The organism is Enterococcus olivae, from assembly GCF_053760925.1.
The window spans coordinates 1-57671 of record NZ_JBSMVT010000004.1 but is presented as its reverse complement, the minus strand read 5'-3'; the positions used below and the strand labels follow the sequence as shown (position 1 = coordinate 57671).

The window sequence follows — 57671 nt, the reverse complement described above, 5'->3', positions numbered from 1 at the left end:
ACAATCCGTTGATTGGAGTTCTCAATTTCTTGGATTCCTTCGATCATAGCGGTGCTACGTTCAAAGACTTCCTGTGAAGAATAGATTGCTTGGTCGATCAGACGGGTTTGATTTTCGCCGCCTTCCAGTGAACGAGAAGCTTGTTCGACCATTTCGGCTGACTGATGTTGAATCGTGCCGATAATCGTTTCGATTTCTTTGGTTGAGTTTTTACTTTGTTCTGCCAACTGACGAATCTCAGAAGCAACCACCGCAAAACCTTTGCCAGACTCGCCGGCACGAGCTGCTTCGATTGAAGCGTTTAGCGCTAGTAGATTGGTTTGATAAGAAATGTCATTGATCACATTGATAATCTGATTGATTGCTTGGATGCTTTGATTCATGTTGTTCATATTATTGACCAGTGTTTCCATTTGTGACATCTCTTTTTGCCAACTTGAATTGACCGCATTCATGACATCCATACTTTGCTGGTTGATACTTGTCGATTCTTGAGACTGATCATTCATTTTCGCAACATTCGTGCTGAGCTCATTCACCACGTCGGAAAGTTCTTGAAGCTGAGAAACACTGCGTTCGGTTTCTTCTGCCTGTGTACCAGTGATCTCGGCGATTCCAGTGATGGTTTCAGTCACTTCGCCAGTTGCTGAACTGGTTTGCTGTGAGAGTTCTAGAAGAGAACCCGACATTTCTGCTACATGTTGACTTTCATGTTGAATCTCGGAGACCAAACTACTGGTGGATAGGATCATTTCATTGAAGCTGGCAGCGATACGATGAATCTCTGTCCCATGTTCATCTGGACGAACATATCGACGAGCTTGATCGATCAAGTTGAACTTACGACCTTTTTGTTTTTCGGAAGACTCGATTTTTCGATAGGTTCCTTGTTTCATTTCACCAAAATGATCGTCAAAGACCTGAATGACCGTTTTGACGATCGAACGCACAAGAAAAGCAAAAAGTGTAACTAGGATCAAAAGAACCACGGTAACGATCGCTGAAGACTGGATCAATGCTCTTGTTTCTACAGCGTACTCATTGTCGCGAATAGCGGCGTATGCCCAAGTCTTACTGCCCTCGCGTCCTTTGTCAAAGTAGAGATTTGCGACATCACTCTGATCATCGATATCGATAGATCCTTCGTTGTTTGCAGATTCTGATAGTTGTTTGAAGATAGCTGTATCCGTGATATCTTGTCCGATACGTTCAGTGTCTGGATCTGCTACGATGATTCCGGTATCAGAGACCACGGTGATAGAACCCGTACGACCTACAGACAAATCGCTTAACAAGCGAGCGATGCCTTCGTAGGAAATATTCATACTTAAAACACCCCAGTCGCCATGATTGTTTCGCACAACTTTGGATGCAGTAGTCAAATAGTTGTCCGAAGCAGCATCTTTGTAAGGAGGTGACCAAGCGATTTCACCATTTTTTTCTACAGCGGCCTGGAACCATGGACGTGAACTGGGTACGAAATCATCCGGTAGGTCACTCAAAGACGTAAACGTATCGTCTTGTGTAGCAAAGGTCATTCCTTTATTGCCGCTGTCACCATAAATGACCAATTGTAAAATCTCGTGGATCGCTACTAAATCAAACGTCTCTTGAAAAGCTGGTAACAAACTGATTTCCGCTAAACGAGTTTCCGTAGCGTGCAACAGGGCGTCTTTTTCTTCAACAATTGCTTTAGCAGAGCTGACTTGTGTAACCTCGTTACGCTCTGCTAGTAAATTTGTTGTGATCGTGTATGAATTTAATAGCATAACGATTACAGGAACTAGTGCCAAAGTGATCAAAACTGAAAGAATCATCGTTCCAACACTTTTATTATTTTTTTTCAATCAAATATCCTCATTTCCATAAAATTTTTTTAATTGCTTTTTTGAACGTCTTAATGATTTGTCGGTTGTTATTTAAGTTATTCAAGTAAAAAGGAAAGATTAAACAAAAAAAAGAATAAATAACTTGTCGCTTTTAAAAAAGGTGTATTTAATAAAAGTGTAAATGGAAAAAGATTACAGAGGGGATGACAGACTTTGTGAAAAATCGAAAGAGGTTTCTTCTACTAAAAATGGAGAGGGTCGTTATTTTATCGTTTTTCTCAAGGAGACCAAAGAGGGGAAAGTCTCGTTGTAAAGCAATTGATACGTGCTTACCATAGAAAAATTTTATAGTAAAATCTTATCGATTCTACTAAATTACATTGCAAATGTCACGCAATATCAATATACTAGTAAAGAAAGTCTCAAACTTTTAAAAGTAAAGAAATATGAAAAAATTTAAAAAATTAAAAATTTTAATAAAAAGAGAAAATTTTGAAAAAGGAGAGAGCCATGGATACCTACGGGTTATTGAAAACTGCTATGGAAGTTTCTAACAAACGTGCAGAGTTGATTTCGACAAATATTGCCAATGTTAACACGAATAATTACAAAGCCAAACGTGTACAGTTTGAAAGTGAGTTGCAAAAAGCAATCGGGAAAAATCAGTTTGCCTTGACGACCACAAATGAAAGACATATTGGTAATCTTGCATCTTTGGAGCCAAAAGTTATAGAGACTAATGCAACCAGTCTCAAAGAGAACGGCAACAATGTGGATCTGGAAGTCGAAATGTTGGATCAAGCAACAAATGGTCTGTATTACAACGCAATGACTGCTCAGCTCAATGGTCGTTACAGAATGTTGAATCAAATATTGAGCAATTAATGAGTAGGAGGAGAGAAGAGCCATGAGTATTTTCAATGGATTGAATATTAACGCTAGTGGATTGTCACTGGAGCGTTTGAAACTAGATACGATCTCGACAAATATCGCGAATGTCAACACAACACGGACAGCTGAAGGTGGAGCATATCGTAAAAAAACGATCGAATTTTCGGAGAGTTTGAAGGATGCGACGCAGCTAAATCAACGAAATAATCCATTAACAAATAATCGAATGAGTTACGGGGTTAGAGTAACGGGAATCAGTGAAGATCAGACAGTTAGAATGAGCTATGATCCGACCAATCCGGATGCAGATGAAGACGGTAATGTTGAACAATCAAATGTCAATGTTGCAGATGAAATGATCGATATGATTCAGGCATTGAGAACTTATGAAGCCAATGCCTCTGCAGTAGAGATGAACAAGAGTATGCTGCGTAAAGCGTTAGAAATTTCTAAGGACTAAGGACTAAGGAGTAAATCAATGAATAATATTTCTTATACACAAAGCTTGATGGATTATCAAAATCAATTAAGAGAGCTTCAAACTTCTGCCGGTGTACCAGCAGCCAAAACAGACCAAGCTGAACAGGATGTTAAACCCTTTGGTGTACATTTAGGAGAAGCGATCGCTGGACTAAGTGAAAACATGCGGGTGATGGATGCCGATGCGATCAATGTCATTTCAGGTGAAGAAAACGATCTTGCAAAAGTCATGATCAACATGACAGAAGCACAATTGTCCATGCAAGCAGCTGTTCAGGTTCGCAACAAATGTCTCGAAGCATACAACGATATCAAAAACATGCAGTTTTAATTGAGATCGATTAGAAGGTTGGAAGGATGAAATAAATGGGTGCCAAGGCAAAAGAGTGGTTTGAACAGATACAATACAGGTGGCAGAACCTTAGTTCCTTGATGAAACGAGTGGTGATCCTAGGGCTGGTAAGTTTACTGGTCGTTCTAGGTACCTTTTACTTTATGATGACCAGAGTCCACTATGGCGTGCTTTTCACGGATTTGAATCGAGCGGATGCAGGAATCATCATCAATGACCTGAAAGAGAAAAAGATCGCTTATAAATTAGAAGATAATGGACAAACGATCATGATTGACCAGGAACAGATCGATAGCTACCGCATTGATCTGGCGGTAGAGAGTAAACTGCCAAACAGTTCGACAGGTTTTGAATTGTTTGATCAGTCCGACATGATGACGACAGATGAAGACCGAAAAATCATGTATCAACGAGCGTTGACAGGCGAATTGGAGCAAGCCATTCTTTCTTTGGATGGTGTGCAAGGAGTAAAAGTGATTTTGGTTACACCTGATGATGGTGTCTTCAGCAGTGAGAAAAAAGACGCGACGGCTTCGATCGTCCTAACGCTACAAAGACCATTGACCGAATCAATGATTCAAGGAATCGTGACGTTGACTTCCGGAGCAGTTGAAAATCTAAATGTGGAGAATGTCAAAGTTGTTGATGGCAACGGCAACGTACTGGCAGGTGGACAAGATGATGGAACACTGGCCAATGCAAGTGATCGTTACATCAGTATCAAAAATGCTTATGAAGATTCATTGGAGAAAAAAGTAAGACAATTACTGGAACCAATCTACGGCTCCAACAATTTGAATGTCTCGATCAACGTGGACTTAGATTTTGATTCGGTTGAGAGAACGACGACTGTTTACAATAACCCTGAAATTCGTAGTGAAAGTGTGGAAGCAACCGGCTCTGCCGAAGCGATCCAGGAAGCTCAGACTGGACAAGTCGATGATAATGTTACTGTTGTTACTGGTGATGATGCGGAAGGCGATCGGAGTTATCGTCGAAGTGTCAACAATGAGCTAGACACAGAGATTACGACAACGATCAGTGCACCAGGAATGATTCAGCGCATGACAAGCTCTGTCGTTGTTGCTGGAGATTTACCAGCGGATGTACAGCAGGAATTACGCACTTTAGTTGCTTCTGCTGTGGGTTACAACGAAGAACGAGGCGATGAAATCGCTGTTCAAGGGATGAATTTTGGGACAAATGAAGTAGTCGATCCCGTCGTACCTGGAGATGAGCAGCAAGGGTTGTCACAAAATTTGTGGATCTACCTGGCAGCAGTTGGAGGATTATTGTTGCTGACAATTGTGATGATCATCATCATGCTGGTTCGCAGACGCAAACGAAACCAAGAGGATTTCCTAGTTGAAGATGAGTATGAAGAACCGACAGAACCAATTGTTTCAGCATTTAATACGATAGTAGATGAAGTTTCGGAAAACAAGACCGATGAAGAGCGGTTTGAAGAAAAAAGAAGAATACGATCAAAAGAAGAGGATCGAGATCGCCGTGCCAAACAATTTGCTGGTGATAACCCAGAGATAACAGCAGAATTGATCAAAGCATGGATGAAGGAAAAATAGGTGGAGGGAAAAACAAACATGACGACCATGGAAGGCGTAAAAAAAGCAGCAGTCCTGCTGATTTCACTTGGATCAGAAACCTCCTCCAAAGTGATGAAGTTATTGCCTGAAGACTTGATACGCAAAGTCAGCTATGAGATTGCCAATACGGACATGGTAACGCCTGAACAAAGAGAGCAAGTTTTGGAAGAGCTTGTTGAGACATCCAGTGCTAGACAGTATGTTCTTGATGGCGGTATCGATTATGCGAGAGATCTTCTGCATCAAGCTCTTGGCCCACAAAGAGCCAAAGATGTCCTTGATGTACTTACACAAATCCAATTGAGAGAGAGACCGTTTAACAGTATACGTAAGGCAGATACACAACAGCTGACCAATTTGTTGCTGAACGAGCATCCGCAGACGATCGCTTTACTCTTGTGTTACATGCAACCAGAGAAAGCAGCAACGGTACTCTCTGAATTTCCTGATAAATTACAGGTAGAAATCGCTGAAAGAGTGGGGATGATCTCAAATACATCACCATCCATTATCCAAAGAATCGAAAAAGTGATTGAAGGAATTTTCTCTAATCACGTGGAGAACAGCACAGTGAATGTGGGTGGTGTGGATACACTGGTTGAAATCTTGAACTCCGCTAGTCGTGGTACGGAGAAGAACATTTTGAACGATTTGGAAAAACGACAACCAGATTTGTCAAACGAGGTCAAAGCAAGCCTGTTTACTTTCGAAGATATTATTGGTTTGGATCGTTTGGATGTTCAAAAAGTACTACGAGATGTGGACAACAATATGCTGGTGTTAGCACTGAAAGGAACAACCGAAGATATTCGCGAGTTTATCTTTGGCAACTTATCAAATCGTGCGGTCGAAAACATCAAAGAAGAGATTCAGTTTATGGGACCTACTCGACTCTCTGCAATAGAAGAAGCACAGCAAAATATTGTAGCAGTTATTAGAAGATTGGACGAAGCAGGTGAGATTTACATTGGAAGAGGCGAGCAAGATGCAGTGGTCAAATAGTTCCTTACTAAAAGAATCAAACGTAGGAAAGAGCAGCACAGCGAAATCGATCGTGACTAAACTACCGATTGCTCCTGTAAAAAAAGAGAAGAAGATCCAAATCGATGAAAGAAACTCAGTTAGAGGGTTACAAGAGCAACAACGCTTAAAAATTGAGAACGAGTGGCAAAAAATAGAAAAACAAAAACAGCAGCTACTTCAAGAAGCCCAAGAAGAGGCTACACGAATCAAAGCAGAGGCTCATGAGCGCGGACTGCAAGAAGGACAACAACAGGGCCATCAAGAAGGCTATCAAAAAGGTTACAGTGAAGGACACGCTTTCGGGACAGAAAAAGCATCTGAAGAGACCGAAAATATCTTGATCCAAGCAAAAGATTCTTTGCGAGAAGCCATGGAAATGAAAAAAGTTTATCTTCAGGAAAAGCAACAAGAATTGCTTCAATTCAGTGTGCAAATGGCTCAAGAGCTGATTCGGACACAATTGGATTTTGATGATGCAACGATCTTGAATATTATTGAGCCCATTTTGTTGAAACTTGAAAAACCAGAGCAGTTGCTTGTGGTTCGAGCGAATGAGAAGTACCATGATCTGTTGGTTGAAAAAATGGAGACAAAAAAACAAGAAATGCCTTCGATGCGGTATTTGGTCTTAAAGGATGCCACAATGGATCCCTACAACCTGACTGTTGAATCTGAGGAAGCTTTGGCAACCTTCGACTTGGAAGAAGAATTGCACCGGTTTTTACAACAACTAGCAAAGGACTGAGACAAAGATGGCGTTGAGCTTGCCTATCGATCACTATTTGAAAAGAACTAAAAAGCATTCGTTCTTCTCTATTTTTGGCAAAGTAAGTGAAGTTGTCGGACTAATCATCAAAGTAGAAGGTTTGGACGTATTCGTTGGAGAAATCTGTGAAATCACGATTCGCAATAGCAGTAAGATCGCTCTGTGTGAAGTTGTTGGTTTTGTCAAACAAACCGTTTTACTGATGCCGCTGGATGAACTGGAAGGAATTGGACCAGGCTGTCTGGTGAAAGCGACGGGTAAGACCTTGACAGTTAAAGTAAATGATGACGTCCTTGGTCATACCTTGGATGGGTTGGGTCGACCAATCGATGGGTTAGTACTTGAAGAAGATAGTCCGGAGTATGAGGTGTTGAATGATTCACCAGATCCTTTCAAACGAAAAAAAATCGCAGAAGTTATGAGTACCGGTGTACGGGCGATCGATGGGCTGATGACCGTAGGAGAAGGCCAACGTCTGGGAATCTTTGCCGGAAGTGGTGTGGGTAAAAGTACCTTACTGGGCATGTTGGCGAGATATTGTGACGCAGATGTGATTGTGATCGGATTGATTGGAGAACGTGGTCGCGAAGTCAAAGAATTCATCGAAAATGATTTAGGAGCAGAAGGGTATAAAAAATCTGTCGTCGTTTGTGCTACCTCAGATTCACCGCCTCTGGTTCGTTTAAAAGGCGCTCATGTGGCTACAGCAATTGCCGAGTATTTCCGAGATCAAGGGAAAAAAGTTGTATTGATGATGGATTCTGTCACCCGATTTGCGATGGCGCAACGAGAAATCGGTTTGTCTATCGGCGAACCGCCGACAACTAAAGGCTACACACCGTCAGTATTCACTTCACTGCCCAAGCTGTTAGAGCGAAGCGGAATGTCCGATAAAGGCTCGATTACGGCTTTTTACACGGTTTTGGTAGAAGGTGACGATATGAACGAACCAATCGCCGATGCGGTACGTGGAATCTTGGATGGACACATTTTACTGTCACGTAAGATCGCTTCACAAAATCATTATCCTGCCATCGATATTCAGAACAGTTTGAGTCGTCTGATGAAGACTTTGGTTGCTCCTGAGCATCACAAACATGCAGGAGAATTAAAAGAAAATATGGCAGCTTATACTGAAGCCAAGGATTTGATCGATATCGGTGCCTATAAGAAGGGCAGCAATCCGGTGGTTGATTATGCAATCTCTTTGCATCAGCCGATTAATGCATTTTTGAGACAACAAGTAGAAGAACCGTCGGACTATGAACAGACCGTGATGAAACTGCATTCTTTGTTCAGCGATGTAGCAACAATCAGAAGTTAGTGGAAGCGAGGAATAGTTAGTGGGGAAGTTTCAGTTTTCTTTAGAAAAAATATTGGATTATCGTTGGATACAAGAACAAGAAGCCAAAAGGGCATACGCTTCGGCGCAGCAAGCACTAAATGAGCAAGAGGATCTTTTTCAGCAGATTTCTCAGGAAAAAAATGCGTTGATGGATGTTCGTGAACATACCGTTAATCGCATGCAGATTCAACAATGGTATTTGTTGGACTTGAATCAAAAGCTGTTGACGACCGCTCAGACGATCGCCGAGATGACCTCTTTTGTTGAGTCTAAACTGCAAACGTATATCGAAGCACAAAAAGAACGTAAGATTTTAGAAAAGCTTTCCGAGAAACAACTGGCAGAGCACCAGTTAGCCATGAATCGAGAAGAACAAAAGATGCTAGATGAAATGGCAAATAGAAAAAGAATCAGCTAACAGAAAGGACAGGGTCCATGGAACGAATTCAACAAGTGACTGGTAAAAATATGCTGGGTACAGAAGCAGCATTCTCACCTGTAGACGGAGAGATGTTTCAACAACTTTTCCAGAGTTTTCAACCAAAGCAAGAAATGTCTGCCACTGGAATCCCACAAGAGACAGAACTTGAAGAATCTACAGATGACGTAGAAGAATCGCATGCTACCCTGCCTTCTCCTACATATACAGAATCGGAAGAATCTTTAAAGAATGATCCCGCAACGATGGATGAAATCCCCGAAGAGAAATACGAGCCGAAGAACATGACTTCAGCTGACTGGATTCCGACAATGCTACTGGGACAGACAGCAGAAGTTTCAGAAAAACCATTGCTATCTGAGGGGACAGAGAAGAATGAGAAGGAACTTTCGAAGCTACCTGAAGGGATAGAGAAGAACAAAAACTTGAGCTCACAGGAACTTTCAAATCACCCAGCTTTTGCCGGAGAGATCAAAGAAAGTCAGCATGAAAGCCTTACTTCGGGAGCTCTTAAACAGGAAATCGGACCACATGAGGCGACCGCACATTCTTCAATTGAAGAACCGGCAACGGTCCTTCCTAAAAATGAAGGGAAGCAGACAAGCAAACCTTCGAACGAACAAGTATCGAAGCCTACGATGGAACTATCCGGATCAAGTATTGAATCTGGGCGAATTGTTCCAGAGGATGGCACAAAAACGGCTGTTTCGCCTTCGGACAAAGAGCTGTCAGAAGCAAAAGTGAGTGAGCCGGATAGAAGGATTTCGGCAAGTGAGTCTGTCCAAGTAAACGAAGGAAGTGAAACCATCCAACGTTCAGACAGTCAATCAATGCCAATAGACCCAAGTGTCCAGTTGGCAGCGACTAAGGAAGCTATTCCTTTAACAGTCGATGTCCAGAAATTAACACAGGGAAACACATCCGCAATCGAAAAAACAGTCGAAACGATGGCGCAGCCCATTCGAGAAGAGCTGCAAACTATGGTTCGACCCAATGAAAAGATCATCACCTTTGATTTGGACCCGGAACAGCTTGGGAAAGTTCAAGTCAAAATGAAGGTGACGCCGGGAGCTGTTTCGCTAGAATTGACGGTTCAGTCAGAGCAAACGAAAAAAATGTTTGAGTCACTGACGACTAGCTTGGATAAGATTTTACAGAAGCAGGAAAATGTACCGGTGTTTTCAGTAATGAAAACCGAAACCCCTGCGAATGTATCTGCTGGAGAGAATCAAATGAATTTCTCAGGCTCGTTTCAGGAAGGCTTTAGTCAGGAACAACGACACATGCAGCAGCAACAGCGAACATCAGGCAAATACAGCAAACAAATTCTAGAAGAACAACCCACTGAAAAAGAAATAGAAAGTCAGATCAGTATTTTGGCTTAAACGAGTAGAAAATAGAAGGAGGAGAAAATATGCCAGATCAAATCAACGGTCTTAACCCAATGGCCGCCAGCAATATCCATCAAAAGAAGAATCCGTCAGATATTTCGATGGACGATTTCTTAAAGATTTTAGCAGCTTCGATGAGTAACCCAACGGTGATGGCAGGAAGCGGCGAATCCGGAGGCAATGCCGGAACAGATTACATTGGACAATTTGTGCAATTCACGACTTTACAGCAAATTCAGGAGATCGGTGAGGGATTGACCCAATCCGTCCGGATGTCTCAGCAGCAACAGGCATTTGAATTGTTGGGACGTGAAGTCACTGTCAGAGATGGCGAAGAAGACATTACGGGTAAGGTTGAAAAGGTCCGCTTTGTTGACGGCTATGCAACGATCGTTGTCGGCGGCGAAGAGTATTACATGAGTGGCATTCAGGAAATTGGCGAGTAGTTAAAGTAAAAATTAAATATAAACAGGAAAATTTAGGAGGAAATCAAGCATGTTACGATCACTTTATACAGGCGTTAGCGGAATGAAAAATCTACAAACAAAAATGGACGTGGTGTCAAATAATATTGCCAATGTCAATACAGTCGGCTTCAAAGCAAGCCGCGTCATGTTCCAAGATGTCATGAGTCAAACTACAGCACCAGCAGCTAGACCAGCCAATGATTTAGGAGGAACTAACCCACGCCAAGTAGGTTTAGGGGTTCAAATTGGTTCAATCGATACGATCCATACAACAGGTGCAAGACAAGCTACCGGGCGTGACCTAGACTTTTACTTGGACGGACCAGGCTACTTTATCGTTAAGGACGGTTCGGATAAAAATTTGTATACAAGAGATGGTATTTTTACCCGTGATTCAGACGGAACAATTGTTAATAGTGCAGGAATGAAGGTTCAAGGACGTCAATTGGGAGCTACTCCGGAAGATGGAGATATGAGTCTTCTGGAAAATTTCCCCACACCATTACATGATCTATCTGTACCATCCAGACTTGAAAATGCAGCTGGTGAACCTATATTGGATGATGATGGAAATGAACAAACTTACCAATCCATGGCTATCGACCGTAACGGGATCGTTACAGCTAAATATGGCAATGCTAACTATGTACTTGGTAAAGTTGCTGTCGCAACCTTTAATAACCCAGACGGTCTGGAAAAACAAGGCGGCAACAACTATGATCGCACAGACAATACAGGAGATCCAATCATCGGCGGCAGCGGTGAAAACGGTGCGGGAATGTTAGTTTCAGGAAGTATCGAAATGTCTAATGTGGATTTGGCGAACGAATTTACAGAAATGATCGTTGCTAGCCGTGCTTATCAAGCAAACTCTAGAAGTATCACGACTTCAGATGAAATGCTGCAGGAACTGATCAATCTAAAACGTTAAGCCACTTAAAATTTAACTAGTGAGGAGATACTCAGATGATTCTGGTAACAGCATTAAATGGTAAAGATTTTTATTTGAATCCAGATTTGATTTATCGATTGGAAGAAAATTCAGATACTTACATCACATTAGTAGATGGGAAGACAGTGATCGTTCAGGAGTCTGTTGAATCCGTCGTACAACGAATTGTTGAGTATCGAAGACAGATCACACAGCCAATCGTGGGAAAGAATGAAGAGATTTAGGAGGTGAATCAGGATGGAAAACCAAAATAAAAAAGGAAAAACTTCGCAAGAAAAAGCAATCAAGAAAGAAAAGAAGGAGATCAGTATCAGCCTTGTGCTGCCACTGATTCTTGTTTTGGCAGTTGTGGGAAGCGTGATCGGCACGATCATCACCAGTAAATTTATCCTGCCGCCTCCTACAGTGGAAGTAGCGCCGCAGACAGATTCTGGTCAAGCAAAAATTGATGAAAGCCAAGAGATCATTCCTTTAGAAGAATTTGTTGTCAATTTAGCGAAAGACGGCAATACACAACAATATATTCGAGTGACTCTTTCTCTACTTGTAGACAGTAAGAAAGACAGCGAAGAAGTCGAAAAAAATGTAGCACTCGTACGTGACAGTGTAGTCAATCTTTTACGTCAAAAAAAGGGATCTGACATTTTGGAAGCACCAGAAGGATTTATTGAATGGAAGAAAGAATTGACGGACACAATCAATGCAGACTATGGTAAGGAAATCATTCAGGACGTATTTATTACAGATTCTGTGATTCAGTAAAAAGGAGTTCATATGGAGTTACTATCTCTACTCGTAAAAATGATCGTCTTCTTGTTTGTGCTACTTTATGGAGCCAATCAGTTATTACGATATCTAAATAATCGGACGCTTCAACAAGGAGGCAAAACATTACAGGTATTAGAACGAATTTCTGTAAGCAAAACTTCCGGAATCGGCATTGTGAAGATCTTGGATAGCTATTATGTCATGAGCTTGTCTGAGCAAAACAATCAGATCATGAAAGAGCTGACTGAAGAGGAAGTTGAAAAATATCTCTCCTCACCGCAGTTCGAACAGGAAATCGTCCCTAAACAATTTTCTCAATTGATTCAAAAACAGAAAGAACAGTTGGCTAAAAGAAAGAGGAAATCATCTCATGAAAAAGAAAACTAGTTTATGGCTGATGTTTGCAAGCATTGCTGCAGGTATCTTTAGTTTTCCCACGAGAGTCTATGCATTGGATACCGAAGAAATCACGACAACGATCAACGGTCTACTTTCTAATTCAGGTTCGTCTGACACAACATTGAATACGTTCATTTTGATGACATTGCTGTCGATCATTCCGATTCTTTTGGTGATGACTACCTCGTTTACACGGATCATCATGGTCTTGTCTTTTGTCCGAAATGCATTAGGCACCCAACAAAATCCACCCAATCAAGTCATGATCGGGCTGGCTTTGTTCCTGACCTTTTTCGTCATGCGACCTGTCTATATGGCGATCAATGATCAGGCGATCCAACCTTTTCAAAATGAAGAGATTACTCAGGAAGAGGTCTTTGATCGTTCTGAGATTTTGATCAAAGAATTCATGTACGAGCAGACTCGTGACAAGGATGTCGAGTTGTTCGTTGATCTGGCGGATGCTAGAGGTCAGTATGCTTCCTACGAAGAGTTGCCAATGACGATCCTGACTCCTGCATTTATCATTAGTGAACTGCGTATTGCTTTTAGCATAGGGTTCTTGATCTTCATTCCGTTTTTGATTATCGATATGGCTGTCGCCAGTATTCTGATGTCGATGGGGATGTTCATGTTGTCTCCAGTGATGATCTCGCTGCCCTTTAAGATCTTGTTGTTTGTCTTAGTGGACGGCTGGTATTTGGTCGTTGAATCACTGATCAAGAGTTTTTATTAGAAAGTAGGGAAAACATGTCTGTTCAGCTAGTATTAGATGTCATGCGGGAAGCCTTTATGAAAATCATCATGGTCGCCGGTCCAGTCGTGATCGTCGCAATGGTCGTAGGTTTGATCATTAGTATTTTCCAGGCAACCACGCAGATTCAAGAGCAAACGTTGAGCTTTGTTCCCAAGTTATTAGCAATTTTTATTACATTGATGATAGCCGGTAATTTCATGTTGAATACACTGTTACAATTTACGCAATCGATTTTTAAAATCATTGCTTCTTTGTGAGGAAAAACAATGACAGAAATTCAACCGATGATCTTGGTCTTTATACGAATTCTTTCTTTTATGGTAGTTTGTCCTGTTTTTTCTCACAGGGGTGTACCGATGATGGCAAAGGCAGTTTTAGCAGGTAGCCTGCTTATCGGATCCTGGCCTTATGTGGAAGTGACAGAGACAGTCTACCCTCTTTTTATCTTTGGATTGATCAGTGTGAAGGAAGTTCTTTTAGGACTGACGATGGGCTATCTCACACAGCTAGTGTTTACCGGCGTCGAGATGGCTGGTCAGCTAGTTGATTTCCAAGTAGGTTTTTCTATGGGGCAGGCCTTTGATCCCAATTTTCAGATCATGTCTTCTCAATATGGAAAAGCGTATTATTGGATGTCACTGGCAATCGTCTTTGTCTTAGATCTACACCATCATTTGATCAATGGTGTGGTCACCTCTTTCCGACTGATTCCTCTGGGGGCATTCCCGATCGAAGGAACGACAGTTGATGGTATCGTTCAATTGTTTGTGGGAACATTTGAAATGGCTTTGAATCTTGGTGCGCCACTAATCGTTGCTGTACTGGTGATCGATGTCGTTTTGGGAGTTATTTCAAGAGTAGTACCCAGTATCAATGTGTTGATGCTAGGGATGCCGTTCAAAAATATGGTCAGCTTTGTCATTTTTTTGATGGTGTTACCAAATACAGTCAGTTACTTAGGGAAGAAACTTCCTCAGGCGTTATTATTTTTACAAGAGTTTCTTGAATCGTTTAATCTGTGAGGTGAGGCAAAATGGCAAAAGATGATAAGACAGAACAACCCACCCCCAAGCGTCTAAGAGACGCGAGAGAGCGTGGGGAAGTAGCGAAGAGTCCGGATATCTCTTCTTCGATCTCATTATTAGCCTTTGCTGGACTGATCGTCCCTTTATGGACCTATATCATGAAGCAGCTGACCCCTTATCTGATTACCTCGATTCAACACGTACATAGTTATGAAAGACTATTGACGGATCTACCTAAACTGGCGATACAGGCAATTATTGTGTTTGTCCTCGCCTGTCTGCCTTTTTTTGCAATCACACTGGTGATAGGGATTTTAGGAAATGTTGTCCAGGTCGGTTTGCTTTTTTCAAAGAAAGCAATCAAACCAGACTTCAAAAAATTAAATCCTCTGCAAGGCTTTAAAAATTTATTCGGTAAACAAACATGGATGAATTTGTTTAAGACATTGATGAAATTTATCGTTGTTTTGTATCTATGCTTTGGAAAAATCAGAGACGCATTGCCAGAGATCATGAATCTCAGCACGGTAGGCACAGAAAAACCACTGCAATTCTTACTGACTTTTGTTAGAGACTTAGCGATTCAAATTGCCATTATTTTAGTTGTCTTAGCAATATTGGATTATATTTTCCAACGTTATTCTCATCGAAAGAACCTGCGAATGACCAAGCAGGAAGTCAAAGAAGAATTCAAGCAGATGGAGGGAGATCCTCAAGTCAAATCTCAGCGTAAAGCGAAGTATCAGGCGATGGTCCGCAACACGATCGCCAACGTCAAAGATGCGACGGTACTGGTCACCAATCCGACTCACTATGCAATCGCATTGAGATACGATCCGAAAGAAGATGAAGTGCCGATCGTCTTAGCTAAAGGAGCAGATGACTTGGCGCAACGGATGAAGGAAGAAGCCAGAGAACAAGGCATCCCGATGATCGAAAATCGACCGGTTGCCAGAGCTTTGTATCCACTGGTTGAAGCGGGCGATGTCATTCCGATCGAATGGTACGAAGCAGTGGCAGAAATCATTGCATTGGTTTATCAGTTGGAAGAATCAAACAAAGGAAAAGTGTAACACGCTAGAAAGTAGGAGTAGGAATGAATGAAGTAGCAAATGGCAATAAAACGAAATCTATCGGCTTTGCTGACATAGCCATTTCCTTTTTAGTAGTAGGTATTATTGGACTGATCATTGTTCCTTTGCCCGCAGCTGTTTTGGATTTCTTGATTATTGTGAATTTAACGATCGGGCTGAATATCTTATTGATCACCTTGTTTACGAAGAATGTTTTGGAATTTGCCACTTTTCCAACAGTTTTACTGATCACTACGATGTTTCGTCTGGGCTTGAACCTTTCGTCTACTCGCTTGATTCTGACTGAAGGCGGTGCTGGACAGGTGATTGATGCCTTTGCCAATGTTGTGGCGGGGAATAATTATATCGTCGGGGTCATCTTGTTTATTATCATTATGATCGTACAGCTAGTGGTTGTGGCCAATGGTGCGGGACGTGTTTCTGAAGTGTCCGCACGTTTCACCTTAGATGCGATGCCTGGTAAACAAATGGCGATCGATTCGGATCTGAATGCCGGTCTGATCACTGAAGACCAAGCACGTCAGCGTCGAAAAGATTTGCAACGAGAAGCCGACTTCTTTGGTTCAATGGACGGTGCCAGTAAATTCGTCAAAGGAGATGCGATCGCTGGAATCATTATCACGATCATCAATTTGATCGGTGGGGCAGTGATCTTCTCCGTCAATGGTCAACTCTCGATCGGTGAAGCTTTTTCTCAATTTGGGAAATTGTCAATCGGTGATGGTTTGGTCAGTTCGATTCCGTCCTTGTTGATTTCGGTAGCTTCCGGGGTGATCGTGACCCGTTCGGATAATTCCTTGTCCTTCGGGATGGACCTGGCGACTGATTTTACACGAAATCCGGCCTTGTTCCGGATCATTGGAGCGATTTTGTTCGTATTGGGAATCGTTCCTGGATTTCCATTTCTACCCTTTGCTCTGATGGGACTGGCTTTGTTCGGTATCAGCATGTTTATCAAACAAAAAGAAGAACAGGCGATCATTGAACAAAAGAAACAAGCACAGACGCTTGCCCTGCAGCGCAAGAAAGAGCAGCAAGAGGAAGAAGAATCTGTGGCAGCCTTCCAGGTGGAACCAATCTCGATCGAAATTGGGTATGCACTGATTCCAATGATCGATAGCACGGTAGATAACAGCTTAATGAATCGAATCGTAGCGATTCGTAAACAAAGTGCGCATGAGTTGGGAATTTTAGTCAATCCAGTAAGAATTCGTGACAATTTATATCTTGAACCAAACAATTACTCGATCAAGATCCGTGGTAATGAAGTAGGGAGCGGAGAGATCTATCCCAATAAATTTATGATCATCAGTCAAGGCGAAGCCTTTCCGTTCCAAGGGCAATTGACTAAAGAGCCCGCCTTTAACCTGGACGCGATGTGGATCGATGAAAAAGACAAGGATGCCGCCGATCTACAGGGCTTCACGATCATTGAGCCACTGACAGTGATTGCGACGCATCTGAAGGAAATCATCTATAGCCACGCGTCTGAACTATTGGGCCGTCAAGAAGTGAAAAAACTTCTTGAAGGGATCAAGGATCAGTACAATGTGGTCATCGATGAACTGATTCCAGAAATCATGCGTTTGGGAGAAGTTCAAAAAGTATTGCAAAATCTTTTGGATGAACAAATCCCGATCAATGACTTAGCGTCTATTTTGGAAACACTGGCAGATTACGGCATGGTAACCAAGGATATCGAGACCTTGACCGAATATGTTCGTCAGTCATTGAAACGAACGATTTCTGCCAAGTATGCAGGAGCCGATCATTCGATCAATGTGGTAGTGATTCATCCAAAAGTCGAAGAAACGATTCTGCAAAGTATTCAAAAAACAGCGACAGGATCGTATCCGGTACTTAAACCAGAAACCGTTAATCAAATTTTGGAAGGCTTAGGAAATATCCAACAGCATTTATTGATGGAGAATGTACCACATGTCATTTTGGCATCACCTAAAATTCGTTTGGCCTTTAGAAAGTTGATCTCATTCAATTTTCCAGATATCGCGGTCTTGTCTTTAAATGAGATTCCCAACGAAATGATGATTGAGACGGTAGGAAGTTTAGAATTTTAGAGAGGAGGAGAGCTTGGATGTACGAAGTAAACAGGGAAGAAGAGATCATCAAATACTTGCCTTTGGTTGACCGTGTTGTAAATCGCATAGGGATCAAGAGCCAGGAATATGAAAGAGGCGATCTCTTTAATATCGGTGTGATCGGTTTGATGGACGCGTTACACAAATTCGATGTGACGAAGAAAGTTCCCTTTGAAAGCTATGCGGTGATTCGGATTCGTGGAGCAATCATTGACGAAGTTCGAAAAAACGCCAAGCTCTCTCGTTATAAAATGGCTCATGTCAATGCGTATTATCAAGCCAAGCAAAAGCTAGAGCAGGAGATAAAGCGAGAAGTGACTGAGACAGAGATTTGTGCAGAGATGGGTATCTCGATGGGACAGCTAGCTGATATTTTCGACAGTATCCATTACTTGGCAAGCATCTCCCTTGAAGACACTCTTTTCAATCAGAAAGATGAAGGGATCGAGTTAAAATATACGATCCAAGATGTTTCTGCCAAATCTGCAGAAGAAACGTTATTAGAAGAAGAACATACAGCAGCGTTGAACACAGCATTGAAAAAACTGACAGAACGAGAACAATTACTGTTGAGTTTGTACTATAAAGAAGAATTGACCTTGCGAGAAATTGCGGAAGTGCTGGAGATTTCGATCGCCAGAGTTTCTCAAATACATGGAAAAACGATCAGTAACCTAAAGCAGCTTATTCAGGAGGAAATGGCATGATTCGAGCATTTGATACACTATCCAGAAATTTTGAACTATTACAAAAAAGACAGGAAAACATCAGTAGCAATATGGCAAATGTCCAAACACCTGGTTTCCAATCGAAACAATTGTTTCAACAAACCTTACAGGAGGTTGCCGTACATAACTATCAGGCTGGACCAGAATTGAACCGTAGAAATGATTTAGGAAATCTAGTGATGGGCAATGAAATCTCCGGTGCTTCGACCAACAGCGAACGAGGCCCGCTGGAAGAAACGTCTCGACCTACCGACTTTGCTTTGGGCTCTGACGGTTACTTCGCCATCCAGTTGCCGAATGGACAAACAGCCTATACACGGAACGGAAATTTTGCTTTGAATGATCAAAATCAGTACGTGACACAAGAGGGTTATGCTGTATTAAATGAAAATAATCAGCCAGCAGTTGCTGGAGAAGTGCTAAACTTTCAAGTTGTATTCTTTGCGAATCCTCAAAATTTGGTGAGTGAAGGCGATACGTATTACTCAAGTGATGTAGCTGGAGAAATCGTAGAAAATCCTCGGATCTACACTGGCTATTTGGAACAATCCAATGCAACCGTGGCTGACGAGATGGTCGCTATGATGCAGACAACAAGAGAATTCGAAGCCAACCAAAAAGTATTGAGTACCACCAATGAAACCTTACGCAAAGCCGTCAATGAATTAGGCAGATTCTAATAGGGAGAGAACAAGATGAATTTAAACAGTTTACTACATGTCAGTCGCTCAGGGATCAACGGTCTTCAAAAACACCTAGATGTGACAGCCAACAATATTGCAAACGTCAATACAACGGGATACAAAGAAAAGCAGACAAGTTTTCGTGAGTTGTTGAATAATCCAACCACACAAGTAGAAGTGGGCTTTCCTGCCAATACACCGAATTTAGGCTTCAATAGAGGCGTAGCAGTCTTTGAGGAAGGAGTCGATTTTACTCAAGGCAGTTTTATGCAAACCGAATCTCCGTATGATTTGGCGATTCAAGGCAATGGGTTCTTTGGGGTCAGAGATGCAAATGGTCAGCTGCTTTTGACGCGTGACGGCAACTTTATGCTAGATGAGACAGGGCGTTTAGTCAATGAACGCGGCTTACCACTGGAGGTCAATCTAGCGGTTCCATATGCGAACTGGCCACAAGGGACACCGGCAATCGATCCTTCAGGAAATATCTCGATCGTCAATGGAGCAACCACAACGGATGTCGGGCGCGTCGTTTTGTATCAGCCGGAGAATCCCGATGCACTGATTGCAGAAGGTGAGAACGTATATCGTCTAGCAGAGGGTAGCAATCTTTTAAATTCCAATGCAACGATGGCAGGCTTCGGTACGATTAGACAATCCGCTTTAGAAAATGCCAATGTGAATTTAGCAAAAACAATGACGGACTTGATCGCTACCCAGAGAGCGTATTCATTGAATACCCGAGTGTTGCAAAGTACAGATGAACTGTTAAGTACTGTGAATCGTTTTACAGATTGATAAAGGTGAGAGACATGATTAAAGTCACAAACGCCACAAAAAGATACAACAAGAAAAAAGAACCGGCATTAAAAGATATCTCCTTTCAAATACAGGCAGGAGAATTCGTTTATTTGACCGGGCCAAGTGGTTCCGGCAAAACGACTCTTTTAAAGCTGCTTTACAAAGAGGAACAGCTGACCAAAGGATCGGTACAGGTAGACAATATAAAGGTAGAAAAAATCAGTAGTCCTAAATTGCATTTGCTACGGAGAAAAATCGGGATCGTCAGTCAAGAAGATCTCTTTTTGCCTCAATGCACAGCCTTTCAAAATGTGGCTTTTGTACTGGAAGTTGTTCAGACAAACCAGCAACAAATAGTCGAAAAGACCTTGAATGCCTTGCAACGTGTCGGCATGCTAGATGTTAAAGACACTTTGACAAAGGATCTATCGATCGGACAGCAAAAGAAGATTGCCATTGCTCGAGCAATTGTTAACCAGCCATCCATATTGATAGCCGATGAACCAACAGCTAATCTTGATGTGAAGTCTGCTGTAGAAATGATGAAGATTTTTCTCAATATCAATCAATCAGGAACTTCGGTAATTATTGCTACGCATGACAGTACGATGGTGAACTCGATTCGTAACCGTGTACTGGAACTTTCTAAAGGCAGACTGATCCGAGACGATTACTCAGGTGGGTATTCATTATTTTCTGATCCAAAAGATGTATATGTTTGGTAAGACTCGCTTTAAATTTGTCCAGAATATCCGATAGTTAAATCAGGACTATCATTTTTGGCCAAAAGGAGGGAATTTACCAATGTCAATGATAGTGTCTAATGAGAGATCAAATCTATTGTGGTGGAAGAAAGGGCAAACAAATGAATAGAATAAAACAGATTTTTTCACGGATTCCCATAAGTATTTTCATCTCATTCGTTAGTACAGCAGCTGTGCTATTCGCTTGTTATCTATTTGTACTAAGGGCAAGTGGCAATGCGGGACTGATTCAAAGGTATACGTATTTTGCTCTGGTGGTTTTAGTTTTGGAGCTAGTGATCACAGGCATATATACAACAACTGCTAAAAAGAAACGAGACACTGTTTTGATGCGCTTTTCAGAACAGTTCGATCAGGTGAATAAAGGTGATTTTCGTCAATTGGATCAACAAGAAGTCCACACGTCCAATCCTATTATCAACCAATTGGCTGAAGGCTTCAGCAGTATGACGAATACTTTCAAGGCATTGATTTTAGGGATGCAAGATGAAAGTGGTCGGATGACCATGATGGCGACTCAGCTAGACAGGACCGCTCGTGATCTGCAATCAACGGTTGAGAATATTCAAGGAAACATGGATCGAATCGCAGATGCTGCAAGTACTGAAGCAGCGGATGCAGAAAGAACTGCCGAGCAAACAGATGAATTGGCGGCCGGTATCGAAGCGATCCATGACGATATCCAACAAATGGATAGTTATATTGATCAAGCGCAGAAAAGTAATATTCGTAATTCTGAAATGATGCTCAAAGTTTCTGAACGCTGGGAGAACGAACGTCAAGGTCAATCTCAGTTGGTGAATGAAATGGACGAAATGAATCAGGATATCCAAAATATTGGACAAATCGTGCAATTGATCAACGATATTTCAGAACAAACCAATCTGTTGGCATTAAATGCATCCATTGAAGCAGCCCGTGCAGGAGAAGCCGGACATGGATTTGCAATCGTTGCAGAGGAAGTTAGAACCTTGGCGGAGCAGAGTAGTCAGTCAACGAAAAATATTCGTAAGATTATGGACAATATTCGCAGTAAGTCTGAAAAAATGGTCAAAACGGTTTCCAAGTCTTATGAAAACGGCGAAAAACAAACACAAACCTTGAACAAAGCGATTGAATCTTCCAATGAGATCATGGATGTTGTTGATTCCTTTGTTCGTAGTATCCAATCTGTTGAATCACATATCAAGAGTATTATGACTGAAAAAGAGTTGGTTCAACGATCCGTCAATAATATTTCTAATGCTATTTCCGATACTTCCGCGAGCACACAGGAAGTTAGTTCCAACTTGGAAAATGTGTCTGTCATTATTGAAAAGTTTGAAGCAGAGATCCAGGAAATCAATACAATGGCAACGATACTGAAATTTCAGATCGATCAATTTAAATTGTAGGATGAATAAATGATAAAGGAAGAAATTGCATATGGAGCAGTACGTTGTTTTTAAAAGCCATGGTCAGTTATTTGCTATTCGTGTAAGTAATGTGGACCGTGTGATCGAGGCCAATCGATTTATCGCTCTGCCTGAAGTTGCGGAGTTTATTTTAGGCGTTTATGAATATCATGAAAACATGATTCCGATTGTCGATGTACGAAAGAAATTATTTGGAGAATTTTCTGACCAAAAAGAAGAAAGCAAAGTCATTCTATGTCGCTGGGAGAATCATTCGCAAGGATTGTATGTCGAGGACATTATCGGTATTTCTTATATGGAGGAAACCAATTACGAACAAGACTTGGTCCAATCTTTGCTCAAAAAAGGCTACATTGAAAAATTCCTGAAGTTAGAAGAGGAAGTCGTCATGTTGTTGGAACTGGAGTATCTTTTCAATAACGAACAGACGAAAGAAGCCTTTTTGGAGCTTGAGGAGCTTGCTGAACTAGAGGAACTCTCTGACTTAGAAGGTAAGGAAGAATGATTCGCAGCGATGTGAGGGTTGGGATTTCTGATTACAAACTTGCGAAAGCACCAAATAAATTGATTACTGTCGGTCTAGGTTCATGTATTGGGACAATTGTCTACGATGAAAAGACTAAAGTAGGCGGATTGAGCCACATCATGTTACCTGACAGTACAATGTTTTCGGGAAAACAAGAGTTGAAGGTTGCAAAATTTGCCGATCTTGCCCTACCTGAAATGGTGACTGAATTGAAGCGACAAGTTCCACGCCCTCGTTTGAAAGCAAAGATCGTTGGAGGTGCCAGTATGTTTGAATTTAATGCGGGCGCATCCGTTGGTATCGGTCAAAGAAACATTGAAGCAGTAGAAAAAGTCTTGAATGACCTGCGTATTCAGATTGTAGCCAAGCATGTCGGCGGCAATGCAGGACGTACAATGATCGTTGATCTAGAAGATTTTACCACGACGGTAAAAATCGTCAATCAACAAATAGTTTATATTTAAAGGAGAAGACAAATGAATATATTGGTTGTAGATGACTCTGCATTCATGAGAAAAATAGTAACAGATCTATTGGAGAGAATGCCAAATATTCATGTCTCTAATACGGCAAGAAATGGGCAGCACGCACTGAAGTTATTGGCAGAAGCACTCAAGCCAGATTTAGTGTTGTTAGATGTAGAAATGCCGGTTTTGAACGGGTTGGAAACACTCAAAGAGATCAAGCGTCTCTATGACATTCCTGTAGTGATGCTGAGTGCCCTCTCCAATAAAGATATCACGATCGAAGCCCTCACCTTAGGAGCTGCTGATTTTGTGGAGAAACCAATCAATATTCGGGAGATCCAGGATGAGTGGATTCAAGATTTTTATGGAAAAATAAAAAACATTCCAACACAGCGCCGTCGACCAGTACGACGGACGGAAAGAGTGGAAAGAACCGAAGAACCCCCAGTACTAAAAGAGCGTTCATTACCAAGTAGAATCCAAGCATTGGTTATCGGTGCTTCTACTGGTGGTCCCAAAGCTCTTTTACGGATCAGTAAGGCGTTGCCAGCCTCTTTAAAGGTACCGATCTTTATTGTTCAGCATATGCCAAAAGGCTTCACCACCTCATTTGCGCAAAGAATGAATGATGAGAGTGCTGCACCTGTCAAGGAAGCACAAGATGGAATGTCAATCGAAAAATGCGTCTATCTTTGTCCAGGAGACTATCATATGACTTTGAGACAAGGAAAGATCGTGCTGAACCAAGAAGCCAAAGTCCATGGGACGCGTCCTGCAGTCGATTATTTGTTTGAATCAGCTGCACAAATGTATCGTCGAGAATTAGTGGCTGTTTTATTGACGGGCATGGGGAAAGATGGCTCAGAAGGTATGCGAGAGATTCAGCGTTTAGGCGGTTATACAATCGCTCAAGATAAAGAAACCAGTGTAGTGTTTGGGATGCCTCGTCAGGCAATTTTGTCTGGTGTGGTCAATGAAGTGTTAAGTTTAGACGATATTGGCGCCAAAGTAAAACAAATGGTTAGGTGAATGAGATGCAGTTAAATTTTGATTTTTTTAATAAGTGGGTAAAAGACAAATTGGGTATCCAGTTAGATGCTTACAAAGAAAAGCAAATGCAACGTCGTATCGCAAATATCATGGAATCTTGTGGAGTGAACACATTAGAAGCCTATTCCAAGCTTTTGGAAAGAGATCCCGTGGCTAAGCAAGAATTCTTAGAGCACATTACGATCAACGTCACAGAGTTTTATCGGAATCGTGACTTGTTTGATACCTTTGAAAAGAATTTGGTCACCTTAAATCGCAATTTTCCTCGCTTGAAAATCTGGAGTGCGGCTTGTTCGATCGGTGCGGAGCCGTATACGCTGGCAATGATCTTACAAAAAAACAAGATTCAAACGGCGAAGATCGTAGCAACAGATATCGATCGTACGATTTTACAAAGAGCGAAAACCGCTGTCTATAAAAACAGCGATATCAAAAACATCCCGATCAGTGATCGGAACGAGTATTTCAATCAATTATCAACCGATGAATTTGCATTGAAAGACGGGATCAAACGACAAGTTTTATTTAAAAAACACGATTTGCTAAAAGACCGATATGAAGACAAATGTCATGCCATCGTTTGCCGAAATGTCACGATCTATTTCAAAAATGACGCACGCGACGAAGTCTATCAAAAATTTAGTGATTCGCTTGTACCAGGGGGCATCCTATTCACTGGTGCAACAGAAACAATCAATTTTTCTGAAAACTTTGGATTAAAGAAAATCGATTCATTTATTTATCAAAAAATGTGAAACAAGGAGTTGAAGAAGTGTGGACGACAACAATATTTATCGTACACTGTTCTTTGAAGAAACAGATGATCATCTTCAACAATTGAACGACAACGTATTGGAGTTAGAAAATAATCCAAATGATGGGAATCTGCTAAATGAGATTTTTCGGTCGGCCCATACCTTAAAGGGAATGGCTGCCACCATGGGTTACGATGTCATGACAGAGCTGACCCATAAGATGGAGAATATCTTTGAGAAGTTCAAAGAAGGCACAGTTGAAGTGACTAGCAACTCGATCTCATTGATCTTTCGTTGCTTAGATAAATTGTCTAGTTTAGTCGAGGATTTACGTGAAGAAAAAGAGCTGACGCATACTTCCATCGAGAGCCTGCTGGCAGAGCTTGGTGAAGTAGAAGAAGACTCTGCTCCTGAGGAAGAGCTGGTCGAAGAAGTAATAGCATCGAAAACGGCAGAATTAGTTGCCGGATTCAAATTCCTTGAAGACAGTGATCTTCACGTCATCAAAAATGCGGTAAATGATGATTATCAAGCTTACAGTATTGCGGTTCGTTTAGAAGAAGATTCCTTGCTCAAAGGTCCGCGAGCATTTCTAATCATGGAAAAACTGGAGCAAGAAGGGGATATCCTTCATACGGAACCAACGACAGAAGTCTTGGAGCTAGGTGATTTTGATTCAGATTTTCACGTTGTCTACTTATCCAAGAATGATCACGAGCGTGTGATGGAAAATCTACTAGGTAATAGTGAGGTAGAAGCAATCAAGGTCGAGGTTTTTGATGAATCACAGCATATCTTGACGGAAGAAACAGTGGTGACGGAAGCAGCGGAAACAAACGAATCTAATGAACCAGAAGTGGTGACTGTAGAGAAATCTGTAGAGACTGACAAAGCAAAAACTGCTGTACAGCAGCCAACGATCCACAACAATAACAATAATCAATCGATTCGTGTCGATCTGTCTCGTTTGGATCTGTTTTTGAATTTAGTATCAGAGTTGGTCGTTTACCGAAACCAATTGGAAGAAGTCAGCACCCGTGCGAATATTGCCGACATCAAAGAATCACTCGAACAAGTGTCTCGTTTGACTTCTGAATTGCAGGATTTGGTCCTAAAAATCCGCATGCAGCAGGTCAAAGTCGTATTTAGTCGTTTCCCAAGAATGGTCCGCGATTTGTCTAATGAACTAGACAAGGAAATGGATCTGATCATTACAGGGGAAGAAACGGAATTAGACAAGACAGTCGTTTCCGAACTAAGCGAACCTTTGGTGCATCTGTTGAGAAATTCCGTGGACCACGGGATCGAAACACCTGACGTGCGAGAGGCATTAGGGAAAGAACGCAAAGGGATTATCCAACTGGCTGCTTTCCAAGAAGGCAATCAAGTGATGATCACGATTGAAGATGACGGAAAAGGATTGGATCCTGAAGTGATTCGTGCAAGTGCCGAACGCAAAGGAATTCCAACAGACGGTCTAACAGATGAAGAGATTCAGCATTTGATCTTCCATCCAGGATTTTCGACTGCAAAAGAAGTGACGAATATTTCTGGACGTGGTGTGGGAATGGATGTGGTTCAATCAAAGATCAGTTCACTTGGCGGAACGATCGAGTTGAGAAGTCAAAAAGACGTGGGAACCATGTTTATTATCAAGTTACCGTTGACACTCTCCATCATTGAAGCTCTGATGGTTCGTATCGGAGAGGAAAGTTTTGCGATTCCTCTGGACATCGTTGAGCGTGTCGTGATGATTCGCGAGGAAGAGATCCAAGAAACACTGAACGAAGAAGTCTATGAATTTCAGGGAGAAATGATCCCGATCATCCGCACCAATGAATTGCTACAAGTCGACACCAAATACGCTGGCAAGCATTATGCGATCATCGTGAACATCGATCAGCGGTATTACGGTGTTCTGTCAGATGAACTGATCGGACAGCAGGAGATTGTCATCAAGAAGATTGACGGCATCTTACAACAAACAAGAAAATATCAAGGGGCAACGATTCTAGGAGATGGTTCAATCGCATTGATCCTGGATGTAAATGCCATTTGTTATGATCAGAGGAATCGATAAATGACATATACTGATTTGGAATTAGATGGACTGAAAGAAATTATCAATATCGGTGGTGGACATGCAGCAACAAGTATCTCTATGATGGTGGATCGTAGAATCGATATGCGGGTACCAGAAGTTGAAATCTTAAGCTATGAAAAGCTCTATCAGCAGATCTTGGATGAAAACGAAGAAGTCTATGCAATCGTGAGTCAGATCCTAGGTGACATTCGAGGAGTGTTCCTGTTTGTTCTGACAGATGCGACAGCCGACAAGCTGACGGAATTTATGGTAGGAACTCCTGAGTTCGATCAGGAGGTAAAATCTTCAGCGGTTAATGAATTGACCAACATTGTGTCCAATTCTTTTTTAGGTGCAATTGGAAAATTTTTAGATAATCAATTGATTTCATCGCTACCTATGATACAATATGATTATTTTGGAGCAGTCATCAGCAGTGTCTACATGGCATTGAATCAATTTGATGATCAAGTCATGGTGATCCGTAATGAATTCACCTATGATGAAGACAGTTTAGACGCTTCGTTGTTTTTTATACCAGAAACGGGTGTCATTGAAAAAATTTTAACTACTTTAGGGATTTGAGGAGAGAAAATTAATGGCAAAGACAGTATTAATTGTAGACGATGCGGTATTTATGCGCATGAAATTAAAAGATATTTTAGAAAAAAACGGCTATGAAGTCGTTGGTGAAGCGCAAAATGGACAAGAAGCTTTTGAAAAATACCAAGCAGTCCATCCAGATTTAGTAACTATGGATATTACTATGCCAGAAGTCGATGGTCTGGAGTCATTGAAAATGATCAAAGCCGCGGATGCTTCAGCAAAAGTGGTCATGTGCAGTGCAATGGGGCAACAAGGAATGGTGATGGATGCGATTCGTGCAGGTGCAGTGGATTTCATCGTTAAACCATTTGATACAGACCGTGTGATCAAAGCCGTAGATAAAGCTCTTTCTTAAAAAGGAGATGACCAAAGATGCAAATGATTCTGTTTAAAATGAATCATCGAAACTATCTCATCTCAGCGGACTCGGTAGAGGAAGTCATCGATACGATCCGTATCACGAAGGTTCCACTGGCACCTCATTGGGTAGAGGGACTCATTAATTTGCGAGGAACTGTCTTAACGGTAGTGAATTTGACGAAGTTGATCGGTGTTCCCAATGCTGAGCTCAATCGCAACATTTTGATCATGAAACAAAATGAAGAGAAAAAAGGTTTGCTGATTGAAGAAGTAGTAGAAGTGGTAGATATAGAAGAAGAGGATATCCAGTTGATGGATGAGGAAGGGTACGATTACTATTCTGGAATCGTGTCTTTCCCGGACAAAGTAGCTAATGTGATTCAAGTGAATCATATGATTTTTGAGTAAATGGGGGATTGAATTTGGATCAGGTACTGTCGCAACAAGAAATTGACCGATTACTAAATGCCATGGACAGTGGCGAGATCGATCAAGAAACAGTCGAAGAAGAAAACGAGCAGGCCAAGGTCAAAAGTTACGATTTTCGTAGACCGACCAAACTTTCAAAAGAATACATCAATACGCTGCATATGATATTTGAAGACTTTTCTAAGGTAGGAAGTAATCTATTGTCTACACAGCTAAGAACAAATGTGTCTTTTCAGTTGGCAGCGATCGAGCAAATCAGCTATGATGAGTTTATCCACTCGATTCCTAAATTCACATTATTAGGTTTATTGCAGTCGAAGCCAGCTAGTGGCATTCAGATGATCGAGATGAATCCACAGCTATGTATGTTGATCGTAGAGTTGTTGTTTGGCGGGATCGAAGTTCGCCAGCAAGCAAATGAGATGGAAGAAGTCTCGGATAAGAAAAGTTTTACAGATATTGAGTTAGCAGTGCTGGAAGAAGTAGTCACCCAGTTGGCAGTTGCCTTTGAAAATTCTTGGAAAGATATCGTCGAGCTATCGACTGAACTTGAAGGGATGGATACCAATCCTCAATTGTTGCAAAACATGTCCCCGAATGAACCCGTGGTATTGGTTACATTTACTGTGAAAATCTTAAAGATCCAAACCTTTATCAATATCTGTATCCCCTATGTCTTTTTTGAGGGGATCATTGATAAGCTAAGTTTCCGTAACTGGTTTGATTCAAATCAATCATCGAATCAGGGGGAAGTAGACGAGTTACAAAAGAGTTTGAATAATGTTCAATTAGAGCTGGAAGTTCTTTTAGGAGAGTCTCAAATGAATCTTTCTGATTTCCTTCATCTAGCACCGGGTGATGTCATTAAACTGGATCGTAAAATCACCGATCCACTAGAGACATTTATTGAAGGAAAACCATTCTATCGAGTGATTCCAGGGAAGAAAAATGACCAACTAGCCATTGAGTTAATAGATAAATTGGAAGGAGATCAGAAAGATGAGTGAAGGTCTATCACAAGCAGAAATTGATGCAATGTTAAACGGAGGGGCTATTCCATCTGAGGAATCCGCCGATCCAGCTACACAATTAACAGAACAAGATAAGTTTGATATTATTGGAGAAGTCGGTAATATTTCGATGTCACAGGCTGCGACAACCTTGTCGTCTATCTTGAATCGTCGAGTAATGATCACGACACCTCGTGTATCAAAAGTAAAATTTAGAGAAATACTTGAGGGCCTAGCAGCACCGAAAGTATCGACCACTGTTGAGTTTAAAGAAGGACTTTTGGGGACGAACCTGATGCTCTTGGAAGTCAGCGATGCGATCATTATTGCCGATTTAATGATGGGCGGAGAAGGCAAGCCGACATCAACTAAATTCACTGAATTGGAACTGAGTGCCGTAGCAGAAGCAATGAATCAAATGATCGGTTCAGCTTCAACTTCAATGGCAACCATGATCAATCGAAAAGTAGATATCCTGCCGCCAGATGTCAATCTATGGGAAAACAAGGAATCTATTGATTACGATGGAATCGTCAAAGACCAGGACATTTATCGGATCTCTTTCTCTTTAGACGTTGAAGGTGTGATCGAAAGTGAGATCATGCAAGTTTTTACAGAAGAAGTTGTCAAAGATATCACAGATGCGATGTTGTCAGATAAAGCAGTCAGTGTGCGTAAAGAAGAAATGGTTTCTGAACCAGCACCTGATAATCGACCTCAACAGCAGGCTGCACCTCAGCAACAACAGTCAACACATGCTGGATATGCGTCACAGCAGCAAGCGCAGAAACCACAAGAACAAGAATGGCAGAGTGAGCCACCACAAAGACCTAGTCGGATGGTTGAAGTCAGTCAGGCAGAATTCCAACCGCTGTTTTCAAAATCTAGTACTGCAGATGTCGATACAGACAACCTGGGACTGATCATGGATGTCCCATTAGATTTGAGTGTCATCTTAGGGAAAAGCCGCAAATCGATCAAAGATATCCTTTCATTGAATACTGGTTCTGTCGTAGAGCTGGAGAAATTGACGGATGAACCATTGGACATTCTAGTTAATGGGAAATTGATCGCGACAGGAGAAGTAGTCGTTATCAATGAAAACTTTGGTGTGAGAATCACCAATATCCTGTCTCCGAAACAACGCCTCAATCATTTGAACTAAGAAAAATAAAAAAGTTAAACAAAATCGTTTAACTTTTTTTATTTTTTGCCGATAATATAACCATACAGCAAAAGAGACGACGAGGAGGGAATCTCTATGAAAATCGGAAGAGGCTACGGCGAATACAGCGATCGACTCGTTCAATCGAAAAAAGCCCAGGAAAAATATACCCAGACAGCTCAAACATCCAATGCAAAAGACAATGTAGATTTATCTACAACGACACAAAAAATTCGCGAAACACAAAAAAGCGATGCCGTGGAAACAGCGCGTGCAGACAAAGTTGCGGCATTGAAACAAGCGATTAAAGATGGATCTTATCAAGTATCGACGGAAGAGATTGCAAAAAGTATGGTACAATCGATGAAAACGATAAAGGACGCTTAAATCATGACAACGATCGAATTTGAACGCAAATTAATCAAATTTACACAATTATTGAAAAAAGAAAAAATGTACTTGATCAAAGGTCACGCTGAAAAATTAGAAGAACTCGTTGCCCAAAAAGAGGAGTTTGTGCCTCTTTTTAGTTCTTATACGGGAGAAATCAGTGAGAAATCTCGCACGTTGATCAAACAGATCCAGCAGCAGCAGGAAGAAAATCTGCTGTTGACCCAGCAAGCAATCAGTTACCAAGAGACTTTGATGGATGCCGTCAAAAGCACGATGAAGCAGTCGAACAATCAGACCTATGCAAAACCGACCACTGCTTCCAATGGACAGGCACCAACGACTTTGGTAGATACAGAATTTTAGGAGGAAAACGCTATGACAGGTTTATTTGGTTCATTAGGAACAGCAACCCGAGGAATGAACACGAACCAGACAGGTTTACAGACTAGCGGACATAATATTGCCAATACAAATACAGACGGGTATTCACGCCAGCGTGTACATATGCAAGCAGAGACTCCTTACCGTATGGCGGGAGTCGGCATGATTGGTATGGGAGTAAAGGCAACAAGTGTGGATCGGATCGTCGATTCATTCATTCGTGGACAAATCCAGGGGGCTTACTCTCAATACCGCATGTTTGAACAAAAATCAGATGCGTTAGGACAATTAGAGAATTTTTTGAATGAACCTTCAGAAACGGGAGTCATCAATCAACTGTCGGTTCTTTATGATTCATGGTCTAAATTAGGAAGCAATCCTGAATTAGCTACCTCTAAAACATTAGTCATAGAAAATTCAAATACTTTCACAGACATGGTTCGTCAAATGGCTGGTCAAATGCAGCAATTGAAAAATGAAGTCGTCAGTAATATTGAAAAAGGCGCCTTAGACTTTAACCAAAAGGTAGAACAGCTGGCTATCTTAAACGATCAAATCTTTGCGATCGCTTCAAATGGAAGTTCGCCAAATGATTTGCTGGATACCCGCGATTCGTTATTAAAGGATCTTTCAGGACTAGCGGACATTTCAGCTGAATTTGATAAGTTTGGCCGTGTGTCTTCATTGAGAATCGGTGGAGATTCTGGCACCGAAGTATTGAATGTTAAAACAGGGACAAAAGCAGTCAGCGTGGTGACAGGAGATGGGCAAATTTCTCTTGGAGGCGATGCACAGAACAAGAAGACTGCCGACACAACGGGTCTGCCGTTGGGAACGATCGTTATTGCAGAGGCTAATGGAAACGATGCAACAATCACTTCAGAAGTAATCGTTTCTGGTGGCGAAATCGGCGGCTTTAAAGCAGCAGCAAAAGAGATCGATGACAGCTTGAATTCATTAGATGATTTTGTAAAGAAATTTGCCGATGCTATCAACGAGGTGTATCAACAGGATGACCCTAATGCAGAACCTTTTTTTGTAGAAGGCGATACTGCTGGAACGATCAAAGTGAATGAATACTTCCAAGAAGATCCATCGAGATTACAAGCAGGAAAATCCGGCGATGATGGTGACGGTTCGCTAGCAAGAGAAATAGGAAAACTTTTCTCTAAAAAAGATGTAGACGATAACATGACTTTTGCAGAACGCTTTAATAATATCGTCACAAAAAACGGGATTTCCAAACAGCAGGCAGACAATACAGCTGCCTCACAATTAACTTTGCTGAACCAATTAGAATATAAAAATGAGTCTGTATCAGGTGTCAACTTGAACGAAGAAGTGTCCGATGTTATTCGTTTCTCTCAAGCATTCCAGGCGAATGCTCGTGTGATTCAGACAATTTCAGAAATGCTTGATACATTGATCAACCGAACAGGAGTGTAGTACGATGAGAGTTTCTAGTAATGTAACTTACAACGACTTTATTAAAAATCTAGGTACCAATGCCAGCAAAGTTCAAAAAACGTTGAATCAAATCTCAAGTTTAAAAGAAGTCAGCAAATCTTCGGATAACCCATTATTGGTTTCCAAGATTATGAATTTAAACGTAGCTATCGCTCGAAATGAGACATTCGGCCAAGAAATCAAAGACAGCCAAGACTGGATCAATACCCAGTTTGGTGCGTTGCAGCATGTTAACGATTCGATGAACAATATTCGCCGTCTGGTTCAACATTCAGCGAATGGCACGCAAGATGTTGATGAGATCAAAGCGAATCGTAATGAGATCCAGCAAGAGATTCTGGGAATCGTGGAATCATTGAATACCAACTTTGACGGACGTTATATTTTTGGTGGAACGAATACTACAGAGCCGCCATTCAGTGTAGTGCGAGATGCTAATGATGCGGTGATCGGAATTGAGTACAACGGCTCAACTACAGAAGTCTCACGTGAGATTGCCGACAGTGTGGTCGTTGATTTACCAACAAATGGAGAGAAAATCGTTGGTGGTAGTGAAATGAATGATTTTCTAAATGGCTTGATCGAAGATATGGATTTTTATATCAATAATAAAGAAAGATTAAGTGGAATAGACAGAGACAGTCTGGATCCTGATGATCCTGCTAATGCTGATACGCTTGCTGAGTTGGATAGATTGGATGGCTGGGCGCAAGGCATGTCCAGTAAAATCGGTGACTTGGATAAACGTAAAGGGGATATTGCAGAGTTCCAAACGCGGATCGATACGATTGCCAATCGCCTGAAATCAGCAGGTGCTCGAAATGAGACAGAAAAGTTATCTCTGAAAAGTACCTTGTCTGATCGTCAAGACGTAGATGTTGCAGAAAAATACATGGAATACCAAAACCAAATGCTGGCTTATCAAACCACAATGGCGATGGGGACCAAAATCATGCAGACATCGATTTTAGATTATGTACGCTAAACTCCAGAATTTCTGGAGTTTTTTTAAATCTTTTATTCTGATGTGGAGAAGGGAGAAGCTATAATGAAGTTGAAGCAACTTTGTCTTTTAAACAAAGACAGCGAGCAGAATCAGTCGCTCAGCTCAGATCAACTATCAAGAGAGTATAGGTCTTATTATTTACAGTTGATCGATTCTCTGGTACAGGATATTGATGGAGCTTCCGATCCTGATAGTATCGTAGTCTCACAAAAAGAATGGGCGAAAATCCAGAGCAAGCTAGCTTTGAAGGAAACAGGGAGATTAGCTCATTTTTTTGCTTATAGAGAGAGTGCTGAATAGCATCAAACAGGACTGCTGAAAACGTTAAAACATTCGGCGGTCTTTTTTTGAGTAAAGGTGAATGTCAGGCCGTCGTTTCAAGTAGTCCAATGTTTAAATGGTTATGCGGAAGATTAAATTCAATTTTTTTGAAAAAAAATATATAATCCCCTTAAACAATTCCAAAGTCTTCCGATAATTAATAACAGAGGATGAACCACTGAAGCATCGGAAAATTATTTTAAGAAAAGTAAGAAAAACTATTAAACTCTTAAAACAACCTGCCGATACTATTTAACAGAGGGGAAACCTTACAAATTGAATTGAACTAATTAGGAGGAAAACAAACATGAGAATTAATACAAATATCTCAGCAATGAATACTTACGGTCGTTTGACTAATGCCAATGCTGCTAAAAGTAGTTCATTAGCAAAACTATCATCAGGTCTACGTATCAACAAAGCCGGAGACGACGCAGCTGGACTAGCGATCTCTGAAAAAATGAAAGGCCAAGTCGGTGGTTTGAAACAAGCGGTACGTAACGCACAAGACGGCGTATCTTTGATCCAAACAGCTGAAGGCGCATTGAACGAAACTCATGCGATCCTAGGACGTATGCGTGACCTAGCAGTTCAAGGTGCGAACGGCACTCTTAGTCAAGATGACCGTGGCGAAATCAACAAAGAATTCAATGCATTAAAAGAAGAAATCACTCGTATCTCTGATACAACTGAATTCAATACCAAAAAATTATTGAATACTGAAGGACAAAGCTTTACTTTCCAAATCGGTGCTAATGATGGACAAATAATGTCAGTAACTATTGGTAAAATGAATGCTGATACACTAGGAATTACTAGTGATGTTAAATTAGCTGATATTGATGAATCAAGAGAAGAAGCAGTGACTGACGCAGAAGGTGATTTAGAAACTGCAAAATCAAATGAAAAAATCAGTGAAAACTTCACAGCTGCTTTAGAAAATGTTGAGGATGATACAACTGTATACGATGATAGTGTTTCAGGAATTGATTTAAGTGATTCCGATGCTTTAGATGAACTATTTGGTGAATCTCACGGTCTAACTGCGACTTCTACTTGGGCTGAAGTAAAAACTGCTGTAGAAGGACTAGACACTGATGTTGCAGCTGCAGAATCTAACGTAAGCAAAGCGGCAGCAGCTGTCGATACAGCTGGACGTGAAGCTTCATCGAAGGCAATTACTTCAATTGACAGTGCAATCAAAGATGTTTCAGCTCAACGTTCTTCATTAGGTGCGGCTCAAAACCGTTTGAACCATACAGTGAAGAACTTGACTACAACTCAAGAAAACCTATCTGAAGCGAACTCACGTATCCGTGACGTTGACATGGCTGAAGAAATGATGGAATTCACTAAGAACAACATCCTTTCTCAAGCAGCTACTTCAATGTTGGCTCAAGCAAACTCTATGCCAAACAGCGTACTAGGTTTGTTACAATAATCAAACGTTTAGAACCGATGGAAAACCATCGGTTCTTTTTTTACGATCAATTAGTGAAGAGAAATGAAGAAAACGGTTCGAGAAGAATCGTTTCTTTGTTTTGGAGAAGTTTTTATTGAAAAAATACGAATTTATTAGAGAAAGGGAAATTGAAGCGATGTTGCTACTGTGAAAGTGCAGTATTGTTTAGGCATTGGTAAGACCGTATCTACCACTCATCGATCGAAAGGCATTGGTGGTAAAGGAGGTCGTGCCAATGAAATCAAATGTGGAAAGGCTTGCGTCAGAGAATGGTTGAGACCATTATACTGATCTTGGCGATAGTTGAAGGGATCGTAACGATCGTTCATCTAGTGATAAAGATCAGAAACGACAAAAAAGACAAGAAGGACTAAACCTTCCTGTCTTACCAAACCACCTTTGCCTAAGCAATAGGTGTAAGAGTGTAAGCCGCACTCTTACCTGTACTTTCATTGTAGCAACGCGTGTAAGAAAGGTCAATAAAAAATAGTTTCCTGAAAAAAATACCCTTGCTACTGTGAAAGTGCAGTATTGCTTAGGCATTGGTAAGACCGTATCTACCATTCATCGATCAAAATGCATTGGTGGTAAAGGAGGTCGTGCCAATGAAAACAAAAGTAGGAAAGGCTTGCGTCAAAAAATGGTTGAAACCATTATCCTGATCTTGACAATAGTTGAAGGGTTCGTAACGATCCTTCATTTAGTGTTAAGGATTAGGAACGACAAAAAAGACAAGAAGGACTAAACCTTCCTGCCTTACCAACCTACCTTTGCCTAAGCAATAGGTGTAAGAGTGTTAGCCGCACTCTTACCTGTACTTTCATTGTAGCAACGCCTACAAGAAAGGTCAACGAAAAAGTGACCAGTAAAAAATAAACTACCTTGCTATTGTGAAAGTGCAGTATTGCTTAGGCATTGGTAAGACCGCATCTACCACTCATCGATCGAAATGCATTGGTGGTAAAGGAGGTCCTGCCGATGAAACCAAATGTGGAAAGGCTTGCGTCAGAGAATGGTTGAAACCATTTTACTGGTCTTAGCGATAGTTGAAGGGATCGTAACGATCCTTCATCTAGTGATAAAGATCAGAAACGACAAAAAAAGGCACAAAGGACTAACCCTCGTGCCTTAACACCCACCTTTGCCTAAGCAATAGGTGTAAGAGTGTTAGCCGCACTCTTACCTGCACTTTCATTGTAGCAACGTCTACGGGAAACGTCAATAGATGGAAGAGAACAGATTTTGATGATTTTTCATTGTCAGACGCTTCTTTCGTGTTACACTAAATAAGGATCTTTTCTTTTTTCTGACAGAAGAAAGAATTTTTCTGCTGGAATCACTTAATTTTATAAAAATAGTATCCGATAATAAGAGTAATAGATGATTACATAGAGAAGGAGAGGGTTCAATAATGGCAAGTATTACAAGTGCATCTGGAATTAGTGGGATCATAGGTCAATATTCAGGAATTGGTGCAGAGCAGATCGAACAACTACTTGAAGGGGATTCGATTCCTAAGTTGCGTGCCCAAAACCGAATTGAAGATATCCAGAAAGAAAAAACTGCTTGGAGCGACATCAAGACACGTTTGAACAACTTTTTGAAAAGAACTGAAGATTTACAAAAAATGGATACATTCCAAAGCAAGAAGACGAGTACATCAGATGATAAAAGTGTACAGATCAGTGCAACAGCTAGTGCAGCAGAAGGAAATTTCCGTCTGAAGGTCAATCAGCTGGCAACGTCTACCGAGATGGTTGGGACTCGATTCGATACGAACGATCAGGCACTATCTGTTTCAGGTGGTCTGACGATTACTTCAGCCGAAACCGATGACAGCGGGAACGCTAAAGAATTTACTTTTGATATTTCTTCTACGGATAGTTTGAAAGATATCGCAGCGAAGATCAACAAGGAAACAAAGAATTCCAATATCACAGCAACGATCATGGACAATCGTTTGGTCTTACAGGACAAGAGTACCGGTGAGCGTAGCTTTACAGTCTCGGGCAGTGCCAAGGATGGTGTCGGTCTGGGCGACGGTGCAGAGCTGCGTCTAGGTCAAAATGCTGAGTTTAGTTTGAATGGCATCGATGTTGTCAGTCAGTCTAACAAAGTAGAAGATGTCGTGGAGGGTGTTACCTTTGATTTATTGCAGGAAACAGACACAGAAGTTCGCTTATCTCTGCAAAATGATACTTCTAAAGTTAAGACGGCAGTTAAAGATTTTGTTTCTCAATACAACAGCTTGATGAGCTTGATCAGTGACAAAGTCAGTGTTGGTGATCCAAGTGCCGACAACAATGAGACGGGCGCGTTAGCAGGAGACAGCACACTGATTCGTTTGCAGTCAGAGCTGCGCAACATGGTTGCACCGGCTTTCTCTTCACTAGGTTCAAGTGTCAGAGCGCACGATGTGGGTCTGTCGATCACGGATCGTGCAGGTACGTTGGCATTGGATGAAACCCAATTTGATGAGCTACTGGCTAAAGATCCAGAGGCGTTGAAAGATTTCTTTTTCAAGTCAGAACAGGTCGATGGAGAAACAAAAACAAGTGGTTATTCTGTTGCATTGAAAGGGGTCGCCGACAAGTATTTGTCGGAGCGTAGTGACAGCAAAGGGGTCATTGCTACGAAGTTTGATACTTACGAGGCAACGATCAAAGATTTGAACAAACAAATCACGCGGTTCGATGCTGTTTTGGAGCAAAAGAAAGCTCGCTATGTCGATATGTTCACTCGTTTGGATCAGGCGATGATGCAAGCTGAGGAACAAATGTCTTGGCTGATCAATCAGGTCAATTCATTTAACGGTGGCAACTAATGGATGCTGACAAACAGTTCGTGAAAAAAATTTTAGTCAGTCTGCTTTCCATGATGCAGGAGTGGGAAGGTGACATTGATCAGCTGGAGCCTTTATTGAATCAGTGTAATCAAAAACTGATGAGCCTCTCAAAAACGAATCAAGGATTGATGGAAAACGAGGAGCTGGCACAAGCTGTGATCCAAGAGTATCAAAAATTATTAGCACAATTGAAAGTAGAAAAAGAAGAGGTCGTGAAGGAAATGGCACGTTTGAATCAACCAGATACCAAGCGTACCTATCAACAGCTAACTTCTTCCGGATATGAATTTTATTATTGAAAGCAGGTTTTCTGATGTATCAAAATATGCAAGAAAATTATTTAAAAAATCAAGTGATGAGTGCCTCTCCAAACAAATTGATCGAAATGCTGATCGAAGGTGGGATCAAAAAGATCCGCATGGGGAAAATGGCGATTGAAAATGAGAAATATGCACAGGCTAGCGAGCATCTGATTCGTGCACAAGACATCGTCATGGAACTGCGTTATTCAATCAATGAAGAGGTGGAGAGTACAATTCCAACAGAATTGATCGAGCTTTATGATTATATGTACAATCGATTGATCATAGGAAACATTGATCGTGACATAGAGCCTTTGAGTGAAGTACAAGGCCTGTTGACGGAACTTTTAGAAACTTGGCAGCAAATCACGATTAATAACTAATAAAAGCAGTATAACCTGTTGAATAGTGACAGGTTATACTGGTTATTTTTGAGTGTTCTCTTGAATTATTTGTGAGAACAACCGATGGATTACTTTAGAAATGTTTGAAATGTAGCAGGAGGACAAATCAAATGGATATACTTTTAGTGATAGGAATAATCTTTGGAACCCTTACAGTTATTTTAGGGACGGTTTCCAACGGTGTTAATTTAGGAGTGCTGATTAATCCCTCTGCGCTGTTCGTTGTATTCCTGGGGATCATCGCGGTTATGTTGAGTAGCTATTCGATAGCAGAGCTGAAACGCCTGCCCAAAATATTTAGTGTGTTGTTTCAAAAGGATGAACGTGATAGCTCAGGGATCATTCAGAGCATTGTTGAACTTTCGAATCTGGCGCGGCGAGATGGATTGCTGTCTTTAGAAAGCAGTGTTGAAGCCTTGGACAATGATTATTTAAAAAAAGGGATGCAGATGGTCGTCGATGGCGTCAATCCAGAACAAATTCAAGAAATTTTAGAAAATGAGATCAGTGGTGTGGAGGAACGACATCGTGCAGCAATTCAGATGTTCAAAACGGCAGGTTCTACAGCACCAACTCTAGGGGTGCTGGGATCGTGTATCGGGATGATCGGAGCCTTGGGGAATCTATCTCAAGTAGATTCGTTAGGAGTCTTGATATCGGCATCATTCGTTTCTACCGTGTATGGTATTGCAGTCGGTTACCTTATGATGGTTCCCTTCTCTACACGACTAACAGCTAAATCTGAAGGAGATGTACAGGAAATGTACATGATCATTGAAGGTGTGATGGCGATTCAGGCAGGTCTTTCACCGAAAACCGTGGAACAAAAGTTGTATAGTTTGGTAGAGCCTGAGAAACGTCCTTCAAATGAGAATTAAAGGTTGTGAAAGAAAATGAAAAGAAAGAAAAAACCAGAAGAACCTTTAGATGAACGCTGGATGCTTCCTTATTCAGATATGATGACACTCTCCTTGTCTCTGTTTATCGTAATGTTTGGTGTGGCTAGAGTAGATGAAGCAAAATTTGGAGAGATGAGAGATCATTTTGGTATTTTATTTTCAAGTAATTCAGGTGGAGACTCGATCATTGAGAATGTCGTGGATCTAGGAGGACATCAAGTAATTTTAGTAGATGACACTGAAAATGAGGGCAATACAGAAGGACTTTTGACGGTATCTTCTGAACAGATGAAAGAATCTCAGTTAGAGCAGAAGATAGAAGAGCAGCAATTGATAGAGGCACGAGAGAATATGTTGGAGGCCTTTGCTGCCCTAGAACTAGCTGAAGATGTTCAGATATCCTTGCAATCAGATGGTATCTATATTTCTCTGGAGGACAGTCTGCTATTTGCTACTGGAAGTGCAGATTTACCGACTTCTGTCGAACACTATCTGGACATTGTTTCCAATGAAGTCAAGCATTTGAATAAAGAAATTGTAGTTGCTGGTCATACGGATAACGTACCCGTGGTTCGTTCGAACTATTCCAACTGGGAACTAAGTGCGAATCGAGCGATTGCTGTCATGAATTATCTGGTTCTCAAAGAAGGGATCGATCAGAAAAAAGTATCGATTCAGGCATTTGCAGACACACAGCCAGCTGCAACAAATCAGACATCAGAAGGTCGTTCCAAGAATCGTCGAGTAGAGATTATTGTCTACAAAGATCATGGTTAAAAATTGAGGGGCTCCAGCAGCAACTCAATTTTTTTATGTTAGGCAAGGAGAATGAAAATGAAAAAGAAGATTATCAGTATTGTCTTACTAGGAATTTGTGCAGCAACGTTTTACTTTTTTTTAAGAAAAGATGGATCAGATCAGGAAATCAGTAGTGTCGACAGTAGTTCGATAGAAATAGAAGAACCTGGCAAAGAATATGATGAAGAAGCAATGTATGACAGCAATAATCAAATAACTCTCGCGCCCAGAAAAATGAACGATACGGATGAGGACTATTCGAAACCGATTCACACGATCCGATTAGATACCCCGCAAGAAAGTCAATTGGCAGAGCCAGCTCTTGAGAATGGCGGAGGGATTACAGCATTGTCAATGCTGTTGAATTATTACCATTTTAATGTTAATAAAAATGAATTGGCAGAAAGCCTGCCAATCGCCCCTTATGAGAAGGAAGGCATTCATGGAAATCCTACAGAAGCATTTGTGGGTGAACTGGAAAGCGGAAAAGCATTAGGCGTATATGCTACACCGTTGGCTAAGATCGCACAGGAAATTGTGGGTGATGAATATGAGGTCATTGCAGAAAATAATACATCTTTTGAGATGCTTTTAGAGCAAGTCCAAAACAATCATCCGGTGTGGATTGCGACTTCTGAGGATTTAAAGGTTCCTAATGAACGCAAAAATCAAAGCTGGCCAACAGATGCCGGTGTATTGACTGTGCCTGAGTATATTCATGCAGTAGTGATCGTTGGTATGGATCAATATCGAGTGTACGTCAATGACCCACTTGGTGAAAAAGAAACAGAGATCAAGATTGGTGAAATGAAAGATATTTACGAAAAAATGGGTAGCCAGTCACTGTATTTAAAAACAAAATAGAGCGTTACCAGTCATCTTTTTTTAGATTAGATGACTGGTTTTATTTTTAATAGAAGTTCGAGGTTGGTCTTAGAGATGATATCATGAACAGAAAAAACAACTATATATATGAAGGAAAAATCTAATTAGTTGTCGGAATATCCTTGACGACGTTATTTATATTCGTTATCATTTAAATTGTAGATATTTTTTGTCTATAAAAGGAGAAGAGAATGAGGCTAAAAAATAGCTTAGAAGAAGCGATTTGTATTCTTCTGATTTTAGGAAAAAATGACCAAGGGATGCCAATAAAAAGCTCTAGTATCAGTCAACAATTAGGCGTTTCGGATTCTTATCTGAAAAAAGTATTGCGCAAGTTGGTAATTGGGGAAATGATCACTTCGAGTGTAAGCAAGGGTGGTGGATTTAGTTTAGCCCGATCGTTAGAGGATATCTATATATTAGATATTTACTATGCTATTGAAGGGAAAGACTCCTATATTCGTACAAAGCGTTTGACAGAAAAAGTCTTCTCGCAAAAACAAGAAGCCGAACGTGTAGAAAAAAAACTTCTAGGTTTTCTTCAGGAAGGCGAGGAGCTATTGCTAAATCGCCTGGCCAATTATTCATTAGGAGATTTATTAAGAGAAGAGTGACGATAAGACGACTTTTCAAAAGCAATAATCAACAACATGAAAGGAAAGAAGGGGTGTTAAGATGAGTGTCGATGCTATCCAACAATTAGTTGTAGCTGAAAAACAAGCTGCCCAGCTTCTTCAAGAAGCAGAGGAAGAGCTGCAGCAGCATAAAGAAAAAAATCAAAAAGAAGTAGAGCGTTTCAAAGAAGAGCGCATGAATCAAATCGCAGCAAAGAAAAAGGAAATCACACAGAACTGTGAAAATGAATTTCAAGAGATTAGTGAACCTTTGACTGAAAAGACCAAAAAAGAGGTTGAAAAGTTAAAAACGATTTCATCGGAATTACGAGAAAGAGCGCTCAAAACAATAATCGACAAGGTTGTGAATTGATATGGCTATTGTGAGAATGCAAAAATTTAACTTGATTACTTTTAGCGAGTATCAAGAGAACCTTTTAGAAAAACTGCAAGATTTTCAAGAGGTAGAATTATTTGATTCCGGCGAATTTTATCAGGAATCTGTTCCTTTGTTTTCAAGATTAGGTAAACATCCAAGAACGGATGAAATTGAATCTAGCATTAGTCAAGTTGCTTGGAGTCGGAATTTTTTAAATCAGTATTTACCTAAATTGAGCTTGATAGAAGGGTTAAGACAACCGTTAAAACGCTATACTTTACGTCAGTTGTCAGAGCATGCCCATACATTTGACTGGCGATCTGTTTATGAAAAGCTGCGACAAACGGACAAACGGTTGCGTTTCATAGACCAAGAACGACGCGAGTTATCTTCACAAGAGGATGAGTTGAACATTTGGAGTCATTTTGATGAAAATCCATCTGTATTAACAACACTTGATCAATCCATTGGTTTATTAGGTACATTGCCTAATTCAGAATTATCCCGCTTAACAGAAAGTCTGGACAAATTACCAGACGCCTACCTTGAAGTGATTCACCAAAATACTACATCAGCTTATATACTGATTCTTGTACATAAAGACAGTCGCCAAAAAGCGACTAGTTTTTTGAGAAGTACTGGATTTGAAGAATATTATTATCCATTTGATGGCAAACCATCACAAGATTTGCAAACGATCAAGAAAAAAGCTGAGGAATTGGCTACGGAAGAGGCTTCATTGAAAAAAGAGCTGAAAGCCATGCAGGCTGATTACTACTCTTTGGGTTTGATCGCAGAATACTTAGAAGGGTTGTTGCTGCGTGTTAACAGTAATGAGCATCTTTTAAAATCGAACTACACAGTCAGCATCAGTGGCTGGGTCCCTGTCGAAAGAGCGGATCGCTTGGTCAAACAAGTCGAAGCGGCAACTGGTGAGGAATATCATTTAGAATTCCAAGAAGTCAAAGAGGAAGAATACGAAAAGGTACCGATTCTTTTGAATAACGGTCCTTTGACACAACCTTTTGAGGGTCTTGTCGAAATGTACAGCTTGCCTCAATACGATGAATTGGATCCAACGCCTTTGATGGCACCTTTCTATGCGATTGCTTTTGGTATGATGGTAGCGGATTTTGGTTACGGTCTATTATTGTTTTTAGCTATTCTTATAGGAAAACGATTGTTTTATTTTAAACCAGGGATGAAACGCCAACTGACATTCTTTCAGCTTTGTGCGATCCCAACAATGGCATGGGGCTTGATTTACGGAAATATTTTTGGTTTTGAGTTTTCGTTCCAGTTATTGTCTACGAATTCGGATATTACCCAGATTTTAGCTATATCAGTGATTTTTGGCTATTTACAGGTTATGTTTGGTCTAGTATTGAAGTTTTATATCTTGTGGAAAAAACAAGACGACAAACTACGAGCATTTTTCCAAGCTGGATCATGGATCTTTTTCTTGCTAAGTGCACTTGTGATTGTCGCAGGAATGCTGTTGATGCCTGAAAGTAACTTACAGCAGCTGGGCTTGATCGGACTTCTAGTTAGCTTAGGAATGATCGTTTTTGGCGGCAGCTTAGATGGTCAGACCTTGGCAGGAAAGTTTGGTAGTGGTCTTTATGGACTGATGGATGTGACTTCTTATCTAGGAGACCTGATCAGTTACACTCGTTTGATGGCACTAGGTGTTGCCGGCGGAAGTATCGCAGCGGCATTCAACCTGATTATCAGCTATCTACCGGTAGCGGCCCGTTTTACTGTCGGGATCTTACTATTTGTTGCGCTACACGGATTAAATATATTTTTGAGTTACTTGAGTGCGTATGTTCACGGTATTCGTTTGCAGTATCTTGAATTTTTTGGCAAGTTTTACACAGGTGGCGGTAGAGCATTCAAACCACTAAAATCTACAGAACAATACGTGGAAGTTATTTCAGAAGAAAAACAACAGCAGGGGGAAGAATAGATGGAAAATTGGATTAGTTTCTTTTACGAAAACGGCGGGATCATTTTTACCGCATTAGGAATCGCAACAGCAACAATTTGTGGTGGGATCGGATCAACGATCGGGGTTGGACTGACCGCCGAAGCAGCTGCAGGACTAACAGCAGAACAGCCTGAAAAATTTGGTCAGGCATTGATTTTGGAATTATTGTCAGCCACACAAGGATTGTATGGGTTCGTTATTTCATTTATGATCTTTTTACAATTGACCGGTGATATCAGCTTCCAACGCGGATTGTATTTATTCGTTGCTTCATTACCGATCGCGATCACAGCGATTGCTGCTGGGATGTACCAAGGGCGTGCCGCTTGTGCAGCGATGCAGATTCTAGCGAAAAAACCAGAACATGTAACAAAAGGGATTATTTATGTTGCGATGATGGAAACCTACGGGATTTTAGGATTCGTTATTTCCTTCTTACTTGTTATGAACTAGGAGGTTTGAGATGTCGGATATCAAAAAGTTAACAGATAAAATCATTCAAGATGCTCAAAGAAAAAAGGAAATTCGTTTGAATGATGGATTAAAAAAATTGACACAACAGGAAAAATTCCAAAAAAATAAAGTCGAACGTCAAGTAGAAGATCTTTTGCAACGTTTCGAAAAAGATGTTCAAGCAGAACTGAGCTTAAAGATTTCTGATTTGCATGTAAAGTCTCGTAGTCGACTATTAGCAACGAAGCAAGCAGTTTTAGATGAATTATTTGAAGAGGCGTTAGTAGCGTTACGTGAATTATCACCAGAAGAATTCAATCAGTTTGTACTTTCAAATATCCAAAAAACGCATTTGACTGGGGATGCAGAAATCGTTATGGGAGAAGACAGTCTGCATTATGCAACGAAGGAAGTCGTAGAAAGATGGCAAAAGCAAACGGATGAGAACTTGCATCTTTTACTTTCAGAGACAACCGTTCCAAATCGAGGTGGCTTTTTGTTACGACAAGGAGAAGTTGAATTCAATTTTCTTTTTGAATCACTCGTGAGTGCCTCGGAAGAGGATTTGAGTAATCAACTGCTGGAATTGATATTTGAAGAAGAATAAGAGGTGTTACAATGAAAGATATTCAATACAGCACGGTCAATACTCGTATTCGTACCTATGAAGGAAAACTACTTCAAAAAAATGTTTATGAACGAATGCTTGCTGTAGAGACACCCGAAGAGATTTTTAATATATTGCAAGAAACAGATTATGGTGATTTTATTGATGAGGATGCATCCGTTCGTGAGTTTGAAGGTGTTTTACTGGCAGAACAAAAACGAATGTATGAAACACTCTATGAGATTTCGCCAGATCGTCGATTGATCGATTTGTTTACACTAAAGTATGACTATCAAAATCTGAAAGTGCTGGTGAAAGAAGAGCATGTCGAAAGAGATTTATCTAATCTCTTGGTGCCTTTTGGTTCTGTATCTTTGTCAGTTCTTAAAGAGCTTGTGCAGGTTAGGAATAGTGATCAGGTGGATCCTAAGATGGTTGCATGTATCAAGGAAGTTTTTCAGTATATGGAAGACTACAATGAGTATCAAGCACTCGATATCATTTTTGACAATTATTACTGGGAGCATTTGCTTGATTTAGTCCAGCAAGAAGATGATGAGAACTTGCAACGCTTGATTTACCGGAATATTGATGTTTTCAATATTTCAACGGTTTTACGCAGTTACTTGATGGGACGTCATAAAGGGTTTATCAGTGCAGTGTTAGCTGAAGGTGGAACACTTTCTACAGAACGTATGGTGGAAGCGATCAGTTATTCTTTAGACGAATTTGTTAGTTATCTGCAGGAGACGCAGTATAAAAAACTGATCGATCACAGCTATGAAGAACTGACGACTAAGAAAACACTGAATGATTTTGATTTACGCAAAGATGATTTTCTGATGGAACGCTTGAAGGAGCGGAAAATCGTTCCTTTTGGTCCCACGGCAATCACAGGGTACATCTACGCAAAAGAGACGGAAATCAAAAATCTTCGTATTCTGCTGATTGGCAAGATCAACAGAATCCCGGAGGAAATTTTACGAAGTCGGGTGCGTGAGACATATGTATAAAAAAATCGGTATGCTAGGCGGGAAAAACTCGATTTTGCCTTTTAAAGGGCTGGGGATCGATGTGTTTCCTATTTCAAGTATTGAGCAGGCACGCTTGTTGTTGATCGAAATGGCAGAAGAGTACGGTGTGATTTTTATTACAGAGCGTTTGACAGAGCAATTGGAAGAGACGATCGCTCAATACGATAGCCGTCCCACGCCGGCGATCATTCCGATCCCAAGTAGTACAGGTAGTCTGGGAATCGGCATGGACCGCATTCAAAGAAACGTGGAAAAAGCAATTGGAATGAATATATTAGATGATGACTAAGCGATAAGCAGTTAGTAGGAGGAGATTTTTTGGCAATCGGAACAATTACAAAAGTTTCTGGTCCTTTAGTTACTGCTCGCGGACTTCAAGGAGCAAAAATCCATGAGATCTGTAAAGTAAGTGAAAAAGGTTTGATCGGAGAAATCATAGAGTTAAAAAAAGGCATTGCCTCGATTCAAGTATATGAAGAAACTGCGGGAATCGGTCCTGGTGAAGTCGTTGAAACAACAGGTGCGCCTTTGTCTGTTGAACTGGCACCAGGTTTGTTGTCGCAAATGTTTGATGGTATCCAACGTCCATTAGACAAATTTATGGCACAAACAGAAAGTGACTTTCTGGAGAGAGGGGTTTCGATCGATCCTCTAGACTGGCAAAAAAAATGGACTTTTGTTCCAAAAAAAGCAGTCGGTGACAAAGTAGAGCCCGGAGATATTATCGGTGTGGTTCAAGAGACATCAGCGATCGAACATCGGATCATGATTCCTCACAATATCAGAGGAACGATCAAAGAGATCCACGCTGGTAATTATAGTATCACGGAACCTGTTTGTTTGCTGGAAACCAGAGAAGGCGAACAGAACGTCACGATGATGCAACGTTGGCCAGTCCGTGTCCCTCGTCCGTTCCAAACAAAATTAAAACCTGGAGAGCCTTTGGTGACAGGTCAACGCGTGATCGACACCTTCTTTCCAGTTGCTAAAGGTGGTTCTGCAGCAGTTCCAGGGCCGTTTGGTGCCGGAAAAACCGTTGTACAGCACCAGGTAGCTAAATGGGCAGATGTAGACATCGTGGTTTATGTAGGTTGTGGTGAACGTGGAAACGAAATGAAGGATGTTATCAATGAGTTTCCTGAACTGATCGATCCTCAAACAGGAAAATCGATCATGGAACGAACGGTTTTGATCGCCAACACGTCAAACATGCCGGTAGCGGCTCGTGAAGCCTCGATTTATACAGGGATCACGATTGCAGAGTATTACCGCGACATGGGTTACAGTGTAGCGATTATGGCGGATTCAACCTCTCGCTGGGCGGAAGCATTGCGGGAAATGAGTGGTCGTCTGCAAGAGATCCCCGGAGATGAAGGCTATCCGGCCTATCTAGGAAGTCGTATTGCAGAATATTATGAGCGTGCAGGACGTTTCCAAACGACTGGTAGTGAACCAAGAGAAGGTAGTATCACAGCAATCGGAGCAGTTTCACCCGCGGGTGGAGATATTTCTGAGCCAGTGACACAGAATACCCTACGAATCGTCAAAGTTTTCTGGGCGCTGGATAGTACATTGGCACAAAAACGACATTTCCCATCGATCAACTGGATTACTTCCTATTCGTTGTATGAAGATGAAATGAATGAGTATCTAGACAGCGTTATGGGAAATGAGTGGTCTGAAAAAGTTGGGGAAGCAATGGCAATCTTACAAGACGAAAGTCGTTTGGAGGAAATCGTCCAATTGGTTGGGATCGACTCACTTTCTCAAAAAGATCGGGTAACTATGATTACTGCCCGTTCTTTAAGACAAGATTATCTACAGCAAAATGCTTTTGATGATGTCGATACCTTTACTTCAAGAACCAAGCAGTTCAAAATGTTGACCAACATCTTGTATTTCCATCAGGAAGCCCAAAGAGCCATTCAATTGGGTGCCTACATTGATGAGATCATCAAAGGAACCGTGGCATTGAGAGAAAAGATCGCCCGCAGTAAATACATTCCAGAAGAAGAGCTGGATCGTTTAGATGATATTCACAAAGAAATCCAGCAAACACTGCACAAAGTAGTTGAAGAAGGGGGAATGAGCTAATGTTAAAAGAATATCGTTCCGTCTCTGAGATTGCAGGCCCTTTGATGGTCGTTGAGAATGTCAAGGGAGTTAAATTTGATGAATTAGTAGAGATTCGTACAGACGGTGGTGAATTGCGCCGAGGTCAGGTACTTGAAGTTAGTGATGATAAAGCAGTTGTTCAGATTTTTGAAGGCACAAGTAACTTAGGTGCGGAAGAAAGTAAAGTTCGTTTCTTGGGCGACGGTTTGACATTAGGCGCGTCGCCAGACATGCTGGGACGGATCTTTGATGGACTAGGCAAACCTAAAGACAATGGTCCACGAATTATTCCAGAAAAGCGTCTGGATGTAAACGGCGAGGCGATTAATCCAATGGCTCGTGATTTCCCAGATGAATTTATTCAAACAGGGATCTCAACGATCGACCATTTAAATACACTGGTGCGTGGACAGAAACTACCGATTTTCTCTGCTTCAGGTCTACCACATAAAGAAATCGCTGCCCAAATTGCCCGTCAGGCAACGGTACCTGGTCAAGAAGGAAACTTCGCGATTGTCTTTGCAGCGATCGGTATTCCTTTTGAAGAATCGGAATTCTTTATTGAGGAGTTCCGTAAAACAGGCGCCTTGGATCGCTCGGTCTTGTTTTTGAATTTGGCGAATGATCCTGCTGTTGAACGGATCGCTACACCAAAAATGGCATTGACGGCAGCCGAATATTTGGCTTTTGAAAAGGACATGCACGTGCTGGTTATCATGACAGACATGACGAACTATTGTGAGGCATTGCGTGAAGTATCGGCCGCACGTCGAGAAATTCCAGGCCGTCGTGGTTATCCAGGGTATTTGTATACGAACCTAGCAACTCTGTATGAACGTGCAGGTCGTTTGATGGGTAAGGAAGGTTCAGTGACCCAAATTCCGATCCTGACGATGCCTGATGATGACAAGACCCATCCGATTCCTGACTTGACTGGCTATATCACGGAAGGACAGATCATTCTTTCTAGAGAACTAGATAAGAAAAATATCAATCCACCCGTAGATATCTTACCAAGTCTTTCTCGTTTGAAGGACAAAGGAACCGGAGAAGGAAAAACGCGTAAAGACCACGCATCGACCATGAACCAAATCTATTCTGCTTATGCAGACGGGAAAGCCGCTAAAGAGCTTTCGATCGTTTTGGGAGAATCTGCTTTGTCTGATGTAGACAAAAAATTCGCCCGTTTTGCGGATCTTTTTGAAAGTCAGTATGTTAACCAAGGCTTCAATACCAACCGTACGATCGAAGAAACACTGGATCTTGGTTGGAAATTGTTAGCGACTCTTCCACGAGAAGAACTAAGCCGGATCAAAGAAGAATATATTGAAGAGTACCTTCCGAAAGAAGAGGAGTTGGATGATTAATGGCAATAATGAACGTCAATCCAACACGTATGGAGCTCAGTCGTTTGAGAAAACGACTGACCACTGCTACTAGAGGGCACAAGCTGTTGAAAGATAAGCAAGATGAATTGGTGCGCCAATTTATCACCTTAATCAAAAAAAATCAGCAGCTGCGTAAAAACATGGAGACTGAGCTTCAGCAGGGTATGGAAAAATATGTTTTAGCATCTAGCAGCATTCCCGATAATGTTTTACAGGAAGCCTTCGCGATCCCTTTAAATAGAATGTCTTTGGATGTACAGAGCAAAACTATTATGAACATGGATGTTCCAGTACTGAACGAAGTGTTTGAGGAAGACGAATCGGAAAAAAACTTTTCCTACGGCTTCATGAGTACAACAAGTGAGCTGGATCTTTCCTTAAGTCACTTGGACTCGATTTTACCGATGATGATTCAATTAGCGGAGATTGAGAAGACCTGTCAGTTGATGTCTGATGAGATCGAACGGACACGTCGTCGGGTCAACGCTTTGGAATATATGACGATTCCCAAGCTAACTGAAACGATCGCCTATATTGAGCGGACACTTGCTGAAAGTGAGCGTTCGAATCTGACACGCTTGATGAAAGTTATTGATGTTATCGAAGCAGAATAAAAAAGTCCTGAACTTGTTTGTACGAGTTCAGGACTTTTTTGCTGTAAGTAGTTTTTTAGAGGTTTGGATCAGAGAGAGAGCTGGTTAAAAAATGGGACAGTTATTGCCCACTTTAGGTGAGAAAGCGTTATTTTTCTTTGTGTTTTTCATGGTAAACTAAAAGAAAAATAAATAAAAGAGGTGTGCACGATGTCACTCACAGAAATGATCCTTCGTATTAGTCTGGCCACTGTTGTTTCAGGTCTTATTGGTTTTGATCGAGAGCTCAAGCACCGACCTGCTGGAATACGTACGCACATTTTGGTTTGTATCGGGGCAGCAATTATTGCGATGATCCAGGAGCAAATTTCTTTCACAGCTATAGAATTTGCCAAGGAATATCCTGATCTTCAAGGAGTGATTCGCTCAGATGAAGCACGACTTATTGCTCAAGTGGTCAGTGGGATTGGCTTTTTGGGGGCAGGGACGATCATCGTCACCAAAAGATCCGTGCAGGGATTGACGACTGCCGCTTCTTTGTGGACGGTTGCTGGTTTGGGATTGGCGATTGGTATGGGTTTTTACAGGATTGGGGTTTTAGGCTCTATCCTTATCTTGATCGTTTTATCCATTTTAAATCGCATTATTCGACCTGCTGATGTCAAATATATCGAGATCCGGTATGTTTATTCTGAGGAGGCGAAGCAATTCATTGATGCGTATTTTAGTAAGCAACATTTGATTGTCAAAGAACATGATGTCGATGTGGACCTGTCTCAAGAAAATCCCTTATTTAGAGAAACCTTTCGTTTAGAAGTACCACTAGATTTTTCTGATGAAGAGCTGCTACGAACCTTTATTCAGACTCAATTTATTCAGCACATAAGAATGCGAAAAATCTAATCAGTTGGTTCTTTTCAGACTTTACCTGTATACTCTATTCAGTGAAATGATCATTGCTGAAGGGAGTAAAAAAATGAAATTAGAAGTAAGACGACGGTTGATCGGCACGATTCCTCTGCTGGAAGTCGTGGCTCAAGAACATTTATATGAAAAGCTACCGTTGATCGTGTACTATCACGGCTGGCAAACGCAAAAAGAGCTGGTATTGACACAAGGACGAAAATTAGCTCAAGCGGGTTTCCGAGTTGTCTTGCCAGATGCAGCTAATCACGGTGATCGTAAGAATCCTGTATCAACAATTCCTTCTTTGACCTTTTGGCAAAGTATTCAGACTAATTTATTCGAATTTGAGCTGATCGTGAATTTTTTTCGCCAATTGGATCTGTTGGAAGGATGGATCGGCGTTGGTGGTGTTTCAATGGGAGGGATGACTACATGTGGGCTGCTGACTCAGCATCCTGAGATTTCTGCTGCAGCCTGCGTCATGGGATCTCCATCCTATATAAAATATCGAGAAGCTTTGGAAAGAAATATTAGCAAACGTGGCTTGCATTTACCCAAGGACTATCATGCCTTGACCCAGTGGATCGAGAGCTACGATTTAGAGACACACTATGCTTCTTTACCTAAACGCCCCTTGTTTTTCTGGCATGGCAAGGAAGATGAGAAGATCCCTTTCGAGCAAGTTTCCGAATTCATCGAAAAAAATGCAGACGATGTGATCATTTTTGATGCTGTACAGGAGCGTCATTTGGTAAAAGGTGAAACGATGACAAAAGTAACAGATTTTTTCAGAGACGCCTACGAAAAATCACCCCATCAATAAGCGATGGAGTGATTTTTTTACTCGTCGATTCGTTTGTTTTTATCGTAGTATTGTCGATCATGCTCGTTGATTTCTCTTAAGACACGACAAGGGTTGCCGACTGCTACGACATTGGCTGGAACATCCTTGGTCACAACACTACCTGAACCGATGACTGAATTTTCACCAATTGTCACACCGGGCATAACGACACTGTTGGCGCCGATCCAGACATTGTCTTTGATCGTGATCGGTAAATTGTATTGCGCTTGTTGTTTTCGAGAAACCGGATCAATCGGATGTGTTCCAGCTGCAAGAACCACGTTGGGTCCAAATTGGACATAATCTCCTATATATATGGCGGTATCGTCAACTAAAGTCAAATTAAAGTTCGCATAAACATGATTGCCGACATGCACATATTTTCCGCCCCAGTTGGCATGAAAAGGGGTTTCGATATAGCAGTCCGGACCAATCTCAGCAAACATTTTTTGTAAGAGTGCCTGTTTTTCCTCCTGTTTAGAGGGGGGCAACTGATTATAGGCAAAGAGCCGATCGAGGCACTGGCTTTGGTCTTGAGCAATCGATTCATCTGTACAGTTGTAAACTTTCTGATGGTGCATACGGTATAAAATTTCTTCTTTTTCCATAAGAACCTCCTTCATCGTTCTACATTCATTCTACCTGTTTTTAGGAAGGAAGAGGAGCTTTTTTACTCATTTATTGCACTTCGGCTGATCTGAATGTGAGGTCTCTAACAAGCAAAATAGTCGTTTTTTGTTGAAGTTTTTCATATACTATACGATGTATGACTTGAAGGAGGAGTAACAAAAAATGGATTATCGCGTATTACTTTACTATAATTACACAACGATTGAAGACCCGGAATTATTTGCGAAAGAACATTTGGCATTTTGTAAATCGATTGGCTTGAAAGGCCGTATTTTAGTGGCAGAAGAAGGAATCAACGGAACGGTCTCTGGAACGATCGAAGCAACCGAAGCGTATATGGAGCATATGCATGCTGACGAACGTTTCAAAGATACTTGGTTCAAGATCGATGAATCAGAAGGGCATGCTTTTAGAAAAATGTTTGTACGTCCTCGTAAGGAATTGGTTGCCTTAAATCTAGAAGACGACATCAATCCCCATGAATTGACTGGAAAATATTTGGATCCGAAAGAATTCAAAGAAGCGTTACTGGATGAAGAGACAATTGTTTTGGATGCCCGCAACGATTATGAATTTGATTTAGGACATTTCCGTGGAGCCGTTCGTCCAGATATTCGTAGCTTCCGCGAATTGCCACAGTGGATCCGTGACAACAAAGAAAAATTTATGGACAAAAAAGTAGTGACTTACTGTACAGGTGGCATTCGTTGTGAGAAATTCTCCGGTTGGTTATTGCGTGAAGGCGTCGAGAATGTTGCGCAACTGCATGGCGGTATTGCGATGTACGGCAAAGATCCTGAAGTTCAAGGCGAATTATGGGATGGAAAAATGTATGTATTTGATGACCGCATCAGTGTCGAGGTCAACCATGTAGACAAGCAAGTGATCGGTAAAGACTGGTTCGATGGGACCCCTTGCGAACGCTATGTCAATTGTGCGAACCCAGAATGTAACCGTCAGTTCTTAACTTCAGAAGAAAATGAAGCCAAGCATTTAGGTGGCTGCTGCTACGAGTGTGCGGCAAATGAAAACAATCGCTATGTCGTGACACATAACATCTCTGCTGAAGAAAGAGATGCACGTTTAGCTAAATTAGCACCAGAAGCAACTGCGTAATCAATGAGTATTGAGATCTGCTCTAAATAAAAACTGTGATACCTGATGAAATCAATGTTTAAAGCTGATTTCATCGGGTATTTTTGTCGAGTTTATAGTAGGAGACAAAAAATATTTTCTATCTACATCTAGCGTCGGATTTCTTTTTTTCTCCAATATGCGATACTATTTATATAAGCAGGGGAAAATTCTAAATAAAGGGGAGTTTCTAATGAAAAAGTTGTATATTAAGCAAAAAGTATTCAGTATTGGTGAAAAATTTACTGTTATCGATGAACACGAGCGTCCACATTATTTTGTTGAAGGCAGTTTTTTTCAAATTCCTAAGCGTTTTTCTATTCAGGATGCTCAAGGGGGTGAGATTGGTAATATTACCAAAAAAGTATTTTCACTACTGCCTAAATTCTTTTTAGAAGTGGATGGTCAAGAGATCATTTTGGAAAAAGAGTTCACTTTTTTCAAAGCAAAGTATTCTATTTCAGCTCAAGGAGTTCGTGTTGAGGGCAATTGGTGGGATATGGATTTTGAGGTTTATGCTTATGGTGAACAAGTCGCAACGATCAGTAAACATTGGTTTACTTGGGGAGACAGCTACGAGGTGACGATTTTAGATGAAGATTTGGAACGTCTGATCATTTCGTTAGTGATTGCTATTGATTGTGTCAAAGCGGATGAATCAGCATCTAGCAGTGCGAGTAGTTAAAATTACTATTAAAAGAAAAATACCTAATGAAATCAATGGAAAACAGATTTCATTAGGTATTTTATTTGTTAAAGTAGCGTCTGAAATTCTGATCAAAATATAAAAATAAACAATACTTTTCAATAGGCGAAGTAGCGAAGGAAGCCAAGGTCTCAACATCGGCCATACGACATTGGGAAAAAGAGAGCTTAGTTCATCCTCAAAGAAACCTTGATAGCGGCTTTCGTCAGTTTGACATTGAGGATATTCGAAAAATCTTTATTATTCGTACGGTGCAACGAACTGTTTTTTCTCTAGAGATTGTCAGAGAAGTTCTAAAAGAAATAGAAAATAATAAAATTACGCAAACTAGAGAGATAGCAAGTCATGCTTTAGACCAAGTAAATGTTATTCTTTTCAAACAAATCAAAGGGATTGCTGCATGTGATTATTTATTGAAAACGATTGACGAAGAGGAATAGAATTGCTGTACTATGCAACGAAGCTCGCCTTTTTTATGTGAGTCTATTTAAGGAAGCTCTTTCAACTGTGAAATGTTGCTATATAAGCGCACCTGTCACTTATAATAGAGTGAGAGATTCCCTCTCTAAATATTTTTCAAAAAAAGCTGGCAATCGCTTCCTTTTCTCTTTAGAATGAAGTAAATAAATAAAAAGAGAGAAGGTCAATCAATGTTATATGGATCAATTGAAGCAGGTGGAACAAAATTTGTGTGTGCAATCGGGAATGAAGACTTAGAAATCGTGGAGCGTGTCAGCTATCCGACAACCACTCCGGAAGAAACGATGTCTTCTGTGATCGAATTTTTTAGTCAATACCAAGAAGAACTAGTTGCGATCGGTGTCGGCTCTTTCGGACCGATCGATATTCATAAAGATTCTGAAACATATGGGTATATTACTTCGACACCAAAATTAGCTTGGCAAAACTTTGATTTTGTCGGGACATTAAAAAAATCTTTTGATGTGCCGGTTGCTTGGACGACAGATGTGAATGCTGCGGCTTACGGCGAATATGTCTTCGGAAACGGTAAAGGACTTTCAAGTGTCGTTTACTATACGATTGGTACGGGAGTTGGCGGCGGTGCCCTGCAGGACGGACGCTTTATTGAAGGCTTTAGTCATCCGGAAATGGGACATATGATGATCGTACCGCATTCTGATGATGATTTTAAAGGCAATTGTCCTTTTCACGGCAACTGTCTGGAAGGCATGGCAGCTGGACCGGCGATCGAAAAGCGTAGTGGTAGAAAAGGGCAAGACATTCCGGCAGATGATCCTATTTGGGCAATCGAAGCGGAGTATATCGCACAGTGTGCCTACAATACGACATTGATGTTATCACCAGACGTAATCATTTTTGGTGGCGGCGTGATGAAACAGCGCCATATGGTGGAGAAAGTTCATCAGGCATTCAAACGTTTGCTGAACAATTACGTGAAAACACCTAGTCTGGACAAATATATCGTCACGCCTGCTTTGGAAGACAATGCAGGAACACTAGGATGCTTGGCATTGGCGAAAAATGCAGAATTACATGCACATTGATTGACTGAAAGGCGGGACGGGAATGAGTTTGTATCTGGAGATTCCCAATCTTAATCAAAAATTTCCTTATCGTTGTTTTTTAAACGACGGCATGGCGATTACTTATCCTCACTGGCACAAGGAGATCGAGCTGATCTATGCGAATCGCGGTCGCGTAAACATTGGGATCGGTGAGACGGTTGTTACACTAGAAGAAGGGGAAATCATTTTCTTTGCAAGTGGAGAACCGCACTATTTCCTTGCGTCACCAGATAATGAGCGGTATGTGTATCAATTTGATCTGAAGTTGTTTGATGAAACGATCCTACGTAAAGGACAGGAAAGTCTGCTTTCCCTGTTCGAACAGGGAGAACGTCATAGTCGCTATTGGCCGGAAGCCTTTAGACAAACAATCATCGAATTGCTGGTGGAACTGTATCATTTGGAATCCGAGACCACAGCCGGTAAAAACTATCTAGTTTTGAGTAATCTGTATCGGCTGATCGGTGAATTGTACCGAACACTTCCACGTAAGGAAGAGCAGAAGAAAATCACTCCAACAGCCATTCATCGAAAAGAGACTTTGATGAGATTAAACGAGATTTTTGAATATATTGAAAATCAGTATCAGGAATCGATCACGGTAGAGGAAGTCGCCAAGCACGTAGGCTTTAGCCCCTACTACTTTACACGTTTTTTTAAAAAGAATACGGGACAGACTTTTATTCAATTTTTGACAGAATATCGCGTCAATCAAGCAAAATTTATTTTGGCAAATGAAAAATTACCGATGGCTGAAGTGGCCGAGGATGCAGGATTTTCCAGTGTGAAAACCTTCCATCATGTATTTAAAGAAGCGGTGGGGCAATCTCCATTGCAGTATCAAAAAATGATGCGTTCATAAAAGTAAAGACATCTGGTAATCAGATGTCTTTACTTTTATTTTTTATTCAAATTTTATCACTGGTGTTGCATAAAAATAATTTAGAATATTCTGAAAACTAATTTTCGTGGAAATAGGTCAAAAGAAACTGTGCTGACGCAAAGGATGACTTTTTCCAGAAAAATTTTTACCTGTTATTCAACT

65 protein-coding genes (1 of these 65 running past the window's edge) are annotated in these 57671 nt (G+C 41.0%); 63 read left to right on the top strand and 2 right to left on the bottom strand.

What is annotated here, in order from left to right:
- Positions 1 to 1817, bottom strand: partial view of a methyl-accepting chemotaxis protein gene (locus ACWODM_RS04520; RefSeq protein ID WP_455320284.1) — the 5' portion only. 199 nt of this gene lie to the left of the window's left edge; the window shows 1817 of its 2016 coding nt (coding positions 1-1817); its start codon is at positions 1815 to 1817; its stop codon lies off the left edge, out of view.
- A gap of 522 nt (positions 1818 to 2339) precedes the next feature.
- On the opposite strand from ACWODM_RS04520, the gene flgB reads away from it, so the two are divergent.
- The 58 genes from flgB (at position 2340) to ACWODM_RS04230 (ending at position 52588) form a co-directional block, all read left to right on the top strand.
- A complete protein-coding gene (flgB, locus tag ACWODM_RS04515; protein WP_455320186.1) occupies positions 2340 to 2714 on the top strand; it encodes a flagellar basal body rod protein FlgB in 375 nt (124 codons plus the stop codon).
- A 22-nt stretch (positions 2715 to 2736) separates the two neighbouring features.
- Positions 2737 to 3180, top strand: coding sequence for a flagellar basal body rod protein FlgC (gene flgC / locus ACWODM_RS04510; protein WP_455320185.1), 444 nt, complete (start codon positions 2737 to 2739; stop codon positions 3178 to 3180).
- 18 nt (positions 3181 to 3198) lie between these two features.
- Entirely contained in the window at positions 3199 to 3531 is a 333-nt protein-coding gene (gene fliE, locus ACWODM_RS04505) for a flagellar hook-basal body complex protein FliE (RefSeq protein ID WP_455320184.1), read from the top strand.
- A gap of 35 nt (positions 3532 to 3566) precedes the next feature.
- Entirely contained in the window at positions 3567 to 5135 is a 1569-nt protein-coding gene (gene fliF, locus ACWODM_RS04500) for a flagellar basal-body MS-ring/collar protein FliF (RefSeq protein WP_455320183.1), read from the top strand.
- A gap of 18 nt (positions 5136 to 5153) precedes the next feature.
- Positions 5154 to 6158 carry a flagellar motor switch protein FliG gene (gene fliG / locus ACWODM_RS04495; RefSeq protein WP_455320182.1) on the top strand — a complete coding sequence of 335 codons (1005 nt, stop codon included), beginning with the start codon at positions 5154 to 5156 and terminating at the stop codon, positions 6156 to 6158.
- Positions 6142 to 6924, top strand: coding sequence for a FliH/SctL family protein (locus ACWODM_RS04490; protein ID WP_455320181.1), 783 nt, complete (start codon positions 6142 to 6144; stop codon positions 6922 to 6924). The genes fliG and ACWODM_RS04490 overlap by 17 nt, the downstream gene beginning before the upstream one ends.
- A gap of 7 nt (positions 6925 to 6931) precedes the next feature.
- Positions 6932 to 8269: a flagellar protein export ATPase FliI gene (fliI, locus tag ACWODM_RS04485; RefSeq protein WP_455320180.1), complete on the top strand. Its 1338-nt coding sequence runs from the start codon at positions 6932 to 6934 to the stop codon at positions 8267 to 8269.
- 19 nt (positions 8270 to 8288) lie between these two features.
- Positions 8289 to 8708: a flagellar export protein FliJ gene (fliJ, locus tag ACWODM_RS04480; RefSeq protein ID WP_455320179.1), complete on the top strand. Its 420-nt coding sequence runs from the start codon at positions 8289 to 8291 to the stop codon at positions 8706 to 8708.
- A gap of 17 nt (positions 8709 to 8725) precedes the next feature.
- Positions 8726 to 10114 carry a flagellar hook-length control protein FliK gene (locus tag ACWODM_RS04475; protein ID WP_455320178.1) on the top strand — a complete coding sequence of 463 codons (1389 nt, stop codon included), beginning with the start codon at positions 8726 to 8728 and terminating at the stop codon, positions 10112 to 10114.
- Between the two features lie 29 nt (positions 10115 to 10143).
- Positions 10144 to 10566, top strand: a complete 423-nt coding sequence (locus ACWODM_RS04470; RefSeq protein WP_455320177.1) for a flagellar basal body rod modification protein — start codon at positions 10144 to 10146, stop codon at positions 10564 to 10566.
- A gap of 49 nt (positions 10567 to 10615) precedes the next feature.
- Positions 10616 to 11518 (top strand): flagellar hook-basal body complex protein, encoded by a 903-nt coding sequence (locus ACWODM_RS04465; protein WP_455320176.1) that lies wholly within the window; start codon positions 10616 to 10618, stop codon positions 11516 to 11518.
- Between the two features lie 35 nt (positions 11519 to 11553).
- On the top strand, positions 11554 to 11763 hold the full coding sequence (locus tag ACWODM_RS04460) for a flagellar FlbD family protein (protein ID WP_455320175.1): 210 nt from the start codon (positions 11554 to 11556) through the stop codon (positions 11761 to 11763).
- 13 nt (positions 11764 to 11776) lie between these two features.
- Entirely contained in the window at positions 11777 to 12301 is a 525-nt protein-coding gene (locus ACWODM_RS04455; protein WP_455320174.1) for a flagellar basal body-associated FliL family protein, read from the top strand.
- A 12-nt stretch (positions 12302 to 12313) separates the two neighbouring features.
- On the top strand, positions 12314 to 12694 hold the full coding sequence (locus ACWODM_RS04450) for a flagellar biosynthetic protein FliO (RefSeq protein ID WP_455320173.1): 381 nt from the start codon (positions 12314 to 12316) through the stop codon (positions 12692 to 12694).
- Positions 12678 to 13442, top strand: coding sequence for a flagellar type III secretion system pore protein FliP (gene fliP / locus ACWODM_RS04445; RefSeq protein ID WP_455320172.1), 765 nt, complete (start codon positions 12678 to 12680; stop codon positions 13440 to 13442). The genes ACWODM_RS04450 and fliP overlap by 17 nt, the downstream gene beginning before the upstream one ends.
- A 14-nt stretch (positions 13443 to 13456) precedes the next feature.
- Positions 13457 to 13720: a flagellar biosynthesis protein FliQ gene (gene fliQ / locus ACWODM_RS04440; RefSeq protein ID WP_455320171.1), complete on the top strand. Its 264-nt coding sequence runs from the start codon at positions 13457 to 13459 to the stop codon at positions 13718 to 13720.
- Positions 13721 to 13729: 9 nt separating this feature from the next.
- On the top strand, positions 13730 to 14485 hold the full coding sequence (fliR, locus tag ACWODM_RS04435) for a flagellar biosynthetic protein FliR (protein ID WP_455320170.1): 756 nt from the start codon (positions 13730 to 13732) through the stop codon (positions 14483 to 14485).
- 11 nt (positions 14486 to 14496) lie between these two features.
- A complete protein-coding gene (flhB, locus tag ACWODM_RS04430) occupies positions 14497 to 15561 on the top strand; it encodes a flagellar biosynthesis protein FlhB (protein ID WP_455320169.1) in 1065 nt (354 codons plus the stop codon).
- Positions 15562 to 15584: 23 nt separating this feature from the next.
- Positions 15585 to 17660, top strand: coding sequence for a flagellar biosynthesis protein FlhA (gene flhA, locus ACWODM_RS04425; RefSeq protein WP_455320168.1), 2076 nt, complete (start codon positions 15585 to 15587; stop codon positions 17658 to 17660).
- Positions 17661 to 17677: 17 nt separating this feature from the next.
- Complete coding sequence (locus ACWODM_RS04420; protein ID WP_455320167.1) at positions 17678 to 18388, top strand: sigma-70 family RNA polymerase sigma factor; 711 nt, start codon at positions 17678 to 17680, stop codon at positions 18386 to 18388.
- Positions 18385 to 19089 (top strand): flagellar hook-basal body protein, encoded by a 705-nt coding sequence (locus ACWODM_RS04415; protein WP_455320166.1) that lies wholly within the window; start codon positions 18385 to 18387, stop codon positions 19087 to 19089. The genes ACWODM_RS04420 and ACWODM_RS04415 overlap by 4 nt, the downstream gene beginning before the upstream one ends.
- Positions 19090 to 19104: 15 nt before the next feature.
- Positions 19105 to 19890: a flagellar hook-basal body protein gene (locus ACWODM_RS04410; RefSeq protein WP_455320165.1), complete on the top strand. Its 786-nt coding sequence runs from the start codon at positions 19105 to 19107 to the stop codon at positions 19888 to 19890.
- 14 nt (positions 19891 to 19904) lie between these two features.
- Positions 19905 to 20618 (top strand): cell division ATP-binding protein FtsE, encoded by a 714-nt coding sequence (locus tag ACWODM_RS04405; RefSeq protein ID WP_455320164.1) that lies wholly within the window; start codon positions 19905 to 19907, stop codon positions 20616 to 20618.
- Positions 20619 to 20758: 140 nt separating this feature from the next.
- Positions 20759 to 22051, top strand: coding sequence for a methyl-accepting chemotaxis protein (locus ACWODM_RS04400; protein ID WP_455320163.1), 1293 nt, complete (start codon positions 20759 to 20761; stop codon positions 22049 to 22051).
- 31 nt (positions 22052 to 22082) lie between these two features.
- A complete protein-coding gene (locus tag ACWODM_RS04395) occupies positions 22083 to 22577 on the top strand; it encodes a chemotaxis protein CheW (RefSeq protein WP_455320162.1) in 495 nt (164 codons plus the stop codon).
- Entirely contained in the window at positions 22574 to 23062 is a 489-nt protein-coding gene (locus ACWODM_RS04390; RefSeq protein WP_455320161.1) for a chemotaxis protein CheD, read from the top strand. Before ACWODM_RS04395 ends, ACWODM_RS04390 begins: the two co-directional genes overlap by 4 nt.
- Positions 23063 to 23074: 12 nt before the next feature.
- Positions 23075 to 24094 carry a protein-glutamate methylesterase/protein-glutamine glutaminase gene (locus ACWODM_RS04385; RefSeq protein ID WP_455320160.1) on the top strand — a complete coding sequence of 340 codons (1020 nt, stop codon included), beginning with the start codon at positions 23075 to 23077 and terminating at the stop codon, positions 24092 to 24094.
- A gap of 5 nt (positions 24095 to 24099) precedes the next feature.
- On the top strand, positions 24100 to 24870 hold the full coding sequence (locus ACWODM_RS04380) for a CheR family methyltransferase (protein ID WP_455320159.1): 771 nt from the start codon (positions 24100 to 24102) through the stop codon (positions 24868 to 24870).
- 19 nt (positions 24871 to 24889) lie between these two features.
- Complete coding sequence (locus tag ACWODM_RS04375) at positions 24890 to 26950, top strand: chemotaxis protein CheW (protein ID WP_455320158.1); 2061 nt, start codon at positions 24890 to 24892, stop codon at positions 26948 to 26950.
- A complete protein-coding gene (locus tag ACWODM_RS04370; protein ID WP_455320157.1) occupies positions 26951 to 27538 on the top strand; it encodes a chemotaxis protein CheC in 588 nt (195 codons plus the stop codon).
- A 13-nt stretch (positions 27539 to 27551) separates the two neighbouring features.
- Complete coding sequence (locus ACWODM_RS04365) at positions 27552 to 27914, top strand: response regulator (RefSeq protein WP_455320156.1); 363 nt, start codon at positions 27552 to 27554, stop codon at positions 27912 to 27914.
- A 17-nt stretch (positions 27915 to 27931) separates the two neighbouring features.
- Positions 27932 to 28327: a chemotaxis protein CheW gene (locus ACWODM_RS04360; protein ID WP_455320155.1), complete on the top strand. Its 396-nt coding sequence runs from the start codon at positions 27932 to 27934 to the stop codon at positions 28325 to 28327.
- 14 nt (positions 28328 to 28341) lie between these two features.
- On the top strand, positions 28342 to 29355 hold the full coding sequence (gene fliM, locus ACWODM_RS04355; RefSeq protein WP_455320154.1) for a flagellar motor switch protein FliM: 1014 nt from the start codon (positions 28342 to 28344) through the stop codon (positions 29353 to 29355).
- Positions 29348 to 30523, top strand: coding sequence for a flagellar motor switch phosphatase FliY (fliY, locus tag ACWODM_RS04350; RefSeq protein WP_455320153.1), 1176 nt, complete (start codon positions 29348 to 29350; stop codon positions 30521 to 30523). The genes fliM and fliY overlap by 8 nt, the downstream gene beginning before the upstream one ends.
- A 96-nt stretch (positions 30524 to 30619) precedes the next feature.
- Positions 30620 to 30910 (top strand): flagellar biosynthesis anti-sigma factor FlgM, encoded by a 291-nt coding sequence (gene flgM / locus ACWODM_RS04345; RefSeq protein ID WP_455320152.1) that lies wholly within the window; start codon positions 30620 to 30622, stop codon positions 30908 to 30910.
- A gap of 3 nt (positions 30911 to 30913) precedes the next feature.
- Positions 30914 to 31279, top strand: a complete 366-nt coding sequence (locus ACWODM_RS04340) for a flagellar protein FlgN (RefSeq protein ID WP_455320151.1) — start codon at positions 30914 to 30916, stop codon at positions 31277 to 31279.
- 12 nt (positions 31280 to 31291) lie between these two features.
- Positions 31292 to 32743 carry a flagellar hook-associated protein FlgK gene (gene flgK, locus ACWODM_RS04335; protein WP_455320150.1) on the top strand — a complete coding sequence of 484 codons (1452 nt, stop codon included), beginning with the start codon at positions 31292 to 31294 and terminating at the stop codon, positions 32741 to 32743.
- A 4-nt stretch (positions 32744 to 32747) separates the two neighbouring features.
- A complete protein-coding gene (flgL, locus tag ACWODM_RS04330) occupies positions 32748 to 33749 on the top strand; it encodes a flagellar hook-associated protein FlgL (protein ID WP_455320149.1) in 1002 nt (333 codons plus the stop codon).
- A 63-nt stretch (positions 33750 to 33812) separates the two neighbouring features.
- Positions 33813 to 34070, top strand: a complete 258-nt coding sequence (locus ACWODM_RS04325) for a hypothetical protein (protein WP_455320148.1) — start codon at positions 33813 to 33815, stop codon at positions 34068 to 34070.
- Between the two features lie 328 nt (positions 34071 to 34398).
- Entirely contained in the window at positions 34399 to 35532 is a 1134-nt protein-coding gene (locus tag ACWODM_RS04320) for a flagellin N-terminal helical domain-containing protein (RefSeq protein ID WP_455320147.1), read from the top strand.
- Between the two features lie 1432 nt (positions 35533 to 36964).
- Positions 36965 to 38377, top strand: coding sequence for a flagellar filament capping protein FliD (gene fliD, locus ACWODM_RS04315; RefSeq protein ID WP_455320146.1), 1413 nt, complete (start codon positions 36965 to 36967; stop codon positions 38375 to 38377).
- The gene (locus ACWODM_RS04310) at positions 38377 to 38697 is read left to right on the top strand and encodes a hypothetical protein (protein ID WP_455320145.1); all 321 of its coding nucleotides are present in this window, start codon (positions 38377 to 38379) and stop codon (positions 38695 to 38697) included. The genes fliD and ACWODM_RS04310 overlap by 1 nt, the downstream gene beginning before the upstream one ends.
- Before the next feature lie 14 nt (positions 38698 to 38711).
- Positions 38712 to 39083 carry a flagellar export chaperone FliS gene (fliS, locus tag ACWODM_RS04305; RefSeq protein WP_455320144.1) on the top strand — a complete coding sequence of 124 codons (372 nt, stop codon included), beginning with the start codon at positions 38712 to 38714 and terminating at the stop codon, positions 39081 to 39083.
- Between the two features lie 131 nt (positions 39084 to 39214).
- Positions 39215 to 39982, top strand: a complete 768-nt coding sequence (locus ACWODM_RS04300) for a MotA/TolQ/ExbB proton channel family protein (protein WP_455320143.1) — start codon at positions 39215 to 39217, stop codon at positions 39980 to 39982.
- Between the two features lie 15 nt (positions 39983 to 39997).
- Entirely contained in the window at positions 39998 to 40780 is a 783-nt protein-coding gene (locus ACWODM_RS04295; RefSeq protein ID WP_455320142.1) for an OmpA family protein, read from the top strand.
- A gap of 57 nt (positions 40781 to 40837) precedes the next feature.
- Complete coding sequence (locus ACWODM_RS04290; RefSeq protein WP_455320141.1) at positions 40838 to 41665, top strand: C39 family peptidase; 828 nt, start codon at positions 40838 to 40840, stop codon at positions 41663 to 41665.
- Between the two features lie 212 nt (positions 41666 to 41877).
- The gene (locus ACWODM_RS04285; protein ID WP_455320140.1) at positions 41878 to 42300 is read left to right on the top strand and encodes an RrF2 family transcriptional regulator; all 423 of its coding nucleotides are present in this window, start codon (positions 41878 to 41880) and stop codon (positions 42298 to 42300) included.
- Between the two features lie 61 nt (positions 42301 to 42361).
- Complete coding sequence (locus tag ACWODM_RS04280) at positions 42362 to 42673, top strand: hypothetical protein (protein WP_455320139.1); 312 nt, start codon at positions 42362 to 42364, stop codon at positions 42671 to 42673.
- A gap of 1 nt (position 42674) precedes the next feature.
- The gene (locus ACWODM_RS04275) at positions 42675 to 44648 is read left to right on the top strand and encodes a V-type ATP synthase subunit I (protein ID WP_455320138.1); all 1974 of its coding nucleotides are present in this window, start codon (positions 42675 to 42677) and stop codon (positions 44646 to 44648) included.
- The gene (locus ACWODM_RS04270; protein ID WP_455320137.1) at positions 44649 to 45122 is read left to right on the top strand and encodes a V-type ATP synthase subunit K; all 474 of its coding nucleotides are present in this window, start codon (positions 44649 to 44651) and stop codon (positions 45120 to 45122) included.
- A 10-nt stretch (positions 45123 to 45132) separates the two neighbouring features.
- A complete protein-coding gene (locus tag ACWODM_RS04265; protein ID WP_455320136.1) occupies positions 45133 to 45729 on the top strand; it encodes a V-type ATP synthase subunit E in 597 nt (198 codons plus the stop codon).
- A gap of 11 nt (positions 45730 to 45740) precedes the next feature.
- Positions 45741 to 46742 (top strand): V-type ATP synthase subunit C, encoded by a 1002-nt coding sequence (locus ACWODM_RS04260; RefSeq protein WP_455320135.1) that lies wholly within the window; start codon positions 45741 to 45743, stop codon positions 46740 to 46742.
- Positions 46735 to 47052: a V-type ATP synthase subunit F gene (locus ACWODM_RS04255; protein ID WP_455320134.1), complete on the top strand. Its 318-nt coding sequence runs from the start codon at positions 46735 to 46737 to the stop codon at positions 47050 to 47052. Before ACWODM_RS04260 ends, ACWODM_RS04255 begins: the two co-directional genes overlap by 8 nt.
- Positions 47053 to 47081: 29 nt before the next feature.
- Positions 47082 to 48857, top strand: coding sequence for a V-type ATP synthase subunit A (locus tag ACWODM_RS04250; protein ID WP_455320133.1), 1776 nt, complete (start codon positions 47082 to 47084; stop codon positions 48855 to 48857).
- A complete protein-coding gene (locus ACWODM_RS04245) occupies positions 48857 to 50245 on the top strand; it encodes a V-type ATP synthase subunit B (protein ID WP_455320132.1) in 1389 nt (462 codons plus the stop codon). Before ACWODM_RS04250 ends, ACWODM_RS04245 begins: the two co-directional genes overlap by 1 nt.
- Complete coding sequence (locus ACWODM_RS04240; protein WP_455320131.1) at positions 50245 to 50880, top strand: V-type ATP synthase subunit D; 636 nt, start codon at positions 50245 to 50247, stop codon at positions 50878 to 50880. Before ACWODM_RS04245 ends, ACWODM_RS04240 begins: the two co-directional genes overlap by 1 nt.
- Positions 50881 to 51069: 189 nt before the next feature.
- Entirely contained in the window at positions 51070 to 51762 is a 693-nt protein-coding gene (locus tag ACWODM_RS04235) for an MgtC/SapB family protein (protein ID WP_455320130.1), read from the top strand.
- 73 nt (positions 51763 to 51835) lie between these two features.
- Entirely contained in the window at positions 51836 to 52588 is a 753-nt protein-coding gene (locus ACWODM_RS04230; RefSeq protein WP_455320129.1) for an alpha/beta fold hydrolase, read from the top strand.
- Between the two features lie 17 nt (positions 52589 to 52605).
- Here the strand turns inward: ACWODM_RS04230 and ACWODM_RS04225 are convergent, their stop codons facing one another.
- Complete coding sequence (locus ACWODM_RS04225; RefSeq protein WP_455320128.1) at positions 52606 to 53217, bottom strand: sugar O-acetyltransferase; 612 nt, start codon at positions 53215 to 53217, stop codon at positions 52606 to 52608.
- Positions 53218 to 53401: 184 nt separating this feature from the next.
- On the opposite strand from ACWODM_RS04225, the gene trhO reads away from it, so the two are divergent.
- The 5 genes from trhO (at position 53402) to ACWODM_RS04200 (ending at position 57488) form a co-directional block, all read left to right on the top strand.
- Positions 53402 to 54355: an oxygen-dependent tRNA uridine(34) hydroxylase TrhO gene (trhO, locus tag ACWODM_RS04220; RefSeq protein WP_455320127.1), complete on the top strand. Its 954-nt coding sequence runs from the start codon at positions 53402 to 53404 to the stop codon at positions 54353 to 54355.
- Between the two features lie 211 nt (positions 54356 to 54566).
- A complete protein-coding gene (locus tag ACWODM_RS04215) occupies positions 54567 to 55058 on the top strand; it encodes an LURP-one-related/scramblase family protein (RefSeq protein WP_455320126.1) in 492 nt (163 codons plus the stop codon).
- Positions 55059 to 55180: 122 nt separating this feature from the next.
- Positions 55181 to 55519, top strand: coding sequence for a MerR family transcriptional regulator (locus ACWODM_RS04210; protein WP_455320283.1), 339 nt, complete (start codon positions 55181 to 55183; stop codon positions 55517 to 55519).
- 210 nt (positions 55520 to 55729) lie between these two features.
- Complete coding sequence (gene scrK / locus ACWODM_RS04205; protein ID WP_455320125.1) at positions 55730 to 56605, top strand: fructokinase ScrK; 876 nt, start codon at positions 55730 to 55732, stop codon at positions 56603 to 56605.
- A 22-nt stretch (positions 56606 to 56627) separates the two neighbouring features.
- Positions 56628 to 57488 carry an AraC family transcriptional regulator gene (locus ACWODM_RS04200; protein WP_455320124.1) on the top strand — a complete coding sequence of 287 codons (861 nt, stop codon included), beginning with the start codon at positions 56628 to 56630 and terminating at the stop codon, positions 57486 to 57488.
- Positions 57489 to 57671 lie beyond the last annotated feature (183 nt).

Coding starts and splice junctions, on each gene's coding strand:
- flgB (WP_455320186.1), top strand. CDS start 2,340: ATGGATACCTACGGGTTATTGAAAACTGCTATGGAAGTTTCTAACAAA.
- flgC (WP_455320185.1), top strand. CDS start 2,737: ATGAGTATTTTCAATGGATTGAATATTAACGCTAGTGGATTGTCACTG.
- fliE (WP_455320184.1), top strand. CDS start 3,199: ATGAATAATATTTCTTATACACAAAGCTTGATGGATTATCAAAATCAA.
- fliF (WP_455320183.1), top strand. CDS start 3,567: ATGGGTGCCAAGGCAAAAGAGTGGTTTGAACAGATACAATACAGGTGG.
- fliG (WP_455320182.1), top strand. CDS start 5,154: ATGACGACCATGGAAGGCGTAAAAAAAGCAGCAGTCCTGCTGATTTCA.
- ACWODM_RS04490 (WP_455320181.1), top strand. CDS start 6,142: ATGCAGTGGTCAAATAGTTCCTTACTAAAAGAATCAAACGTAGGAAAG.
- fliI (WP_455320180.1), top strand. CDS start 6,932: ATGGCGTTGAGCTTGCCTATCGATCACTATTTGAAAAGAACTAAAAAG.
- ACWODM_RS04475 (WP_455320178.1), top strand. CDS start 8,726: ATGGAACGAATTCAACAAGTGACTGGTAAAAATATGCTGGGTACAGAA.
- ACWODM_RS04470 (WP_455320177.1), top strand. CDS start 10,144: ATGCCAGATCAAATCAACGGTCTTAACCCAATGGCCGCCAGCAATATC.
- ACWODM_RS04465 (WP_455320176.1), top strand. CDS start 10,616: ATGTTACGATCACTTTATACAGGCGTTAGCGGAATGAAAAATCTACAA.
- ACWODM_RS04460 (WP_455320175.1), top strand. CDS start 11,554: ATGATTCTGGTAACAGCATTAAATGGTAAAGATTTTTATTTGAATCCA.
- ACWODM_RS04455 (WP_455320174.1), top strand. CDS start 11,777: ATGGAAAACCAAAATAAAAAAGGAAAAACTTCGCAAGAAAAAGCAATC.
- ACWODM_RS04450 (WP_455320173.1), top strand. CDS start 12,314: ATGGAGTTACTATCTCTACTCGTAAAAATGATCGTCTTCTTGTTTGTG.
- fliP (WP_455320172.1), top strand. CDS start 12,678: ATGAAAAAGAAAACTAGTTTATGGCTGATGTTTGCAAGCATTGCTGCA.
- fliQ (WP_455320171.1), top strand. CDS start 13,457: ATGTCTGTTCAGCTAGTATTAGATGTCATGCGGGAAGCCTTTATGAAA.
- fliR (WP_455320170.1), top strand. CDS start 13,730: ATGACAGAAATTCAACCGATGATCTTGGTCTTTATACGAATTCTTTCT.
- flhB (WP_455320169.1), top strand. CDS start 14,497: ATGGCAAAAGATGATAAGACAGAACAACCCACCCCCAAGCGTCTAAGA.
- flhA (WP_455320168.1), top strand. CDS start 15,585: ATGAATGAAGTAGCAAATGGCAATAAAACGAAATCTATCGGCTTTGCT.
- ACWODM_RS04420 (WP_455320167.1), top strand. CDS start 17,678: ATGTACGAAGTAAACAGGGAAGAAGAGATCATCAAATACTTGCCTTTG.
- ACWODM_RS04415 (WP_455320166.1), top strand. CDS start 18,385: ATGATTCGAGCATTTGATACACTATCCAGAAATTTTGAACTATTACAA.
- ACWODM_RS04410 (WP_455320165.1), top strand. CDS start 19,105: ATGAATTTAAACAGTTTACTACATGTCAGTCGCTCAGGGATCAACGGT.
- ACWODM_RS04405 (WP_455320164.1), top strand. CDS start 19,905: ATGATTAAAGTCACAAACGCCACAAAAAGATACAACAAGAAAAAAGAA.
- ACWODM_RS04400 (WP_455320163.1), top strand. CDS start 20,759: ATGAATAGAATAAAACAGATTTTTTCACGGATTCCCATAAGTATTTTC.
- ACWODM_RS04395 (WP_455320162.1), top strand. CDS start 22,083: ATGGAGCAGTACGTTGTTTTTAAAAGCCATGGTCAGTTATTTGCTATT.
- ACWODM_RS04390 (WP_455320161.1), top strand. CDS start 22,574: ATGATTCGCAGCGATGTGAGGGTTGGGATTTCTGATTACAAACTTGCG.
- ACWODM_RS04385 (WP_455320160.1), top strand. CDS start 23,075: ATGAATATATTGGTTGTAGATGACTCTGCATTCATGAGAAAAATAGTA.
- ACWODM_RS04380 (WP_455320159.1), top strand. CDS start 24,100: ATGCAGTTAAATTTTGATTTTTTTAATAAGTGGGTAAAAGACAAATTG.
- ACWODM_RS04370 (WP_455320157.1), top strand. CDS start 26,951: ATGACATATACTGATTTGGAATTAGATGGACTGAAAGAAATTATCAAT.
- ACWODM_RS04365 (WP_455320156.1), top strand. CDS start 27,552: ATGGCAAAGACAGTATTAATTGTAGACGATGCGGTATTTATGCGCATG.
- ACWODM_RS04360 (WP_455320155.1), top strand. CDS start 27,932: ATGCAAATGATTCTGTTTAAAATGAATCATCGAAACTATCTCATCTCA.
- fliY (WP_455320153.1), top strand. CDS start 29,348: ATGAGTGAAGGTCTATCACAAGCAGAAATTGATGCAATGTTAAACGGA.
- flgM (WP_455320152.1), top strand. CDS start 30,620: ATGAAAATCGGAAGAGGCTACGGCGAATACAGCGATCGACTCGTTCAA.
- ACWODM_RS04340 (WP_455320151.1), top strand. CDS start 30,914: ATGACAACGATCGAATTTGAACGCAAATTAATCAAATTTACACAATTA.
- flgK (WP_455320150.1), top strand. CDS start 31,292: ATGACAGGTTTATTTGGTTCATTAGGAACAGCAACCCGAGGAATGAAC.
- flgL (WP_455320149.1), top strand. CDS start 32,748: ATGAGAGTTTCTAGTAATGTAACTTACAACGACTTTATTAAAAATCTA.
- ACWODM_RS04325 (WP_455320148.1), top strand. CDS start 33,813: ATGAAGTTGAAGCAACTTTGTCTTTTAAACAAAGACAGCGAGCAGAAT.
- ACWODM_RS04320 (WP_455320147.1), top strand. CDS start 34,399: ATGAGAATTAATACAAATATCTCAGCAATGAATACTTACGGTCGTTTG.
- fliD (WP_455320146.1), top strand. CDS start 36,965: ATGGCAAGTATTACAAGTGCATCTGGAATTAGTGGGATCATAGGTCAA.
- ACWODM_RS04310 (WP_455320145.1), top strand. CDS start 38,377: ATGGATGCTGACAAACAGTTCGTGAAAAAAATTTTAGTCAGTCTGCTT.
- fliS (WP_455320144.1), top strand. CDS start 38,712: ATGTATCAAAATATGCAAGAAAATTATTTAAAAAATCAAGTGATGAGT.
- ACWODM_RS04300 (WP_455320143.1), top strand. CDS start 39,215: ATGGATATACTTTTAGTGATAGGAATAATCTTTGGAACCCTTACAGTT.
- ACWODM_RS04295 (WP_455320142.1), top strand. CDS start 39,998: ATGAAAAGAAAGAAAAAACCAGAAGAACCTTTAGATGAACGCTGGATG.
- ACWODM_RS04290 (WP_455320141.1), top strand. CDS start 40,838: ATGAAAAAGAAGATTATCAGTATTGTCTTACTAGGAATTTGTGCAGCA.
- ACWODM_RS04285 (WP_455320140.1), top strand. CDS start 41,878: ATGAGGCTAAAAAATAGCTTAGAAGAAGCGATTTGTATTCTTCTGATT.
- ACWODM_RS04280 (WP_455320139.1), top strand. CDS start 42,362: ATGAGTGTCGATGCTATCCAACAATTAGTTGTAGCTGAAAAACAAGCT.
- ACWODM_RS04275 (WP_455320138.1), top strand. CDS start 42,675: ATGGCTATTGTGAGAATGCAAAAATTTAACTTGATTACTTTTAGCGAG.
- ACWODM_RS04270 (WP_455320137.1), top strand. CDS start 44,649: ATGGAAAATTGGATTAGTTTCTTTTACGAAAACGGCGGGATCATTTTT.
- ACWODM_RS04265 (WP_455320136.1), top strand. CDS start 45,133: ATGTCGGATATCAAAAAGTTAACAGATAAAATCATTCAAGATGCTCAA.
- ACWODM_RS04260 (WP_455320135.1), top strand. CDS start 45,741: ATGAAAGATATTCAATACAGCACGGTCAATACTCGTATTCGTACCTAT.
- ACWODM_RS04255 (WP_455320134.1), top strand. CDS start 46,735: ATGTATAAAAAAATCGGTATGCTAGGCGGGAAAAACTCGATTTTGCCT.
- ACWODM_RS04245 (WP_455320132.1), top strand. CDS start 48,857: ATGTTAAAAGAATATCGTTCCGTCTCTGAGATTGCAGGCCCTTTGATG.
- ACWODM_RS04240 (WP_455320131.1), top strand. CDS start 50,245: ATGGCAATAATGAACGTCAATCCAACACGTATGGAGCTCAGTCGTTTG.
- ACWODM_RS04235 (WP_455320130.1), top strand. CDS start 51,070: ATGTCACTCACAGAAATGATCCTTCGTATTAGTCTGGCCACTGTTGTT.
- ACWODM_RS04230 (WP_455320129.1), top strand. CDS start 51,836: ATGAAATTAGAAGTAAGACGACGGTTGATCGGCACGATTCCTCTGCTG.
- ACWODM_RS04225 (WP_455320128.1), bottom strand. CDS start 53,217: ATGGAAAAAGAAGAAATTTTATACCGTATGCACCATCAGAAAGTTTAC.
- trhO (WP_455320127.1), top strand. CDS start 53,402: ATGGATTATCGCGTATTACTTTACTATAATTACACAACGATTGAAGAC.
- ACWODM_RS04215 (WP_455320126.1), top strand. CDS start 54,567: ATGAAAAAGTTGTATATTAAGCAAAAAGTATTCAGTATTGGTGAAAAA.
- scrK (WP_455320125.1), top strand. CDS start 55,730: ATGTTATATGGATCAATTGAAGCAGGTGGAACAAAATTTGTGTGTGCA.
- ACWODM_RS04200 (WP_455320124.1), top strand. CDS start 56,628: ATGAGTTTGTATCTGGAGATTCCCAATCTTAATCAAAAATTTCCTTAT.